Origin of the sequence: Mesorhizobium sp. M1D.F.Ca.ET.043.01.1.1, assembly GCF_003952385.1 — a bacterium.
Classification (GTDB): Bacteria; Pseudomonadota; Alphaproteobacteria; order Rhizobiales; family Rhizobiaceae; genus Mesorhizobium.
In genome coordinates, this window is record NZ_CP034444.1 from 3,667,263 (window position 1) to 3,722,408 (window position 55,146).

The 55,146-nt window shown below is 65.1% G+C and carries 56 protein-coding genes and 1 tRNA gene (2 of these 57 running past the window's edge); 27 read left to right on the forward strand and 30 right to left on the reverse strand.

Going from position 1 to position 55,146, the window contains the following annotated elements; all coding sequences use genetic code 11:
* Positions 1 to 273 carry the final stretch of an ABC transporter permease gene (locus EJ067_RS17975; RefSeq protein WP_126086951.1) on the forward strand. It extends 672 nt beyond the left edge of the window, so 273 of the gene's 945 nt are visible here — the last part of the coding sequence; the start codon falls outside the window, past its left edge; the stop codon is at positions 271 to 273.
* 56 nt (positions 274 to 329) lie between these two features.
* Here the strand turns inward: EJ067_RS17975 and EJ067_RS17980 are convergent, their stop codons facing one another.
* Positions 330 to 1,097, reverse strand: coding sequence for an SDR family oxidoreductase (locus EJ067_RS17980; RefSeq protein ID WP_126086952.1), 768 nt, complete (start codon positions 1,095 to 1,097; stop codon positions 330 to 332).
* Positions 1,098 to 1,400: 303 nt separating this feature from the next.
* On the opposite strand from EJ067_RS17980, the gene EJ067_RS17985 reads away from it, so the two are divergent.
* Positions 1,401 to 1,550 (forward strand): hypothetical protein, encoded by a 150-nt coding sequence (locus EJ067_RS17985; protein ID WP_126086953.1) that lies wholly within the window; start codon positions 1,401 to 1,403, stop codon positions 1,548 to 1,550.
* 151 nt (positions 1,551 to 1,701) lie between these two features.
* Positions 1,702 to 2,640 carry an LLM class flavin-dependent oxidoreductase gene (locus EJ067_RS17990; protein WP_126086954.1) on the forward strand — a complete coding sequence of 313 codons (939 nt, stop codon included), beginning with the start codon at positions 1,702 to 1,704 and terminating at the stop codon, positions 2,638 to 2,640.
* A 77-nt stretch (positions 2,641 to 2,717) separates the two neighbouring features.
* Here the strand turns inward: EJ067_RS17990 and EJ067_RS17995 are convergent, their stop codons facing one another.
* The 3 genes from EJ067_RS17995 to EJ067_RS18005 all read right to left on the reverse strand — a co-directional run bounded on the left by EJ067_RS17995 (position 2,718) and on the right by EJ067_RS18005 (position 4,791).
* On the reverse strand, positions 2,718 to 3,650 hold the full coding sequence (locus tag EJ067_RS17995) for a sigma-70 family RNA polymerase sigma factor (RefSeq protein ID WP_245467983.1): 933 nt from the start codon (positions 3,648 to 3,650) through the stop codon (positions 2,718 to 2,720).
* A gap of 8 nt (positions 3,651 to 3,658) precedes the next feature.
* Positions 3,659 to 3,961 carry an antibiotic biosynthesis monooxygenase gene (locus EJ067_RS35360; RefSeq protein ID WP_126086956.1) on the reverse strand — a complete coding sequence of 101 codons (303 nt, stop codon included), beginning with the start codon at positions 3,959 to 3,961 and terminating at the stop codon, positions 3,659 to 3,661.
* A 155-nt stretch (positions 3,962 to 4,116) separates the two neighbouring features.
* Complete coding sequence (locus tag EJ067_RS18005; protein ID WP_126089661.1) at positions 4,117 to 4,791, reverse strand: isochorismatase family cysteine hydrolase; 675 nt, start codon at positions 4,789 to 4,791, stop codon at positions 4,117 to 4,119.
* 214 nt (positions 4,792 to 5,005) lie between these two features.
* Between EJ067_RS18005 and EJ067_RS18010 the strand changes: the two genes are divergently transcribed.
* From EJ067_RS18010 to EJ067_RS18035, 6 genes are all read left to right on the forward strand, one after another.
* Positions 5,006 to 5,797: an ATP-binding cassette domain-containing protein gene (locus EJ067_RS18010; protein WP_126086957.1), complete on the forward strand. Its 792-nt coding sequence runs from the start codon at positions 5,006 to 5,008 to the stop codon at positions 5,795 to 5,797.
* A 50-nt stretch (positions 5,798 to 5,847) separates the two neighbouring features.
* Positions 5,848 to 6,732 (forward strand): tonB-system energizer ExbB, encoded by an 885-nt coding sequence (gene exbB / locus EJ067_RS18015; RefSeq protein ID WP_245467984.1) that lies wholly within the window; start codon positions 5,848 to 5,850, stop codon positions 6,730 to 6,732.
* 6 nt (positions 6,733 to 6,738) lie between these two features.
* On the forward strand, positions 6,739 to 7,245 hold the full coding sequence (gene exbD, locus EJ067_RS18020; protein ID WP_126086958.1) for a TonB system transport protein ExbD: 507 nt from the start codon (positions 6,739 to 6,741) through the stop codon (positions 7,243 to 7,245).
* Positions 7,242 to 8,207 carry an energy transducer TonB gene (locus EJ067_RS18025; protein WP_126086959.1) on the forward strand — a complete coding sequence of 322 codons (966 nt, stop codon included), beginning with the start codon at positions 7,242 to 7,244 and terminating at the stop codon, positions 8,205 to 8,207. The genes exbD and EJ067_RS18025 overlap by 4 nt, the downstream gene beginning before the upstream one ends.
* A gap of 84 nt (positions 8,208 to 8,291) precedes the next feature.
* Positions 8,292 to 9,683, forward strand: coding sequence for a multicopper oxidase family protein (locus EJ067_RS18030; RefSeq protein ID WP_126086960.1), 1,392 nt, complete (start codon positions 8,292 to 8,294; stop codon positions 9,681 to 9,683).
* A 126-nt stretch (positions 9,684 to 9,809) separates the two neighbouring features.
* Positions 9,810 to 10,304, forward strand: coding sequence for a hypothetical protein (locus EJ067_RS18035; protein ID WP_126086961.1), 495 nt, complete (start codon positions 9,810 to 9,812; stop codon positions 10,302 to 10,304).
* Between the two features lie 41 nt (positions 10,305 to 10,345).
* Here the strand turns inward: EJ067_RS18035 and EJ067_RS18040 are convergent, their stop codons facing one another.
* Positions 10,346 to 10,525, reverse strand: a complete 180-nt coding sequence (locus tag EJ067_RS18040; protein WP_126086962.1) for a hypothetical protein — start codon at positions 10,523 to 10,525, stop codon at positions 10,346 to 10,348.
* 343 nt (positions 10,526 to 10,868) lie between these two features.
* Between EJ067_RS18040 and EJ067_RS18045 the strand changes: the two genes are divergently transcribed.
* Positions 10,869 to 11,207, forward strand: a complete 339-nt coding sequence (locus EJ067_RS18045) for a hypothetical protein (RefSeq protein WP_126086963.1) — start codon at positions 10,869 to 10,871, stop codon at positions 11,205 to 11,207.
* A 114-nt stretch (positions 11,208 to 11,321) separates the two neighbouring features.
* On the opposite strand, the gene EJ067_RS18050 is transcribed toward EJ067_RS18045, so the two are convergent.
* The 4 genes from EJ067_RS18050 to EJ067_RS18065 all read right to left on the reverse strand — a co-directional run bounded on the left by EJ067_RS18050 (position 11,322) and on the right by EJ067_RS18065 (position 14,638).
* Positions 11,322 to 11,738: a curlin gene (locus tag EJ067_RS18050; protein WP_126086964.1), complete on the reverse strand. Its 417-nt coding sequence runs from the start codon at positions 11,736 to 11,738 to the stop codon at positions 11,322 to 11,324.
* Positions 11,739 to 12,009: 271 nt separating this feature from the next.
* Positions 12,010 to 12,411, reverse strand: coding sequence for a curli-like amyloid fiber formation chaperone CsgH (gene csgH / locus EJ067_RS18055; protein WP_126086965.1), 402 nt, complete (start codon positions 12,409 to 12,411; stop codon positions 12,010 to 12,012).
* A 61-nt stretch (positions 12,412 to 12,472) separates the two neighbouring features.
* A complete protein-coding gene (locus EJ067_RS18060; RefSeq protein WP_126086966.1) occupies positions 12,473 to 12,910 on the reverse strand; it encodes a curlin in 438 nt (145 codons plus the stop codon).
* 1,652 nt (positions 12,911 to 14,562) lie between these two features.
* Positions 14,563 to 14,638: transfer RNA gene (locus EJ067_RS18065), tRNA-Ala, on the reverse strand.
* A gap of 140 nt (positions 14,639 to 14,778) precedes the next feature.
* Between EJ067_RS18065 and EJ067_RS18070 the strand changes: the two genes are divergently transcribed.
* Positions 14,779 to 15,069 (forward strand): YggT family protein, encoded by a 291-nt coding sequence (locus EJ067_RS18070; protein ID WP_126086967.1) that lies wholly within the window; start codon positions 14,779 to 14,781, stop codon positions 15,067 to 15,069.
* Between the two features lie 15 nt (positions 15,070 to 15,084).
* Positions 15,085 to 15,396, forward strand: coding sequence for a DUF167 family protein (locus tag EJ067_RS18075; RefSeq protein WP_126086968.1), 312 nt, complete (start codon positions 15,085 to 15,087; stop codon positions 15,394 to 15,396).
* 71 nt (positions 15,397 to 15,467) lie between these two features.
* Here EJ067_RS18075 and EJ067_RS18080 read toward each other — a convergent pair whose 3' ends face one another.
* The 3 genes from EJ067_RS18080 to EJ067_RS18090 are packed head-to-tail and all read right to left on the reverse strand — an operon-like array spanning position 15,468 to position 18,214.
* Positions 15,468 to 16,349, reverse strand: a complete 882-nt coding sequence (locus EJ067_RS18080; protein ID WP_126086969.1) for a MurR/RpiR family transcriptional regulator — start codon at positions 16,347 to 16,349, stop codon at positions 15,468 to 15,470.
* Positions 16,350 to 16,373: 24 nt separating this feature from the next.
* Positions 16,374 to 17,441, reverse strand: coding sequence for a sn-glycerol-3-phosphate ABC transporter ATP-binding protein UgpC (gene ugpC, locus EJ067_RS18085; protein ID WP_126086970.1), 1,068 nt, complete (start codon positions 17,439 to 17,441; stop codon positions 16,374 to 16,376).
* A 2-nt stretch (positions 17,442 to 17,443) separates the two neighbouring features.
* On the reverse strand, positions 17,444 to 18,214 hold the full coding sequence (locus EJ067_RS18090; protein ID WP_126086971.1) for an SDR family oxidoreductase: 771 nt from the start codon (positions 18,212 to 18,214) through the stop codon (positions 17,444 to 17,446).
* A 173-nt stretch (positions 18,215 to 18,387) separates the two neighbouring features.
* Between EJ067_RS18090 and EJ067_RS18095 the strand changes: the two genes are divergently transcribed.
* The 4 genes from EJ067_RS18095 (at position 18,388) to EJ067_RS18110 (ending at position 23,142) form a co-directional block, all read left to right on the forward strand.
* Positions 18,388 to 19,617 (forward strand): sugar ABC transporter substrate-binding protein, encoded by a 1,230-nt coding sequence (locus EJ067_RS18095; protein ID WP_126086972.1) that lies wholly within the window; start codon positions 18,388 to 18,390, stop codon positions 19,615 to 19,617.
* Between the two features lie 205 nt (positions 19,618 to 19,822).
* Positions 19,823 to 20,692, forward strand: a complete 870-nt coding sequence (locus tag EJ067_RS18100) for a sugar ABC transporter permease (RefSeq protein WP_126089663.1) — start codon at positions 19,823 to 19,825, stop codon at positions 20,690 to 20,692.
* Complete coding sequence (locus EJ067_RS18105; protein WP_126086973.1) at positions 20,689 to 21,516, forward strand: carbohydrate ABC transporter permease; 828 nt, start codon at positions 20,689 to 20,691, stop codon at positions 21,514 to 21,516. Before EJ067_RS18100 ends, EJ067_RS18105 begins: the two co-directional genes overlap by 4 nt.
* 81 nt (positions 21,517 to 21,597) lie before the next feature.
* On the forward strand, positions 21,598 to 23,142 hold the full coding sequence (locus EJ067_RS18110; RefSeq protein ID WP_126086974.1) for a M81 family metallopeptidase: 1,545 nt from the start codon (positions 21,598 to 21,600) through the stop codon (positions 23,140 to 23,142).
* Positions 23,143 to 23,260: 118 nt separating this feature from the next.
* Here the strand turns inward: EJ067_RS18110 and EJ067_RS18115 are convergent, their stop codons facing one another.
* From EJ067_RS18115 to EJ067_RS18140, 6 genes are all read right to left on the reverse strand, one after another.
* Complete coding sequence (locus EJ067_RS18115; protein WP_126086975.1) at positions 23,261 to 25,315, reverse strand: M3 family metallopeptidase; 2,055 nt, start codon at positions 25,313 to 25,315, stop codon at positions 23,261 to 23,263.
* Positions 25,316 to 25,453: 138 nt separating this feature from the next.
* The gene (locus tag EJ067_RS18120) at positions 25,454 to 25,870 is read right to left on the reverse strand and encodes a nuclear transport factor 2 family protein (RefSeq protein ID WP_126086976.1); all 417 of its coding nucleotides are present in this window, start codon (positions 25,868 to 25,870) and stop codon (positions 25,454 to 25,456) included.
* A gap of 22 nt (positions 25,871 to 25,892) precedes the next feature.
* On the reverse strand, positions 25,893 to 26,534 hold the full coding sequence (locus EJ067_RS18125; protein ID WP_126086977.1) for a carbonic anhydrase: 642 nt from the start codon (positions 26,532 to 26,534) through the stop codon (positions 25,893 to 25,895).
* Between the two features lie 139 nt (positions 26,535 to 26,673).
* Positions 26,674 to 27,441, reverse strand: coding sequence for a DUF429 domain-containing protein (locus EJ067_RS18130; protein WP_126086978.1), 768 nt, complete (start codon positions 27,439 to 27,441; stop codon positions 26,674 to 26,676).
* Positions 27,438 to 28,322 (reverse strand): pyridoxal kinase PdxY, encoded by an 885-nt coding sequence (gene pdxY, locus EJ067_RS18135; protein WP_126086979.1) that lies wholly within the window; start codon positions 28,320 to 28,322, stop codon positions 27,438 to 27,440. The genes EJ067_RS18130 and pdxY overlap by 4 nt, the downstream gene beginning before the upstream one ends.
* 12 nt (positions 28,323 to 28,334) lie before the next feature.
* Positions 28,335 to 28,586 carry a hypothetical protein gene (locus EJ067_RS18140; protein ID WP_126086980.1) on the reverse strand — a complete coding sequence of 84 codons (252 nt, stop codon included), beginning with the start codon at positions 28,584 to 28,586 and terminating at the stop codon, positions 28,335 to 28,337.
* Positions 28,587 to 28,740: 154 nt separating this feature from the next.
* Here EJ067_RS18140 and EJ067_RS18145 point away from each other — a divergent pair, with 154 nt between their 5' ends.
* The 5 genes from EJ067_RS18145 to ppa all read left to right on the forward strand — a co-directional run bounded on the left by EJ067_RS18145 (position 28,741) and on the right by ppa (position 32,451).
* A complete protein-coding gene (locus EJ067_RS18145; RefSeq protein WP_126086981.1) occupies positions 28,741 to 29,385 on the forward strand; it encodes a LemA family protein in 645 nt (214 codons plus the stop codon).
* 181 nt (positions 29,386 to 29,566) lie between these two features.
* Positions 29,567 to 30,415 (forward strand): YgcG family protein, encoded by an 849-nt coding sequence (locus tag EJ067_RS18155; RefSeq protein ID WP_126086982.1) that lies wholly within the window; start codon positions 29,567 to 29,569, stop codon positions 30,413 to 30,415.
* 5 nt (positions 30,416 to 30,420) lie between these two features.
* On the forward strand, positions 30,421 to 31,059 hold the full coding sequence (locus EJ067_RS18160; RefSeq protein WP_126086983.1) for a TPM domain-containing protein: 639 nt from the start codon (positions 30,421 to 30,423) through the stop codon (positions 31,057 to 31,059).
* A gap of 137 nt (positions 31,060 to 31,196) precedes the next feature.
* Positions 31,197 to 31,703, forward strand: a complete 507-nt coding sequence (locus EJ067_RS18165) for a GNAT family N-acetyltransferase (RefSeq protein ID WP_126086984.1) — start codon at positions 31,197 to 31,199, stop codon at positions 31,701 to 31,703.
* Positions 31,704 to 31,917: 214 nt separating this feature from the next.
* Positions 31,918 to 32,451 carry an inorganic diphosphatase gene (gene ppa, locus EJ067_RS18170; RefSeq protein ID WP_126086985.1) on the forward strand — a complete coding sequence of 178 codons (534 nt, stop codon included), beginning with the start codon at positions 31,918 to 31,920 and terminating at the stop codon, positions 32,449 to 32,451.
* Here ppa and EJ067_RS18175 read toward each other — a convergent pair whose 3' ends face one another.
* Both EJ067_RS18175 and EJ067_RS18180 read right to left on the reverse strand, forming a co-directional pair.
* Positions 32,452 to 33,042: a hypothetical protein gene (locus EJ067_RS18175; protein ID WP_126086986.1), complete on the reverse strand. Its 591-nt coding sequence runs from the start codon at positions 33,040 to 33,042 to the stop codon at positions 32,452 to 32,454.
* Between the two features lie 146 nt (positions 33,043 to 33,188).
* On the reverse strand, positions 33,189 to 33,806 hold the full coding sequence (locus EJ067_RS18180) for a TetR/AcrR family transcriptional regulator (protein WP_126086987.1): 618 nt from the start codon (positions 33,804 to 33,806) through the stop codon (positions 33,189 to 33,191).
* Between the two features lie 77 nt (positions 33,807 to 33,883).
* Here EJ067_RS18180 and EJ067_RS18185 point away from each other — a divergent pair, with 77 nt between their 5' ends.
* Both EJ067_RS18185 and EJ067_RS18190 read left to right on the forward strand, forming a co-directional pair.
* Entirely contained in the window at positions 33,884 to 35,167 is a 1,284-nt protein-coding gene (locus EJ067_RS18185; protein WP_126086988.1) for an MFS transporter, read from the forward strand.
* 253 nt (positions 35,168 to 35,420) lie between these two features.
* Complete coding sequence (locus EJ067_RS18190; protein WP_126086989.1) at positions 35,421 to 36,995, forward strand: alkaline phosphatase; 1,575 nt, start codon at positions 35,421 to 35,423, stop codon at positions 36,993 to 36,995.
* A 39-nt stretch (positions 36,996 to 37,034) separates the two neighbouring features.
* Here EJ067_RS18190 and EJ067_RS18195 read toward each other — a convergent pair whose 3' ends face one another.
* Positions 37,035 to 37,316 (reverse strand): hypothetical protein, encoded by a 282-nt coding sequence (locus tag EJ067_RS18195; RefSeq protein ID WP_126086990.1) that lies wholly within the window; start codon positions 37,314 to 37,316, stop codon positions 37,035 to 37,037.
* 200 nt (positions 37,317 to 37,516) lie between these two features.
* Between EJ067_RS18195 and typA the strand changes: the two genes are divergently transcribed.
* Positions 37,517 to 39,346: a translational GTPase TypA gene (typA, locus tag EJ067_RS18200; RefSeq protein ID WP_126086991.1), complete on the forward strand. Its 1,830-nt coding sequence runs from the start codon at positions 37,517 to 37,519 to the stop codon at positions 39,344 to 39,346.
* Positions 39,347 to 39,402: 56 nt separating this feature from the next.
* Here typA and EJ067_RS18205 read toward each other — a convergent pair whose 3' ends face one another.
* From EJ067_RS18205 to EJ067_RS18220, 4 genes are all read right to left on the reverse strand, one after another.
* Complete coding sequence (locus tag EJ067_RS18205) at positions 39,403 to 40,029, reverse strand: DUF1062 domain-containing protein (RefSeq protein WP_126086992.1); 627 nt, start codon at positions 40,027 to 40,029, stop codon at positions 39,403 to 39,405.
* A gap of 366 nt (positions 40,030 to 40,395) precedes the next feature.
* Entirely contained in the window at positions 40,396 to 40,719 is a 324-nt protein-coding gene (locus tag EJ067_RS18210) for a hypothetical protein (RefSeq protein WP_245467985.1), read from the reverse strand.
* Positions 40,720 to 40,842: 123 nt separating this feature from the next.
* Positions 40,843 to 41,283 carry a hypothetical protein gene (locus EJ067_RS18215; protein WP_126086994.1) on the reverse strand — a complete coding sequence of 147 codons (441 nt, stop codon included), beginning with the start codon at positions 41,281 to 41,283 and terminating at the stop codon, positions 40,843 to 40,845.
* A 3-nt stretch (positions 41,284 to 41,286) separates the two neighbouring features.
* Complete coding sequence (locus EJ067_RS18220) at positions 41,287 to 41,850, reverse strand: peroxidase-related enzyme (protein WP_126086995.1); 564 nt, start codon at positions 41,848 to 41,850, stop codon at positions 41,287 to 41,289.
* A gap of 121 nt (positions 41,851 to 41,971) precedes the next feature.
* Between EJ067_RS18220 and EJ067_RS18225 the strand changes: the two genes are divergently transcribed.
* A complete protein-coding gene (locus EJ067_RS18225; protein ID WP_126086996.1) occupies positions 41,972 to 46,738 on the forward strand; it encodes an NAD-glutamate dehydrogenase in 4,767 nt (1,588 codons plus the stop codon).
* A 230-nt stretch (positions 46,739 to 46,968) separates the two neighbouring features.
* Entirely contained in the window at positions 46,969 to 48,345 is a 1,377-nt protein-coding gene (locus tag EJ067_RS18230) for an MFS transporter (RefSeq protein ID WP_126086997.1), read from the forward strand.
* Positions 48,346 to 48,524: 179 nt separating this feature from the next.
* On the opposite strand, the gene purH is transcribed toward EJ067_RS18230, so the two are convergent.
* The 4 genes from purH to htpX form a co-directional block, all read right to left on the reverse strand.
* A complete protein-coding gene (gene purH, locus EJ067_RS18235) occupies positions 48,525 to 50,141 on the reverse strand; it encodes a bifunctional phosphoribosylaminoimidazolecarboxamide formyltransferase/IMP cyclohydrolase (RefSeq protein WP_126086998.1) in 1,617 nt (538 codons plus the stop codon).
* A 97-nt stretch (positions 50,142 to 50,238) separates the two neighbouring features.
* The gene (locus tag EJ067_RS18240; RefSeq protein WP_126086999.1) at positions 50,239 to 51,963 is read right to left on the reverse strand and encodes a heparinase II/III family protein; all 1,725 of its coding nucleotides are present in this window, start codon (positions 51,961 to 51,963) and stop codon (positions 50,239 to 50,241) included.
* A gap of 147 nt (positions 51,964 to 52,110) precedes the next feature.
* Positions 52,111 to 53,496 (reverse strand): RsmB/NOP family class I SAM-dependent RNA methyltransferase, encoded by a 1,386-nt coding sequence (locus tag EJ067_RS18245; protein WP_189510033.1) that lies wholly within the window; start codon positions 53,494 to 53,496, stop codon positions 52,111 to 52,113.
* Entirely contained in the window at positions 53,487 to 54,512 is a 1,026-nt protein-coding gene (htpX, locus tag EJ067_RS18250; RefSeq protein WP_126087001.1) for a zinc metalloprotease HtpX, read from the reverse strand. The genes EJ067_RS18245 and htpX overlap by 10 nt, the downstream gene beginning before the upstream one ends.
* Positions 54,513 to 54,618: 106 nt before the next feature.
* Between htpX and EJ067_RS18255 the strand changes: the two genes are divergently transcribed.
* Positions 54,619 to 54,837, forward strand: coding sequence for a DUF1674 domain-containing protein (locus EJ067_RS18255; protein WP_126087002.1), 219 nt, complete (start codon positions 54,619 to 54,621; stop codon positions 54,835 to 54,837).
* A 5-nt stretch (positions 54,838 to 54,842) separates the two neighbouring features.
* Here EJ067_RS18255 and EJ067_RS18260 read toward each other — a convergent pair whose 3' ends face one another.
* On the reverse strand, positions 54,843 to 55,146 hold the 3' end of the coding sequence (locus EJ067_RS18260; protein WP_126087003.1) for an HAD-IA family hydrolase. Its footprint extends 362 nt past the window's final position; 304 of the gene's 666 nt are visible here — the last part of the coding sequence; the start codon falls outside the window, past its right edge; the stop codon is at positions 54,843 to 54,845.

The window sequence follows — 55,146 nt, forward strand, 5'->3', positions numbered from 1 at the left end:
ACCTTCGGTGTCGTGTCGGGTCGCGGCTGGGTGGCGATCGCGCTGGTCGTGTTCGGCCGCTGGGATCCGTGGCGGTCGGCGGGGGCGGCGCTGCTGTTCGCCTTTGTCGACGCGCTTCAGCTCAGGATGCAGGCCAGCGGGCTCGGGCACATCCCTTACGAAGCGTTCCTGATGCTGCCTTTCATCTTCACCATCGTTGCCATGGCCTTCATGTCGCGCAACGCGGTGGCACCGTCGGCGCTGCTGAAGCCGTTCCGACGGGAGGAGCGGTAACCAGGCTTGGTTTTCTCTCCGCGCCTTCGTGGGCCTTCGTAGCGGTGAGGAAGGCCTCACATCGCGGTGAAGCCATTATCCACGAACAGCTGCGCACCGTTGACGAAGCTCGATTCGTCGCTGACCAGGAACAGTGCGGCCTTCGCCACCTCCTCCGGCTCGCCGATGCGGCCCTGCTGCGCGGCCATGGTCGCATCCGAGACGTCGATGCCGAGCTTGCCGAGATCGGCCACTTCGCGCAGCCCGTGCGGCGTGCGGATGAAGCCGGGGCAGACGGCATTGCAGCGGATGTTGCGGTCGCGGAATTCGACCGCGATGGCGCGCGCGAACATGTGGCAGGCGCCCTTGGTGGTGTCGTAGAGCACTTCGTTCGGCGTCGCCGCCACCGCCGAGATCGACGAGGTGCAGACGATCGAGCCGCCGCCGGCGGCGATCATGCCGGGCAGCACGGCGCGCGTCATCAGGAACATCGAGCGCACGTTGACGGCGTGCAGCCAGTCCCATTCCTTGAGCGTCGTCTCCAGGAACGGTTTGATGACGATGGTGCCGGCGTGGTTGAACAGCACGGTCACCGGCCCGAATTTTTCCGCCGCCGCCTTCGCCGCCGCTTCGACCTGCGCCTCGTCCGAAACATCGGCGACGAAATGCTCCGCGACGTGGCCGCGCGCCCGGATCGCCGCGGCGGTCTTGCCGGCCGCCTCGCCGTTGCGGTCGATGATCGCAACCTTTGCGCCTTCGGCGGCAAACAGCTCGGAAGCCGCTCCGCCCATGCCCGTCGCGCCGCCCGAGATGATGACGACCTTGTCCGCCAGCCTTCCACCCATGTCTTTCTCCGTCTTGTTCCGAGCGTTTTCGTTCGCTCGGAGCCGATGCTATCCTTGAGGCTCCGAATGGCCAAGCTTCTCGAATAAAGCGCTTTCGGCTTCGAAAGGCCGCTTCGACCGGGCGATCGCAGCTCAGCACAAGTTGGTGTCGCAATTTTTGACGACCGGAATCTCTTCTCCAGCATAGCAAGAAAAACCACCAACAGCCGGACTTTGAGAATCTCGTTCCAAAAACGCCGAGAAAATAGCAATCGACAAAGTCTACTAACTTTATAGATTAATGGCCGAGACGGAGGCTGGACCATGACCTACATGCAGAATGCTCAGCGCAAGGGCCAGAGGCTGACCGCCGATCAAGGCTGGAGGCCCGCCTATGGCGGCACCTTCGCCTATCTCGTTTTCGCGCTGGCCTTCGTGTTCACCGGCGCGGTGGTGCTCGGGATCATCCCCTGATCGGATCGGGACAAGGTCCCGCAAGACAAAAACCGGGTTGAGTGATTGGAGTTGAAACCGGCCGCGTGCCGGCGCGCCGTCGCGCGCCTGCGCATGAATTTCAATTCGAGGGTTTCGAAGCGGGGCGACCAACGTGATGGAGGCGATGGCAATGCCGATCGAGTTCACGCATGTTCCCGGTAAGCCTGCCAATGGCGGCTTCTTCTACGATTTCGCCGAGACCGCGACCAAGCTGTCGCTGATCGAGGACGCGGGTTTCCGCAAGCTGGTCGTCGACGATCCGGCCGGCCTGCTCACCAACATGGACATCGCCGCCCAGACGCTCGACCGCACGGCGTCGCTGGAAGTCGTGCTCACGCACTGGGCCGGCGTGATCGAGCCGACCGTGGCGGCCAGGCAGCTTGCGACGCTCGACCGCAAAAGCGGCGGCCGCCTGTCGCTCAGGATGCTGAGCGAGCCGCTCTTGGACAGCGACGCCGAGGCGCGGCCTGTCGGCCACAGCGTGGTGTGGCAGCGCATCGACGAATATCTGGTCCTCTTGAAGCGGCTGTGGTCGAACGACAAGCCCTTCGATCACGAAGGCGCCTTCTACAGTGTGAGAGGCGGCTATGTGCCGCGCAAGGGTCCACATGGCGCCGACCTCACCATCCGTCTCGGCGGCCAGTCCGGCACGGCGCTCAAGGTCGCCGGCAGGCACGCCGATGTCTTCGAGCTGGCGGCAGGCTCGCCGGACGAAGTCGCGCGGTTGATGCAGCGTGTGCGCAGCGCCGCCGCCGAGCACGGCCGTGCCGGCAAGCTGCGCTTCGCGCTTCCAGTGCGCATTCGCTCCGAGGGCTGGTCGGGCGCCTCCGACCGCAGGGCGCTCGAGGTCGCTGGGCCGCCGGCGCAGCTTGCGCTCTCGCTGTTGCCCTATGCCGCCATGGGCATCGGGGAATTCATGATCACCGGCATCGACCGGCCGAGCGAGATCGCGCGGATCGGCCGCGAGATCATCACACTGGTCAACAATTCGTTGGCGCGGCGCGAGGCTGAGATTCCGCAGCCCGGCACGTTTGCATCCCACAGTTTCACCGAAGTTCGCACCGGCTGAAACAGATCTGCCCGCAATGTCGGAGGCCGGACCGGCTGCGCCCGGCCTCCGACATTTCCGGGTCGCGTCTATCGCGGCTACGGGTCGACTCTCCCTGAAGGTTGGGATGAGAACTCCAGCCCGTCCATGACATAGTCCGCGAAGAGGAAATCGCGGATGCCGGCGATCCGGCCATGCTCCCAATCGATGAGGATGAAGTAGCGCGGCGGCGCGTCCGGACGATCCGGGCTGGTGACCAGGATCGCGGGCCGGCCTTCGACGAGGCCGGTGGCAAAATGCCAATGCGTCTCGTCGGCATAGCGGCCGAAATAATTGCCGACATATTCCTTGCCCTCGGCGCGAAGCCGATTGACCAGTTCCAGCTTCACGTCATCGGCAAGCAGACCTCGCAAGGCGTCGAAATCGCGGGCGTTGAAGGCCGCGACATAGTCGCCGAGGCGCCGCATGTCGCGCTGGTCGAGGGCCGGGCGCGGCGTTGCCGCCGCGGGCACGGCGGCCAGTTTGCGAAGGCTTTCGCGGCCCCGCTGCAGCGCGCCCTTGATCGCAGTTTCCGTGGTTTCGAGGATCTCTCCGATTTCTTCCAGGCTGTGGCCCAGCACGTCCTTCAAAACGACGGCGCATCTTTGCGCCGGCGGCAACTGCATCAGCCCGGCAAGGCTGGCCTCGGCGGCGATGCGCGCATCGATGGGAGAGTCTTCATCGGCGATCGTATCGGGCTCGACGTCGCTCTCATGCGCCTTGGCGCGGCTCCGCTTGCGTAGGAAATCAAGGGCTGAATTATGCGCGATGCGGAACAGCCAGGGCTCTGTCTTGTCGGGCATGTCGCCATTCCTGATCGCCACGAAAGCTTTGGCCAGAGCTTCCTGGACGATGTCCTCGCCATCGATGACCGATCCCACCATCCGTGAGCAATAACGGTGCAACCGAGCTCTTGAGCCTGCGGCTTCGCGCTCGAAAATGCGAAGCCTGACTTCGGTCGTCGTAGCGGGATGATCCTGCAAACCGGTCACGCGGCCTCCTACTTTTCCACACCGGCTTCGTGAGCGTAGGCCGTATGCCCTATCACGCTCTCGCCGGCTCCAAGCTCCACGATCGCCTTCATATACTCGGCGAAGCGGGGATCGTTCCGGAAGGCGGCGATGTCGTCGGCCGAACGCCATTGCGAGACGTTGACCACCTTGCTGCCGTCGCCGCCGACGACCACGGACGAGGCCAACGAGCCCGGCTGCTTGCTGAAGAAGTTCCGAGTCCCTTCGGCAAGCACCGTTGCGAGGTCCTGCTGCTTGCCGGGCTTGGCGGTAAAGACGTTGATCAAGGTCACTGCGTCGACATGGCTCGGCTCCGTTTGTCCTGGTGGCGGAGGCCGTCTTGGCTTCCGCCAGCGTCACAACCGTCAAGACGAAGGCGATGCCGGGAACGGAACGATGCATGTGAAAAAAAATTTATCGACAGACATTGCGGTCGCGGGATCCCATTTCAACCCGTACCCGCCGCAAGCCGCGACAGGGCCGCGATAACAGCCTCCGAGTCCGCCAGTGCGCCGAAGACGCCGTCCTCGACGGTCACCATGTGGAGCGCCGCCTCGTGCGCCTTTCGGTCGCCGCTGGCGCAGGCGTCCGCGATCGTCAGGCACTGGAAATTGCGGTCGCAGGCCTCGCGCAGCGTGGTGTGCACGCAGACGTCCGTCGTGCAGCCTGTGAAGAGCAGGTGCGTTATGTCCCGCGCCCGCAGCACCAGTTCCAGATCGGTATAGGTGAAGGCGCCATTGCAGGTCTTGTCAACGACGATGTCCTGCGGCTTGACCTCTATGTCGGCGACGATCTGGAAGCCCGGGCTGGAGCGCAGCAGGATGTCGGTGCCGTCCAGCCCCGCCCGCTTGCGGCGCCATTTCTCGTAAGGCGTCATGTCGGCCATGTCGGCGCGGTAGCCTTGCCTGGTGTGGACGATGGTGAGCCCGGCGGCGCGGGCAACCGCGATCAGCCGGTTCACGGCGGGCAGGATCGCCCTCAGCGGTGCGGGGTCATAGCCCTTTCTGGCGAAATAGCCCGTCGGCGACAGGAAGTCCTCCTGCAGGTCGATGACGAGCAGCGCGGTGTTTTGCGGCACCAGCCGGCCGTCATAGGGAAAGTCGAATGGGATCGCCTTGATCATCGCCTGCTGCCTCGATTTGCCGACCGGAATGGTGGCCCGGCGACGACGTCGCAGTCCAGACCTCATTGCGCCCGGTCCGACAATCGAAGCGGCATGGCTATTTGTTGATCGCCAAAGTCACCTTTATAGTTGACTAGTAAGCTCATGTTTTCTAGTCAACCGGCGTTGGCCGCCTGGCGACAGCCCGAGGCAGCGGCCGCTTGGGAGACGGACCTTGACCGCAGCAGCTACCCAGACAGCTTTTCATGTCGACGCGGTGCGCTTTGCCGTCGGCGAGCGCACTCTGCTCGGGCCGGTCTCGTTCGAACTTCAACGCTCGCGGGTCTACGGACTGATCGGTCACAACGGTTCCGGCAAGTCGACGCTGGTCAAGCTTTTGGCGCGGCAGCAGCCGGCAAGCTCGGGCGACATCCGCTTCGCCGAACGCCCTTTGGCCGGCTGGGGCGCGCGCGAGCTGGCGCGGGCGCTGGCCTATCTGCCGCAGACCACCCCGGCAGCGACCGGGCTCACCGTGCGGGAGCTCGCGGCGCTCGGGCGTTACCCCTGGCATGGCGCGCTCGGCCGTTTCGGGCCGCAAGACAGAAGTCATGTCGAGGAAGCGCTGGCGCTGACCGACATGAGCGCTTTCGCCGATCGGCTGGTGGACGAGCTTTCGGGCGGCGAGAGCCAGCGCGCCTGGCTCGCCATGCTGGTGGCGCAGAATGCAGGCGTCATGATGCTCGACGAGCCGATCTCGGCGCTCGACATCGCGCATCAGGTCGAGGTGCTTGGCCTGGTCCGGGACCTCAGCCGCAAGCGCAGCCTATGCGTCGTCGTGGTGCTGCACGATCCCAACATGGCGGCGCGCTATTGCGACGAGCTGATCGCACTGAAAGAGGGCCGGCTCTTAAGGCGCGGCACCCCCGCCGAGATCATGCAAGGCGAGGTTCTCAGAGACATTTTCGGCGTCGAGATGGGGGTGCTTGGGCATCCCGTCACCGGCCAGCCCATCGGTTACGTGCAATGATGAAGCGAGGACGAGTCTTGTCCCGGAACAGTTTTTTTGCGGTGCTGGCCATGTCCGCCATCCTTTCGGCCGGCCCCATTCTCTCGGCTGGTATCGCGCTGGCGCAGGAGCAGCCGGGAGCGCCGGCGCCGGCTGCGCAGACGCCGGCCACTGCCGCGCCGACCGAACCGCGCGTTCAGCCGGCTCTGGGCAACGCCGGAGGTGAAGAGCCTTCCGCCATTGCCCTGACGCTGCCGCATGACCTGTCGCCCTGGGGCATGTTCATGAACGCCGACATCGTGGTGAAGGCGGTCATGGTCGGGCTTGCCTTCGCCTCGCTGGTCACCTGGACGATCTGGCTCGCCAAGTCGCTCGAGATCCTCGGCGGCAAGCTGAGAGCCCGCCGCGCGGCGAACGCCATCGGCAACGCCGCGACGCTGATGCAGGCGGCCCGCGCGCTTGGCCATGGCGGCGGTCCGGGCGCGCTGCTGCTGCGCGCGGCGGAGGAAGAGCGGGCGCTTTCAGTCGGCGCGCTCGACCATGCCTCGGGCGACGGCCTGAAGGAGCGCGTCACCTCCAGGCTGTCGCGTATCGAGGCCGCTGCGTCGCGGCGCATGTCGCGCGGCACCGGCCTGCTCGCCACGATCGGCTCGACGGCGCCCTTCGTCGGCCTGTTCGGCACCGTCTGGGGCATCATGAACGCCTTCATCGGCATCTCGCAGGCGCAGACCACCAATCTGGCGGTGGTGGCGCCCGGCATCGCCGAGGCGCTGCTTGCCACCGCGATGGGCCTGGTGGCGGCCATTCCGGCAGTCGTCATCTACAACGTCTTTGCGCGGTCGATAGCCGGCTACCGGCAGATCCTGGCCGATGCTTCCGCCGGCGTCGAGCGGCTGGTCAGCCGCGACCTCGATTTCCGCGCGGTGCCGCCGGCAACGGCCATGGCGGCGGAGTAAACGGCTATGGCGGCGCGGATCCGTGAAACGGGCGGCGACGATCTCGAGGAAAGCCACGAGATCAACGTCACCCCGTTCATCGACGTCATCCTGGTGCTTCTGATCATCTTCATGGTTGCGGCGCCCTTGGCAACGGTCGACGTCAATGTCGACCTGCCGGGCTCGACGGCGACGCCGGCGCCGCGGCCGGTGACGCCGCTCTTCCTCACGCTGAAGAGCGATCTCACGCTGGCGATCGGCAATGACGGCGTGCCGCGTCAGGCCCTTGCCGCGGTGCTCGACGCCAGGGCCAAGGGCGACAAGCAGACCCGCATCTTCCTGCGCGCCGACAAGACGGTGGGTTATGGCGAGCTGATGGAGGTGATGAATCTGTTGCGCGCCGCCGGCTATCTCAAGGTTGCGCTGGTCGGGCTGGAGACGGCGTCCGGCACCGGAAGCGCGGCCCCGGCGGGCGGGGCTCCGGCCGCCAGTGGTGGCGCCGCGCCGGCGACGGCCGGAAGCGCGAGCCAATGACGGCCGCGGCAACAGCAATCTCCCATCCACGCTTCGGCGTCCGTGAAGCCGGTCTGTGGACAGGCGCGGCGGCGGTCATTCTCGCCGCGCATGTCGCGGTCGCCTATGCGGTGCAGAACCTCAGCTTCGCCGAGGTGCCGGACGGCGGTTCGCCGCCGGCGCTGGCGATCGAAATGGCGCCGCTGGCGCCCGCGGTGCCGGAAGAGGTGACGACACTCGACGCGGTCACGCCGGCTCCGCGCGATGCGATCGAGAAGACAGTCAGCGAAGCGGAGCCGACGACCGACCAGGCGCCGCAGCCGGTCGTGGAAGAAGCCGAACCGGCTACCGAACAGCCCGCCGATGTTGATAAGGCCGAACCGGCGGCGCCGACCGTGGCGGCGCTGAGCGAGCAACCGCCGCTGGAAGAGGCCGTTCCCGACCCGGTCGAGACGGTCGCGCCTGACGTGCCCGTCCCGCTGCCGCAGCCGAAGCCAGTCGAGACGGAAATCAAGGCAGCCAAACCCGTCGAGGCGAAGACAAAGGCAGAGAAGAAGCCGGTTGAGAAACCGAAGCAGCGGCCGAAGAAGGAAAAGTCGGCGCCGCCGAAGGCGGTGACGACGGCCAGCATCGAAGCCAGGGCCGGCGCCAAGGCGGCAGCGCCGCATTCCTCCGACGCGGCGCCGCGATCCAGCGTCGGCCCGTCGCGGTGGAATTCCAGCCTGGCGGCGTGGATCAGGCGCCACACGCGCTATCCGAGCGCGGCACGGTCGAGAAAGGCCGAAGGCAGCCCCAATGTTACCTTTACGGTGGACGCCTCCGGCAGGGTGGTCTCGGCCCGGCTGGCGCGCTTGTCGGGTGACGCGGATCTCGACCGCGCGGCGCTCGGCGCGCTGCAGGGCGCGTCGGTGCCGGCGCCGCCGGCTGAGCTCGGAGCGCGTGTCACACGAACGGCGCCATTCGTCTTCAGCTTGCGGGACTAGGCCTGCGAGACGGATGGTGATAGGCGGCTGGACGGTTCAGCTTTAATCAGAGGTGCTGTGGGCTGCCGCCCGCCGAAGAAGCACATGACGGTATTCACGCGCCGCACTCTTCTAAAGACCGCCGCCGCTGCCGGTATCGCCGGCGTCGGTGCCTCGACCATCGGCAGGCTGGCCGGCTTTGCAGCCGTGCCCGATCCAGTGGTGCTGAAGACCACCGGCATTCAGGCGCAACTGATGGACGGCGCACCGACGAAGAACGTGCTCACCTATGGCGAGGCAGGCCCGCCGCCGGTTGTCAGGATGCGCAAAGGCGAGCTGTTCGCCGCGCGGCTGGTCAACGGCATCGACGATCCGACCACGATCCACTGGCACGGCATCCGCGTTCCGAACAAGATGGACGGCGTGCCGTTCCTGGTGCAACCCTATGTCTACCAGGGCGACCATTTCGACTACGCGTTTTCGCCGCCCGACGCCGGCACCTTCTGGTACCACCCGCACTGCAACACGCTCGAGCAGATGGGCCACGGGCTGACCGGTGTCATCGTGGTGGAGAACCCCAGCGATCCGCAATTCGATGCCGAAGCGGTGGTCAATCTGCGCGACTGGCGGCTCGGCGACGACGGCCAGTTCATCGCCCCGTTCCGGCCGCGCGACGCGGCGAGGGCCGGCACCTATGGCACGGTGCGCACCGCCAACTGGCTCGACCAGCCGCAATATGACGCGCCGGCCGGCGGTCTGGTGCGGCTCAGGGCCGCCATCACCGACGTCACGCGCATCTACGCCTTCCGCGTCGACGGCGCAGCGGCGGCCGTCATCGCGCTCGACGGCAATCCGGTGCTGCAACGCTTTGCGCCCGATGCCTTGCAGCTCGGGCCCGGCCAGCGGCTGGAGCTTGCCATCCGCATGCCCGATGAAGAAGGCGCGATCGTCAGCCTGCGCGACGTCCGCGGCACCAAGCCGAAAATCCTGGCGACGCTGCGCGCGGTCGGCAAATCGCTCAAGCGCGACCTGCGCGATCTGCCGCCGCTTGAGCCGAATCCGGTGGCGGAGGTGGACCTTGGCAGCGCCAGGCGCATTCCGCTGGCGCTCAGCGCCACGGCGGAAAACGTCTCGGCCGACAGCATCTGCGGCTCGCTCGGCTACAGTTTCTGGGCCATCAACAAGGTGCCGTGGCCGGGCGACACGCCCGACCCGACCGCGCCGCTGGCCGAGCTGAAGCTCGGCAAGAGCTACATCATCGACATGGAAAACCTGACGCCGCATTCGCACCCGATCCACTTGCACGGCATGAGCTTCAAGGTGCTGACGTCCTCGACGCGCCAGGTGCAGCCGCTCGTCTCCGACACCTATCTCATCCAGCCGGATGAGAAAGTTCAGCTCGGCTTCGTCGCCGACAATCCCGGCGACTGGCTGCTGCACTGCCACATCATCGAGCACCAGAAGACCGGCATGACGAGCTATTTCCGGGTGGGCTGAGGTGGTGCAGCGCGAGGCGCTCTCGCCTTCGACCGGAATTCGCGGACTTCCCCGGCTTGACGCCCTTGCCCGCTTGCCTAGGTAGGCAAGAGGCGCTGGGGCGGCACGCAACTCCGACCGAACGGCATGACATCTTTGCGCATTCGAAAACTTGCCCTTGTCGCGGCAGGCATCTCCATCTTGTCGTCCTGCGTCATCCCCGACGATACGTCGAGCATCGCCAAGGTCGACGCCACCACGGCCGCTGCCCGCAAGGAGATGGTCGGCCTCAGCGAGGCCGATGTCCGAATGTGCGCCGGCTTTCCGACCGCGACGGCCGACACGGGACCTTCCGGCCAGATCTGGACCTATCAGCGCACCGTGCAGCGCGGCAACCTCAGCATCGCGATGCCGACGATGGCGGTCGGCGCGATTCCCGCGGTTGGGGGGTCCGTCAACGTCGCGCCCGGCGGCTATTGCAACACGCAGGTTCGCATGGTTGGCGGCCGTGTCGCGGAAGTCACCTATGCCGGCGACAACAATTTGCCGAACAGCATCGATGCGCTCTGCGTCAGCACGGTGGACGCGTGCGTCGCCTATGCGCGCCAGCGTAGTCGTAAAGCGACGGCCGTATCGAGGTGAACAGGTGAGATCGGGCGGGCGACGCGAGAGCCCCGCTTGCTTCAGCGCCCGCCGCGACGGATGGCACCCGACTTGTCTTCAGTGGTGTCGGACGAAGCTTGCCGACGCGGGTCTTTCCCGACATCGGACGGCGTGGCATCCATCAGGTTTCTGACCTTGGCGTTGTTGTGCGCATGGATGATGGCGCGGCTGAGATGGAGCAGCAATCCGACCACTGACATTGGCACTTCCTCCGTTGAGCTGGCGGATATGTCGGCGGCGGGGCGCCCGACAAATGCGCCCCGTCTGTTTCACGGGGATGGCGCGGAAGGCGGCGTCCCGTTTCCAATTCGTGACCTGGAAACATCCGCGTGCGAGCGGCCTCGACGGCCTATGAACTCCGTGGGAGCAGCGCATGCCTGTTGCCGGGGCTTCGAGCGGTCCGGTGCCCAGGTCACAGGGCGCCGGTGGCAACATGATCTAACGCTCATATGTGCGACGGGAAACAAAAGTGATCGCCGGCCGCCGCAAATCGTCCCGAATCCGACGGTCTTTCGGCCCCGACTCGAAACGACGGAGAGGTCCATGAAATTGTTTGTTCTTGCCCTTGCCGGCGCCATGCTGGCACCGATGGCTGCGGTGCGGGCTGCGCCGATAATCGCCGTGCCGGACAGGGGCAGCCTGGTTCAAGAGGCGCATGTGACATGCGCGTACCTGACCGATGACGGCTACTGCGTGCGCTCGCACAAGAAGCACCATTACTGGAAGCCCAAGCACCACTACCGGCAAATCTACCGCACCTACGAGCCGCAGCGGCCGGAGGAGTATGACTGGCGCTATCAGCGCCCGCGGACGGTTATCCGCGTCATCCCCAGCTATCCGCGGGAGGACGAAGACAATTGGGATGATGATTGGGACGATTGAGGCAATTTCCAATTGCTCACTGGCGTGCCGCGGGCTCGCGGGCTGTAACGACCATCGGCGGCGGCTGCGTGGCCGGACAGTCGTCCACGCATCCGCAACCCGGCGCGTTCTCGCCTACCAGCCGAACAGCAGAGCCGCTCCGCTCTGGCCGTCACCGGTCTGCGCGACGTTGGCGTCGGTGTTTCTGCCGAACTGGAAAATGCCATAGGAATTTTCGTTGCCGTCCTGCCGCAAGGTGGCGGCGTGTCCTCTGCCCTCCTGTCGAATTATGCCGAGATTGCCGGCACCGTCCTGACCTATGCCGGCACGGTTGTTCCGCCCAAGCTGCCTGATATGGGCGCCGCCGCGCAGCCCGTTGTAGAGCGAATAGGCGCGCAGGCCGAGATCCAGCACCCGCGCATCGCGGGCCGTCCGGGGCGAGTAGTAGAACCCGATCGAACCGCCCGCCTCTGCCGGAGCGGCAACCAGGGGCAGGCCGATGGCCGCGGCGAGCGCGGCGGCGTTGACGAGGTTTGCGATCTGGCGGTTCATTTGACGTCTCCTTGCGGGTTCGACTGTTGATGAGGAACAGTCGCACGGCAAAGCTGAACCCTGGCGGAAGGATGCGTTCAGGAGCCGTTCAAGAGCCGGAGCGGTTCGGCCTTCGACAAAATCGCCGACGCTTCAAGTCTCCGTTCTCACGCAAATCCGGATGAAGAACCGCCGCTCAGTTTCCAGGACCTGCTCATGCCCTGTTGGAAACGGCGAAGGGCTCCGGTTGCACGGAGCCCTTCCTTGATCTGCGGACCGCGGGAGCCGGCGTTCAGGTAGGGCCGGACACTTGCTTGGCGCAGCTGACGCTCGTGCTGCCTGCGATCACTTTCAGCTTGACGTCGTAGGCAGCGCCATTCGCCCCCACGCTCATCCGGCCGAGCGAGGCGGGATTGCCCGGGCTGGCTTCGAAGGCGCCGCCCTGCCGAATGTTGGCGGAGCCGGACGGGCCGTCGCCGGAGACGCTGACCGCGTAGGTGCCGCTGATGGTCTTGTCGGCATAAACCAGGGGCTCCAGCAGAATGGCGTCTCCTTCAATCGCATCTCGTATCTCGCATCGCAGCGGCCCGGAATTCGAGCCATCCTTGCCGGCCGTCGCCCCGGTCGCGCCGGCGGCGATCACGGCCAGCAGCGCGGCCGACGCCGCTGCCATTCGCTTGTCCAATCTGGTCATGGATGATCTCCTCGCGATGTCAGGATGGTGGCCGGCAACACCGTTGCCGACCGTCCATGGTTCAGGGGCAGTCCTGGACGAACGCGGCGACATTGCCGCTGCCGCCCTGGCTGACGTCGGCGTTGCAGCCGTGGCCGACCTGGACGCCGGCGGCGATATTGCCATTGCCGTCCTGCGTCAGGATCGCGGTGTGGTTCGAGCCGAACTGGGCAATGCCTGCGGCGTTTCGGCTGCCGTATTGATAGGTCGCGCCGTAGTTGTTGACGCCCTGCTGCCCGATCACCGACCGGTTGCGATGACCATATTGCTGGCCGATCGCGGTGTTGAAGCGGCCATCCTGATAGAAGTGTATGCGGTTACGATAGCCGTGCTGGCCGCCGCCGGCGGAATTGCGCCAGCCATATTGCTCGATGTTGACGTCATTGGCCATCGCGGGAGCGATGGTGGTAAAGCCGACGACGGCTGCCAAGGCTACGGCGACAATTGATGTGCGGGTCATGGGGCTTCTCCTTCATGCGGCAGGGGACCGCGGTTGAACGGCCTCTTTGTAGGAGGTTGGCCCGGAACGGAGCCTGAAGGCTCCATTCAGCGAAAATTCATGACCGCTCCGTTCGGATGTTTCAGAGCTGCAGCACCCCGCGATGCGCTCTGCGTCAGCACGGTGGACGCCTGCGTGGCCTATGCGCGCCAACGCAGGCACACTACGGCGGTGTCCAGGTGGACGGCCATTGGCTCTGCGCCGTGGCTGGAGCTGCTATTCAACGGGTAACGCAGAACGAACGGCAGCGGCCCCATGATGCTTTGGGTCGGCGTTCTCGAAGCGACTGCCTCGATGGTGGGACAACAGGGGGCATTTCCGCCCCCCTGAGGCACTTACCTGTTCTTGCACGGTTCGTCGGTCGTGGTTGTCGTCTGGCCATTGTTGTCAGGGTTGGCGCTGTCGTTTGTCTTTCCGCCATTCCCCTGCCCGGAGGTGGTTGTCGTGTCGCTGTCGAAGCCATTCTTTCCGGCAGCGACGCTGCAACGGCTAGAGATAAAAGGAGGCGGATTCCCCAACAATCATCCGCGCCCCTCTCCTTTCGCCAGACGGTCTTCACGGCATGCCCGCGGTTTTCCCGCACAACATGGTCGTAATCAGTTACTGTTCCCCGGTCCGGTCGTCGTGGTCGACGTTGAGCAATTATTGCAGTCGGTCTTGCCGTTATTGATCTGCCCGCTCGGTCCGGTCGATGTCGTAGTCGTTGTCGTACCATTATCGTTGTTGGGTGGGTTGCCGCTATGTCCCTGCTCACTGGTGGTTGTCGTCGTACTGCCCTTAGGGTCCGCAAACGCGGGAGCGGAGACTGCGAATGCAAGCGCTGTCGTGACGATAAGGATCGTTTTCATTTCGTTCCTCCTGACACTGCTACGGACGCCGCATCTTTGGAGCGTGGCACGGCCTTTCAGCACCACGCCAAACGATAAAATTAGACATAACTAATATTTAAACACAATGCATCCTAAAGGACTACCACCGTCTCCCAGCGATACTGCAGATTTCAAACTGACCCACTCCCCGGATGTGCGATCAGGCCGTCTAGGAAGGCCGTGAGGAAGGGCAGGGCTGTCACCTCTTGGCGAGCCTAGAAAACGGAAATGGCCGCTAGGATGGGTCTGGATCGGAACATCGCCAGCAATGCGCCCGGAGCTATCACTATCACCGGTCCGGCTAGGCACATGCAGCCAATTGCAATGCTTCTCTTCGGTTCAGTGGTCGGCAGCCATTCCATTCTGATGAAACCGTACAGCAGGTAGGCTCGTAGGAATGCGCAGTACCGGCAATGCCGGCCGGGACAATGGTCAGCCACGGGCTATCTGACAACGGGACAATAGCGACGAGCCGGTTGAGCGCTTCGTACATAAGACCAAGAACGACGCCCAGTAGCATGACGGACCACCATCGGCGAATGAGGTAGGCTCCCAACAGTGCTCGCTTGATCACTCAGTCAAGCGGTAAATGCCCAAGTCCGTACGTTCGCAACGCCATATGATGATAGCAGCGAAAAGACGGTGACGGGAGACGGACAAATAGGCCGGAATGCGCATAGCAATGTCTCACTTCGTTGTCCCACCAACGAGAACCCATTGCCAAAGCCTTGATTTTAAATCCGCTGGTGGAGCTGAGGGGGATCGAACCCCTGACCTCATCATTGCGAACGATGCGCTCTCCCAGCTGAGCTACAGCCCCGTTCCAGCGGATCGGCTTGTATCGGTCGCGGCGGTTTGATGTCAAGGCGAAACGGCTACCTGCCGTCAGGCGCGGTAGCCGGCGGGCCTTGCCGGTTCGCCAAGCAATGGCTACATGTCGGCGACAATTTGGAGACCGGCATGATCGCCCTCATTCAAACCATCGTCATGGCGCTCGACCTCTATTGGTGGATCATCATCGCCTCGGCGATCTTTTCCTGGCTTTATGCCTTCAATGTCGTCAACTCGCGCAACCAGTTCGTCGACACCGTTGCCAACATGCTCTACCGGCTGACCGAGCCGGCGCTCAGGCCGATCCGCCGTTTCATGCCCGATCTCGGCGGCATCGACATCTCGCCGATCATTCTTCTCCTGATCATTTTCTTCATCCGGCAGTTCCTGCTCACGACCGTCCTGTCATTGGTCGCCTGAGACCGGTTCCGGTCGATGAGCGCGCCGTTTCGCCCGCGCGACGACGGCATCGACCTTTGCGTGCGGCTGACGCCGAAGGCGGCGCTCGACCGGATCGACGGCGTCGAAACGATCGCCGACGGGCGCAGCCACCTCAAGGTCCGCGTGCGCGCCGTGCCGGAGAAGGGCGCCGCCAACGCGGCGCTGGAGCGGCTGGTGGCCAAGGCGCTGGGTGTGCCGGGATCGGCAGTTTCGGTCGTTGCCGGGGGGACGTCGCGGCTGAAGACTGTGCGGATATTGGGTGATGCAGCGGCGCTGGCGAAAAGCGTCGACGCTCTTTCCGGATAATCCAGACCTGAGATGCTGGCGCGAAGGAACGCCAGCCGGGCTATAGGATCCATCATGGCGCCGATTAGCGCTCAATCCCCCAGCGGCAGCCTTGGATCGTCCACCTTCAGCGTGTTCACGCTCTGCTTGATGCGGCGCAGGTTCTCCAGCACTTTGGGGCCGCGCGATTCCGCCACCGTGGTGGCGATCATGTCGAGGATGGCGAGCAGCGCGTAGCGCGAAGAGGTCGGCTTGTAGATGTTGCCGTCCTCGAAAGACTGCAGCAGGATGACCGTGTCGGCGGCCTTGGCGAGAGCGGAGTCCGCGGCGGTGATGGCGACGGTTGCCGCGCCATATTGCTGGGCGACCTCGACGGCCTCGATGACCGAACGCGCATAGCCCGACACCGAGAAGGCGACCACCGTCGTCTCCGGCGTTGCGACCGCGGCATACATGCGCTGCAGCTGGCCGTCGACCTGGGCGAGCGCCGAGAGGCCCAGCCGGAACAGCCGGTTCTGCATCTCGGTCGCCATCATCGAGGAAATGCCGCCGGAGCCGATGCACAGCACATTGCCGGAACTGGCGATGCGGGCGGCCACAGCCATCAGCGTCGTCATGTCGACGTTCTCGCTGGCGCGCTGGATGGCGGCGATCGCAGCTTCGGTGATGGCCGAAGCGATGCGCTGCTCGCGCGCGTCGCGGCTCAGCGGCTCCGGCGACAGATACTGGCCGCCGATGGCGATCGCCTGCGCCAGATAGAATTTGAAATCGCGCAGGCCCTCGCAGCCGAGATTGCGGCAGAATCGGGTGACCGTCGGCTCGCTGACGCCGACGCGCGCGGCGATCTCCGAGATCGCGGCCTTGGAGGCGAAATCGAGATCGGAAAGCACCAAGCCCGCCAGCCGGCGGTCCGACTTGGTGCCGTCCTGCGACATCAGCTGAAGACGCGTGATGATATCGGCCGGTGTCTTCATGTCGTCATCGTCATGTCTTGATCATCACAGCGGCAGGCCCGTCGCCTTGTCGAAGAGGTGGATGTTGCGCGGGTCGACGCTCACCGGCAGCCGGTCGCCCGGTTTGACCTGCAGCCGGTCGCGGAACACGGCGCGCACCGTGTCGTCGCCGACCGAGCCATAGACATGCGTTTCCGAGCCGGTCGGCTCGACGACATCGACGTCGATGGCGATCGCGCCCTCGGCGGCGCCGATGACGAAATGCTCGGGGCGGATGCCGGCCTCCACGGTGTCGCTGCCGGCCGCCGTCTTGCCGGCAAGCGCCAGCCGGCCGCCGCCTCTGGTCTCGAACCAGGATCTGCTGTCGGAGGTCTTCAGCGCGCCGGAGACAAAACTCATCGAAGGCGAGCCGATGAAGCCGGCGACGAATTTGTTAGCCGGCTTATCGTAGAGCTCGAGCGGCTGGCCGACCTGCTGGATGCGGCCGCGGTCCATCACCACGATGCGGTCGGCCATGGTCATCGCCTCGATCTGGTCGTGGGTGACGTAGACGATGGTCGATCTCAGCCGCTGGTGCAGCGCCTTGATCTCGGTGCGCATCTGAACGCGCAGTTGCGCGTCGAGGTTGGAGAGCGGTTCGTCGAAGAGAAACACCGAGGGCTCGCGCACGATGGCGCGGCCCATGGCGACGCGCTGGCGCTGGCCGCCGGACAATTGCCTGGGGTAGCGGTCGAGATAGGAGAAGAGGTTGAGCACGCCGGACGCCTTCTTCACCTTGTCGTCGATCGCCGCGCGGGTCTCGCCCCGGATCTTCGGGCCGAAGCCGATATTGTCGGCCGCCTTCAGGTGCGGGAACAGCGCGTAGGACTGGAAGACCATGGCGATGTTGCGCTTCTGCGGCGGCAGGTCGTTGGCGCGCGTGCCGCCGATCACGAGGCCGCCCGAGGTGATCGTCTCCAGCCCGGCCAGCATGCGCAGCAGGGTCGACTTGCCGCAGCCGGACGGACCGACCAGCACGACGAACTCGCCGCTCTTGATCTCGAGGTTGATGTCCTCGAGGATTTTGTGCTGGCCGAAGGATTTCGACAGGTTGCGAAACAGGACATCGGTCATGGTCACGCTCCCAATATGTCGTCGATGAAAGGCAGGTAGCCGGCTGTCAGTCCGGCGTCCACCGGCACCACCGCGCCAGTTATGCCGGAAGCCCGGTCGGAGGCAAGGAAAGCCACGGCCTCGGCCACTTCGGACGCATTGACGATGCGGCCGAGCGGGTAGAGCCGCTTCAGCCGGCCAAGGATCTCGGGGTCCTTGGCCAGCCGATGGTCCCAGGCGGCGGTGCGGATCGAGCCCGGACAGACGACATTGGCGCGCAGCCCGCTGCGGCCGAGCTCGACTGCAATCGATTTGGCGTAGGCGTTGATGCCGGCCTTGGCGGCGGCATAGGCCGGATTGCCGAAATGCGAAATCGCGTTGACCGAGGAGATGAAGACGACATTGCCGGAACCGCGCCCGGCCATTGCCTTGATCAGCGGGTCGGCAAATGTCATCACGCCGGTCAGGTTAAGGTCGAGCTCCTGCTCTATTCTGTCGGCCGTCAGCGCATCGATCGTCTCGGCGCGCGTCCAGCCGGCATTGTTGATCAGGATGTCGGGGACGCCGTCCTTGTCGAGCAAGGCAGGGATCGCAGCCTCGATCGAGGCGCGGTCGAGCAGGTCGAAGACATGGCGCGAGGCGATATGCGGGCTGGCCAACGCCTCGGCCGACTGGTCGCAGCCGACGATGCGGGCGCCGCGCTCGGCCATGAGCGCCACGATCGCCGAGCCGAGGCCGCCGCCGGCGCCGGTGACGACAATTGTCTTGCCCTCGAAATCGGCCTTCGAGACCACGATAGGCGCTCCTCCACCACGTCAGACAGCGATGAACGCTACCCAACGAAATGTAATTAAGCAACATGATAAACTGCTTGCATGGAGAGAAACCATCGATAATGTAGGAAAGTCACATAAATCCTGTGCCAAAAAAGGGCCAGGCGCCAATGGGCATCAATGGGAGAGATCAGATGAGCCTTGCGAAATGGACCGTCGGCCTGTTGGCCGGAATGAGCATGCTGGCGCTCGCCGCGCCGGCCGATGCCGGCGAGGTGCGCGTCACCGTCGCCGAATACAGCGCCAAGACCGGCCCCTATTTCGAAGCGGTGAAGAAGGAGTTCGAGGCGGCCAACCCCGGTATCACGATCAAGTACGAGGTCGTGCCGTGGGACGTGCTGCTGCAAAAACTCACCACCGACATCACCGCAGGCACCAATGCGGACCTTTCGATCATCGGCACGCGCTGGCTGATCGACTTCGTGCAGCAGGACGTCGCCGAGCCACTCGACAGCTACATCACGCCCGAGTTCAAGGACCGCTTCATCGACACCTTCCTGCAGCCCTCGATCATGGGCGGCCACACCTACGGCCTGCCGATCGCGGCTTCGGCGCGCGCCATGTATTACAACAAGGAGCTGTTCGAGAAGGCCGGCATCGCCAAGCCGCCGGCAACCTGGACCGAGCTGCAGGAAGATGCGCGCAAGATCAAGGCGGCCGGCGCCTTCGGTTTCGGCCTGCAGGGCAAGGAGATCGAGACCGACGTCTACTATTATTACGCGATGTGGTCGCAGGGCACCGAGATCCTCAACAAGGACGGCACGTCCGGCTTGAGCACGCCGGGCGCGCTCGAGGCCGCCAAGCTCTACAAGTCGATGATCGACGAAGGCCTGACGGAGCCAGGCGTCACCTCCAATAACCGCGAGGACGTGCAGAACCTGTTCAAGCAGGGCAAGGTCGGCATGATGATCACCGCGCCGTTCCTGTCCAATCAGATCAAGGAAGAGGCGCCGAACCTGAAATACGGCGTCGCCGCCATTCCGGCCGGCCCGACCGGCGCGCGCGGCACTTATGGCGTCACCGATTCCATCATCATGTTCAAGAACTCCAAGAACAAGGACGAGGCCTGGAAGCTGCTCGACTTCCTGTTCACCAAGGAGCAGCGCGCCAAGTTCACGCAAGGCGAAGGCTTCCTGCCGGTGAACAAGGAAGAGGCGAAGATGGACTACTACGTCAACAACGCCGACCTCGCCGCCTTCACTGCGCTGTTGCCCGACGCCCGCTTCGCGCCGGTCATCCCGGGCTGGGAAGAGATCGCCCAGATCACTTCGGACGCCATGCAGAAGATCTATCTCGGCAGCGCCGAGCCGGAAGCCGCCCTGAAGGAGGCGGCGGACAAGGCCAACGGCGTGCTGAAGAAATAGGGCGTACCTCCCTGCGCCCGTGGCGCGCCCTACCCCCGCGGGGCGCGCCACATCTTTTTCGTTCACGAGTGCATAGCGGTTTCCGAATTCCGGATGCTTCGGACAAGGCCAGATCGCCAACGTCGGCGAGGAATTCAAAGGACGTGTCTTGAGCACCAATGCCACTGCCACTGATGTCTACCCGCAGCGCGGTGCAAGTCAGCCGATGCAAAGCCGTATCCTGCCTTACCTGCTGACGTTGCCCAGCCTGTTGCTGGCGGCGGTGGTGATCTTCTGGCCAGTCTGGGATCTGGTGCAGATCTCGACGCATGACGTGAACCGCTTCGGCCAGCTGCGCGACTTCAGCGGCCTCGCCAATTTTTCGGCGCTCGCCGCCGATCCCGATTTTGTCGCCGCCCTGTGGCGCACCGGCCTGTGGACCGTGCTGGTGGTCGGCGGCGCTCTGCTGCTGTCGATCCCGGTGGCGATGATCCTCAACAGCGATTTCTACGGCCGCGGCCTCGCCCGCGTCATCATCATGCTGCCCTGGGCGGTGTCGCTCACCATGACGGCGGTGGTCTGGCGCTGGGCGCTCAACGGCGAGAGCGGCATGCTGAATTCGGCGCTGATGAAGCTCGGCCTGATCAGCCAGAACATCCAGTGGCTGGCGAGCGCAGAGACCGCATTTCCGATGCAGGTGCTGATCGGCATACTGGTGACGGTGCCGTTCACCACCACGATCTTCCTCGGCGGTCTGTCCTCGATCCCCGACGATCTCTACGAAGCGGCCGCGCTCGAGGGCGCAACGCTCTTCCAGCAGTTCCGCGAGATCACCTTTCCGTTGCTGAAACCCTTCATCAACATCGCGATCGTGCTGAACACGATCTACGTCTTCAACTCCTTCCCGATCATCTGGGTGATGACACAGGGCGGGCCGGCGAACTCCACCGACATCCTGGTTACGCATCTCTACAAGCTCGCCTTCCGCATCGGCAAATTGGGCGAGGCGTCGGCAGTGTCGCTGGTGATGTTCGTCATCCTGCTCATCTTCACCATGATCTATGTGCGGCTGGCCATGCGGGAGCAGCGCGCATGAGGAACGGCAAGCTGAAACGCACCATCATCGCCTGGCTGCTGCTTTTGCCGCTGATCGTGGTGACGATCTTCCCGTTCGCGGTGATGTTCCTCACCGCGGTCAAGCCGCGGACCGAGGTGCTTACGCCAAGCTGGTGGCCGAGCGAGTTCCGCTGGTCGAATTTTGCCGACATGTGGGTGGCGACCGGCTTCGGCCAGGCGCTGCTCAACTCGCTTTATGTCTCAGCGCTGGCGACAATCGGCGCCATCCTGATCTCGGTGCCGGCGGCCTATGCCATGTCGCGCTTCCGCTTCAGCGGCTATGGCGCGTTCCGCCAGTTCCTGCTGATATCGCAGATGATCTCGCCGATCGTTTTGGTGCTCGGCCTGTTCCGGCTGATGGCCGCCTGGGGGCTGGTCGAATCGACAACGGCGCTCGGCTTCATCTACATGGCATTCAACGTCGCTTTCACGGTTTGGATGCTGCAGAGCTATTTCGACACCATCCCGCGCGATCTCGAGGAGGCGGCCTGGATGGAAGGCGCCGGCCGCTGGCTGACCTTGCGAAAAGTGTTCCTGCCGCTCTGCCTGCCGGCGATCGCGGTGACGGCGATCTTCACCTTCATCAATGCCTGGAACGAGTTCGTGGTGGCTCTCACCATGCTGCGCAGCCAGGAAAGCTATACGCTGCCGATCCAGGTTTTCTCGCTGGTCGCCGGCCGCTATACGATCGAATGGCACCATGTCATGGCGGCCACGCTGCTCGCGACCTTGCCGGTGGCGATCCTGTTCATCTGGCTGCAGCGCTACCTCGTGCGGGGCCTCGCGCTCGGGGCTGTCAAATAGCAATCCCAGCAATTCCAGGAAAAGTGTGCAGCGGTTTTCCGTTCGGAATTGCGAAAAACGAAGAGCCCTTACGGAGTTTTGATGCGCGTCTTCACCGCCTCGCTGGCGACGGAAACCAACACCTTCTCGCCGGTGCCGACCGACCGGGCCTCGTTCGAGATGGCCTTCTATGCCGGACCGGGCAAGCACCCGGAGACGCCGACGCTGTGCTCCTCGCCGATCGTGGCGCTGCGCCGCCGCGCTGCGAAGGAAGGTCTGACCGTCATAGAAGGCACCGCCACCTGGGCGGAGCCCGGCGGGATCGTGCAGCGGCAGACTTATGAGGCGCTGCGCGACGAGATCCTCGGCCAGCTCAAGGCCGCGTTGCCGGTCGATGCGGTGATCCTCGGCCTGCATGGCGCCATGGTGGCGCAAGGCTATGACGATTGCGAAGGCGATCTTCTGGAGCGCGTGCGCGGAATCGTCGGGCCGAAGGTGGTGATCGCCTCGGAATTCGATCCGCACAGCCATCTGACGCCGAAGCGCGTGGCGGCCTCCGACATCATGGCCTATTTCCTCGAATTCCCGCACACCGATTTCTACGAGCGCGGCGAGCATGTGGTCGAGCTTGGCCTGGCGGCGGCGCGCGGCGAGATCAAGCCTATCATCTCGACCTTCGACTGCCGCATGATCCAGGTGCTGCCGACCAGCCGCGAGCCGATGCGCTCCTTCGTCGACAAGATCAGGGCGCTGCACGGCAAGGACGGCGTGCTGTCGGTCTCGGTCATCCACGGCTTCATGGCCGCCGACGTGCCGGAAATGGGCACGCGCATCCTGGTCGTCACCGACGACGACAAGGCAAAGGGCGACGCATTGGCGGAAAAGCTTGGACGCGAGCTCTACGCCTTGCGCGAAAAGACGGCGATGACGATGCTGAACACGGCCGCCGGCATCGAACGCGCGCTCGCCGTGCGGGCCGAGCGTCAGGACAAGCCGGTGGTGATCGCAGACATCTGGGATAATCCTGGCGGCGGCGTTCCGGGCGACGGCACCATCGTGCTGCGCGAGCTGCTTAAGCGCGGTGTCGACAAGGTCGGCGTGGCGACGATCTGGGACCCGATCGCGGTGACCTTCTGCCATGCGGCAGGCGAGGGCGCCGTCATCGACCTGCGTTTCGGCGGCAAGGCGGGGCCGCAGGCCGGCGAGCCGATCGATGCGCGCGTCACGGTGCTGAGGGCGGTGAAGGAGGGCTGGCAAAGTTTTGGGCCGAGCCGGGTGACCTTGGGGGCTTCAGCGGTGGTTCGCATCGAGGGCACCGAGGTCGACGTCATCCTCAACACCAACCGCACCCAGACCTTCGAGCCGGACATCTTTTCCAACATCGGCGTCGATCCGCTGTCGAAGAGCATTTTGCTGATCAAGTCGACCAACCATTTCTACGCCGGCTTCGCGCCGATCGCCGCCGAGATCATTTATGTCGCGGCGCCGAGCTCCTATCCGAGCAACCCAGCGGTGACGAATTACAGGAAGCTGAAGCGGCCGGTGTGGCCACGGGTGAAGGATCCGTGGAAGCTGCCAATCTCCCCCCTTGTGGGGGAGATGCCCGGCAGGGCAGAGGGGGGCGCGAAGGATCGCGACCTTGGTTAGATCAGGCGAGGCAGGAACCGACGAAGGGATCGGCGGGTTTTGTGTCTGAGACGTCGGCGGGACAGCGCCCCCCTCTGGCCTGCCGGCCATCTCCCCCACGAGGGGGGAGATTAGCCAATCACACCAATCCCCGTTTCACCATCATCGCTTCCGGCGACGGCATCTTGCCGCGGAACGCCGTGTAAAGCTCTTCCGGATCCTTCGAGCCGCCGGCGGCGTAGATGTTCTTCCTTAGCCGCTCGGCCAATTCCGGATTGAAGGCGTCGCCGGTTTCCTCGAAGGCCGAGAAGGCATCGGCGTCGAGCACCTCGGACCACATGTAGGAATAGTAGCCGGCCGAATAGCCGTCGCCGGCGAAGACATGGCCGAAATGCGGGGTGCGGTGGCGCATGGCGATCGTGTCGGGCATGCGCAGCCTTTCGAGCGTTTCGGCCTCGAAACGAAGCGGCTCGGCCGGCGCGTCCGGCCGCGCATGATAGGCCATGTCGATCAGCGCCGATGCGGTGAACTCGACCGTGGCGAAGCCGGCGCCGAAGGTGCGGGCGGCGAGCATCTTGTCGAGTAGGTCCTTCGGCATCGGCTTGCCGGTCTTGACGTGCAGCGCATGCTTTTCCAGCACCGCCGGCACCGTCAGCCAGTGCTCGTAGAGCTGCGACGGCAGCTCTACGAAGTCACGGCTCACCGAGGTGCCGGAGACCGAAGGCCAGGTGACGTCGGTCAGCATGCCGTGCAGCGCATGGCCGAACTCGTGGAACAGGGTCTTGGCCTCATCGACCGACAGAAGAGCCGCCTCGCCGGCCGGCGGCTTGGCGAAGTTCATGATGTTGTAGATGACGGGCCTGGCGCCAGGCCCAAGCTTGTAGCCGGACTTCAGCGCGCTCATCCAGGCACCCGAGCGTTTTGACGGCCGCGCGAAATAGTCGGCCAAGAACACGCCGCGCTCGCTGCCGTCGGCATTCCTGACCACGAATGCGCGGGCATCGGGATGCCATGCCGCAATGCCCTTCTTCTCCTCGAAGGTGATGCCGAAGAGCCGCGTCGCAACGTCGAAGCAGGCTTCGATGACCCGCTCGAGCTGCAGGTAGGGCTTCAGCTCGGCCTCGTCGAAGGCGAATTTCTCGGCGCGCAGCTTCTCCTGGTAGAAGCGCCAGTCCCAGGCGGCGAATTTCTCGTTGCTGCCGGCTTCGGCCGCCAGCCGCTCCAGTTCCTTCTGGTCGGCGGCCGCTCTCTCCAGCGCCTTTCCCCAGACCGGATCGAGCAGGTCGTGCACGGCCTTCGGCGTCTTGGCCATGGTGTCGTCGAGCTTGAGCGCCGCGAAGGATTCATAGCCAAGCAGCTTCGCCTTCTCGGCGCGCAGCTTCAGCATGCCCCGCACCACTTCGGTATTGTCGCTGGCGCTGCCATTCTGGCCGCGCGTGATGAAGGCGCGGAAGGCGATCTCGCGCAGGTCTCGGCGCTCGGAAAACGTCGAGAACGGCTCGTAGATCGAGCGCGACAGCGTGACCGCATAGCGGCCTTTCTGGCCGCGCATCTCGGCGGCCTCGGCCATCGCGCTCTTCAGGAAGTCCGGCAGGCCGGCAAGGTCGGCCTCGTCGAGGAACAGCGCCCAGTCGCGCTCGTCGGCCAAAACGTTCTGGCCGAATTGGGTGCCGAGCGAGGATAGCTCCTCATTGATGGCGGCAAGCCGGTTCTTGCCGTCCACGTCGAGCTTGGCGCCGGACCGGACAAAGCCTTTCCAGGTCTTTTCGAGGACGCGCAGCGTCTCGGGATCGAGGTTCAGGTCCTCGCGGCGCTGGTAGAGGTCGTCGATGCGGGCAAACAGCTTCTCGTTCATCGAGATCGCCGAGAAATGCCTGGACATCTTCGGCGAAACCTCACGTTCCATCGCCTGGATCGTGTCATTGGTGTGGGCGCCGGCGCGGCACCAGAAGATCGACGAGACATGGTCGAGCGGCTCGCCGGCGAGTTCCAGCGCGGCAAGCGTGTTTCCAATGCTCGGCGCCTCGCTGTTGCCGGCGATGGCATCGATCTCGGCCCGATGCGCCTCAAGCGCCGCGTCGAAGACGGGGCCGAAGTCATTGTCGCCGATGCGGGAGAAGTCCGGCAGGCCAAGCGGGCCTTGCCAAAGGGTCAACGGATGGGCGGCGAGGTCGACGGGTTTTGACGATGACATGAGCAATTCCGGTGGGCTGGATGGAGGCGGGTTGCCTCGGATGTAGGGCGGTGTCCGACATCGCGCAACAGCAGGGTTTATCTCTTGTTTGAGCATGATCTTTTCCGAAAACCGCTACACACTTTTCGGGATCATGCTCTAGTAGGCGCTGCAGTCCTGCGCGACCGCCGTCTGGGTGCTGGCGGTGATGCGGCCGCCGACGACGGTAAAGGTCTCGCGCATCAGCGTGTCGTTCCCGGGGAAGTCGTAGCAGGCGAGCACCGTGGTCTGGCCGTTCTCGCTCTTCTCGATGCGGTGGCGGATTGTGGCGCCGGCGACGGCGCCCTGCCATTCGTCGATCGAGGCGATGAATTCCTGCTTGTCCTGGACGACGCCGATATCGTCGAGCTTCATGCGCACGTCATCGGCGAGCAGTTCCGACAGTTCGGTGCGGTCGGCGACGAGGAGCGCGGAATACCAGCGATCGATGACGGCGCCGTCATCGGCATTGGCGCGGACGATCGCGGACAGCAGCAACGCCGCCGCAAGGAAGAACGTCCGCCAGATCCGGTCCATCAGCCTCTCCCTGGCTCCGGCGTCACAGCTCCGGCCGCTCGAAATCGCCGGTTTCCTTGTTCATCAGCCAGAGCTCACCGGTCGAGATGTCGAACCAGGCGCCGTGCAGCGTGAGCTTGCCCTTGCCCTCGAGGATCGAGACGCAGGGGAAGGTCCTGAGATTGGCGATCGAGTAGCGGATCGAGATGCGCTCCAGCGCCGTCTGGCGCTCCGTCGCGGTCATCAAGGTGCTGGCCGCCACCGTCTCCGCCGCCGGCGCGATCAGGCTCATCCATTTGCCGATGAAATCGCCGGGCGACAGCGGCGCCGAATTGGTGTCGAGCGCGGCGCGGATGCCGCCGCAGCGGCCGTGGCCCATCACCACGATGTTTTTCACCTTGAGGCTCTGCACGGCGAATTCGAGCGCGGCCGAGGTCGAGTGGAACTCGCCGTCCGGCTCATAGGGCGGCACCAGGTTGCCGACATTGCGCAGCACGAAAAGCTCTCCCGGCCCGGCGTCGAAGATCGCCTCCGGCGCCGATCGAGAATCGCAGCAGGCGACGATCATCGTCTCGGGTGCCTGGCCCTCGCGCGCCAGCGAGCGATAGCGCCCGCTTTCGGCCGGATAGCGGCCGTTCATGAAGTTGCGATAGCCGGTCAGCAGATGCTCGGGGAGATGGGGCATGGGCGGCGTCTTGACCCTTTCCGGGTTGGAAGCGGCTGTGCAAATCAATCTGGAAAGCCCTGTAACGGCAAAAGCCGGTCGCGGGCAATGCCGAATTGCGGATGGCTGCGTCGCAAACGCATGCCTCAGCCAGGCTCGGCTACGCCCAAATCGCGACCCGAATGCCGAAGCGGTCGGTCAGCGGCGGATCGGGCGAAGGCCGCGCCTCGCCGCTGGCGATGCGCCCGGCGATCAGCATCATGGCCGCCGCGTCGAGGAAGTCGTCGCTGGCGGCGCCCTTCGGCGGCGCCTGGTCGAGGAAGGCCTTTTCATAGCCATGGCGGCAAAGCAGCGCCTTGCGCTCCTCCATGCCGGCCGGGTTGACCGCGCCCTTGATCTTCTTGGGCAGCGCCATCGCTGTGCCGCCGTTGAGCCGGCAGAAGGCGACTTCCGGGTGCGATTCGAAGACGCGGCCGCGCATTTCGGGTCGCGCGATCAAAAGCGCGTCGATCTCGCGGATCTTCGAAAAGATGCCGAAGGCCTGGATGGAAACGCCGCGCGGCGGATCGGAGGTCGCCATCGCGACCTCGCTCGCCCGCCGATGCGCGGCGTACCAGGCCTCGATGGTGGTGAAGTCGGCGGTCTCGGCGTAGAGCGCGGCGCGTGACGGGATGGCAAAGACGCTCGATTGCCTGGTTCCCAGCAGCGGCCGCACCAGCGCTTCCGGCCCGCGGCCGCCGCGGCTCGAAAAATCCGGCAGGCCGATCGGCATGTCGACGGCGATCGTGGCACCGGGCAGGGCGTCGAGCAGCGCCTGGAAGCTTGGAAAGATCGAGACCGATGGCACGGCGCCGGCTTCGCGATGGACGGCGATCCAGCCGGCCTTGCAGCCGTCGACGCCTGCCAGCACGCCGCCGCCGGGCGTCACGCCCGCTTGTCCCGTCCGGGATGGAGGAGGTGGCGCAACTGCACCATGGCCATCGGATGCGACAGGCTCTGCGCGTCGGTCTCGAGCTGCAGCTCGTCGCCGCCGCGTTTGGCGGTGCGTGCCAGGATCTCGTAGACGGCAGCCGTGGTCGACTGCAGCGCCTTTGCCGGCGGCTGGCCGGACAGGATGCGGGCGAGATAGACGGCGGCCGTCAGGTCGCCCAGCCCGTTCGGCGGCTTCTCGATCAGGCGGTGCTCGGCAAGCAGCGCCTGGCTGCCGTCGAGCAGGAAATTGCCGGTGCCGCCCGTCAGCATCGACGGCGCCGAGGTCACCAGCATGGTGGAGGGACCGGCATGAAGGGCCGCCGCCGTCACGGCCTTGATGTCCGGCAGCGGCGCGCCGGCCATCCATTCCAGTTCATAGCGGTTGGGCGTGGCGATGTCGGCGATCGGCATCAGCCCGTCGCGCAGGGCGACGGCCGTCGGCTCCGGCACGTAGAGCCCGCCGGAATCGCCCATCACCGGGTCGCAGACATAGAGGGCGCCCGGGGTCTTGGCCTTGACGGCGGCGACCAGCGAGGCGACGGCCTCGGCCTGGCCGGCCTCGCCGAGATAGCCTGACAGCACGGCGCGAACCTCGCCAAGCCACGGCGCGCGCTCGAGATCGGCGAGCAGCGCCCTGAACTGATCGAGCGGCGGCACGATGCGCGTGGCGCGGCTGTGGCCCGGATGCCAGGGCAGGATGACGGTCGGCACCGCCCAGACCGGAAAGCCCAGCGTCTCCAGGGCGAAGACCGCGGCGCGGTTGCCGACGGAGCCGCGGGCGACATGGCTGGAGATGACGATGACCGCGCGCGGCGCGTCGGTATTCTCTGCATTCATGGAGTTCTCTTCCTAGCCACCCTGCGTGGCGACATACACCAGCCAGGCCAGCAGCCCAATGGCGATGATGAGACCGAGCGTTCGGCCAATGCGGGTGCCCCAAACTTCGATCGGATCGGAGCGGTCGGCGTCCGCCGCGGTCACGTGGTCGCGCGCGTCCTTCGCGGCGCGGGCGACGAAGGATGCGCCGCCCGGCGTCGTCTCGCGCGCGACGCGCTCGAGGATGCGGCGCGATTCGTTCTCGTCGTCCTGGCGCTCGGCCATGGTAAATGTCCTTTCCGGCTCGGAGCTTAGCCTGTTCGGGCGCGTATTCACAGGGGCGAGCGGCAGGAGCGAGACTGCACCATCACCGGGTCATTTTCTTGCGCGCAGATTGTGGTAATGCTTCGCACGCAACTTCGATCCGAGGGGACCAATCATGTTCGCCGAACGCCTTTTTCCACCCTTCGCCTTCCGCAATCTGCCTGCCCTGCTGATGATGGCCTTCGCGCTGCCGCTGCTTGCCGGCTGCGGCTACAACACCATCCCGACGGCGGAGGAGAATGCCAGGGCGGCCTGGAGCGAGGTGCTCAACCAGTATCAGCGCCGCTCGGACCTGATCCCGAACCTTGTCGAGACGGTCAAAGGCTATGCCTCGCATGAGAAGGACACGCTCGACGCGGTGGTCCAGGCGCGTGCCAAGGCAACGCAGATCACCGTGACGCCCGAAACGCTCAAGGACCCGGAAGCGTTGAAGAAATTCCAGGATGCCCAGGCCGGGCTGACGGGCGCGCTGTCGCGGCTGATCGCGGTGTCGGAGGCCTATCCCGACCTCAAGGCCAACCAGAATTTCCTGGCGCTGCAGGCGCAGCTCGAAGGCACCGAGAACCGCATCGCGGTGGCGCGCCGCGACTATATCCAGGCAGTCAGGGACTACAATCTGACACTGAAAACCTTCCCGTCGGTGCTGTGGGCAACCTTCTGGTTCCGCGGCAACGAGCCTTTCGCCAACTTCACCGTCGAGGAAGACAAGATGCAGGTGCCGAAGGTGGATTTCGGCACGAGCACGAAGCAGGGCGGGTGAGCGCCTTCGACGGTCTTCGAAATACAATCCCGCGAGAAGACGGACCGCTGGCGTGTTGATACCCCCCTCTGTCCTGCCGGACATCTCCCCCTCAAGGGGGGAGATTGGCGGTTGCTTCGCCGGCGCCTCCTTAGCTGCGTCGAAAATTGGCGAAAGCCGAAAAGACATCCAATCTCCCCCCTTGAGGGGGAGATGTCCGGCAGGACAGAGGGGGGCGCGAAGGAACGCGTACCTCACTCTTCTCGGGGTTCTTCTCTGCCTATTTTTCCTCCCCCTCGCCGCCCTCGCCGCCAATCTTCCGCCGCTCACCGGGCGCGTGGTCGACAATGCCGGCATCATCGATGCCGGCACGCGCGCGGCGCTGACCCAAAAGCTTGCCGATTTCGAGAAGAAGGGCTCCGACCAGATCGTCGTCGCCACCATCCCCAGCCTTGGCGGCGAGGAGATCGAGCCCTACGCCAACCGCCTGTTCCGCTTCTGGAAGCTCGGCCAGGCCAAGGAGAACAACGGCGTTCTGCTGCTGGTGGCGCCGAACGACCGCAAGATGCGCATCGAGGTCGGCTATGGGCTGGAAGGCACGTTGACCGACCTGCACACCAAGCTGATCATCGAAAACGACATGGTGCCGGCCTTCCGCGCCGGCGACTTCTCCGGCGGCATCACGAAGGCCGTCGACGACATGATCATGGTGCTGGAGGGCAATCCGGAGGAGCTGGAGGCGCGCGGCAAGCGCAACGAGCAGGCGCCGTTCAACTCCGACGACCTGTTCTTCGCCATCTTCATCACCATCTGGGCGCTGATCTTCTTCGGCAGCATCGCGCTGACGGTGCTGCCGCCGATCTTCGGCCAGAGGATCGGGCCGGGCCGCTATCGCTGGCTCGGCATGACCTTCGAGCCTGGACGGCGGTCGTCGTCCAGCGGCGGCAGCTGGTCGTCAGGCGGCGGAGGCTGGTCCTCCGGAGGGGGTGGCGGCGGTTTTTCCGGCGGCGGCGGCTCGTCGGGCGGCGGCGGCTCTTCGGGAAGCTGGTGAGGACCATGGCAACGCGACCGATCAGCCCTGAGGACCATGACCGCATCGCCGAGGCGATCCGCGCCGCAGAGGCCAAGACCGCCGGCGAGATATATTGCGTGGTGGCGCAATCCAGCGACGGCTATTTCTTTCCGGCCGCGTTCGCGGCGGCTTTGGCCACGCTCATCGTCAGCCTTGCGGTCGCCTACGGGCTGGAAGCCTGGTGGCTGACCATCCGGCTGCCGCATTTCGTGCTTGCCGAGATTCTGGCGCTGGGCTGCATGCTCGCGCTTCTATGGGCGCTGCCCGGCTGGCGCATCCATCTCGTGCCGAGGCGGCTGCGCTACCAGGCGGCTCACGCCAATGCGATGAAGCAATTCCTTGCCCGCAACGTCCATCGCACGAGCGCGCGCACCGGCGTGCTGATCTTCGTCTCGATCGCCGAGCGCTATGCCGAAGTGGCCGCCGACAGCGGCATCGACGCAAAGGTCGGCCAGCATGTCTGGGACGGCGTGGTGCGGGAGCTCACCCGGCACGCCGGCGACGACCGACTCGCCGACGGTTTCGTCAAGGCGATCGAATCGGTCGGCGCGGTGCTCGCCGAGCATTTCCCGGTCACCGAAGGCGACACCAACGAGCTGGACGACCACCTCGTCGAAATCTGACCGGACCTGTCCGTAACTGCCCTGCCGAACGCCGTTTTCCGGGCTTCCGATGCCGGCAATTTCGCTTGTGCGAAAGCGCGGGCGCGACAGAGCGAACTCTTTGCAATCAGGCGAAGCGGGTCTATGGTTAACAAATCATGAACACGCTGACGATCGACATCCGCAAAGCCGACCCTCGCGATGCACCCGCCATCGCCGAAGTGCATCAGGAAGCGTGGCGCGGCGCCTATTGCGGCATCATCCCGCACCGCACGCTGACGGCCATGATCAATCGCCGTGGCCCGGACTGGTGGGCGAACGCGATTCGCCGCGCGGCCACGGTGCTGGTCGTCGAGATCGGCGGCACGATCGCCGGCTACGCCACGATCGGCAAGAACCGCGCCCGCGAACTCAGGCAGCAGGGCGAGATCTATGAACTTTACCTGCGGCCGGAGTACCAGGGCATCGGGCTTGGCAGCCGGCTGTTCAAGGCGGCGCGGACGCGCCTTGCCGACCATGGCCTCAAAGGCCTGGTGGTGTGGGCGCTGGAAGACAATCACAACGCCTTGGCCTTCTATGCCGGCAATGGCGGCCGCGACATCGCCGAAGGCGTCGAGGTCTTCGAGCAGAAGGCGCTGAAGAAAGTCGCCTTCGTCTGGGAATGACGGGACACCGTCAAAGCGCGTCGCGCCGCGACGCGCCTTAAGTTTCTGTCTCGACGCATGTCGTTCTCCCCAAAACCGCTGCGCACTTTTGGCCGACATGCATTACAACCCATCACAAACTGTGCGCTTCCAATAGCGTTCAGCACCATTCGCCGCATTGCACCATGACGCGTGTCCCGCTATCGATCTCACAAGATTGAGAGGGATTTGCGCCATGCGTATCGAAGCCGTGCCCACCGGGAAGAACCCGCCTGACGACATCAACGTCATCATCGAGGTGCCGATCGGCGGCGAGCCGATCAAGTACGAGATGGACAAGGAGGCCGGCACGCTGTTCGTCGACCGCTTCTTGCACACCTCCATGCGCTATCCCGGCAATTACGGCTTCGTGCCGCACACGCTGTCGGGCGACGGCGATCCGATCGACGTGCTGGTCTGCAACACGCGCGCGCTGGTGCCGGGCTGCGTCATCAATGTGCGCCCGATCGGCGTGCTGATCATGGAAGACAATGCCGGCCAGGACGAGAAGGTGATCGCGGTGCCGTCGCCGAAGCTGACGCTGCGCTACGAGAACGTCACCGAATACACGCATCTGCCGGAAATCACCCGCCAGCAGGTGCAGCACTTCTTCGAGCACTACAAGGACCTCGAGCCCGGCAAATGGGTCAAGATCGAGGGCTGGCACGATTCCAAATACGCCAAGAAGATGATCGTCGACGCAATCGAGCGGGCGAAGGCCAGCAAATAATCAGTTGTCGACCCGGCCGAAGTCGGGGACGTTGCCGATCAGCTCGCGCTTGTCCTTGCCGCAAGCAAAGCTCTTCGCCTTTTCGTCGGCGAGCTTGCGCGCCTGGTCGTTGGCCTCGGCATTGCCGGTGGCGAGCACCAGGCCGATGGTGCAGCCCTCATGCTCCTCCGGCTGCGCGACCTTGGCGACAACCAGCACCTCGGTCGGCTTGTTCTCGTTTTCGGGATTGCTGATCTCGCGGCGGTGAATGACGGCGAAGGGGATGGCCTTGTCGCCGTTGGTTTCGATGCGCCACTCGACCTTGGCTCCAGAGGAATTGAAGGCGGAAAAGCTTTCCCACACCGCGGTCATGTCGTCGGAGGGAAAGCCGTAATAGACGGACTCGCGCGCGTCGTCGTAGCCGACCAGCACCGGATAGCCGCGATAGCCCGCGCAGGCGAGGCTCGCCCAATCGCCGTCGCCTTCTTCCGCCTGTGCATAGGTGACGCAATCCTTCTTCCAGTCGAGATCGGTGTAGGCGCTGGAAATGTCGCCGGCATGCGCTGCCGGGCACAAAGCGACAAGGCCAAGAAGGATCAGAAGCGCACGCATTGCGGGACATCTCCGGTGAAGGTCGCCGCAGCCTAGAGCAATCCCAGGAAAAGTGTGAGCGGTTTTCCGTCCGGAATTGCGTAAAAACAAGGAGATAGGGCGTTTCGCCGTTTCCGTGAAACGGTGAAACGCGCTAGCGCCAATCGCTATTTCTTCAAGCTGGCTTCGATCAGCAGATCGGCGTTGCGGGCGACCGACGCCGCCGGTCCGCCGAGGCCGAACAACTGGCCGCTGATATAGGCGCCCTCGATCAACAGCAGCAGTCCGTCGCCGAGCGTGTCGGCATCCGCCGCGCCCATCGCCGCCGCCATGGCGCGCAGGCGACGGCGCAGTTCGACTTTGTTGTTCTCGCTCACCACCCGCGCCGGATGACCGTGCTCGGGATACTCGACCGCCGCATTGGTCATGCCGCAGCCGCGATAGTCCGGCTTCTGCGTGCGCTTGCCGACGCGGGTGAGGAAGGCGACGATCTGGGCGCGCGGATTGCCGGGATGCGCGTCGACGGCTTCGTCGAAACGCTCCCAGAATTCCAGGTCATACTTGCGCAGATAAGAGGCGGCGAGCTCGTCCTTGGACGGGAAGGTGCGGTAGAGGCTGGGCTTGGTGACGCCGGCGCGCTTGACGATCTCGTCGACGCCGATCGCGCGGATGCCTTCGCGATAGAACAGGTCGCGCGCCACGTCGAGGATCTTGTCGGCGGCCTTCGGATGCGCTGGCGCGTGATCCCCGCTGATGGATGCTTCAATTTTTTTGTCCGATGGCATGCAACGACTCGCTTGACAATGTTACTGACCGGTACGTATTCATAGCGCCATCTAATTGCAACGTACCGGTCAGTAACATGATAGCTCAGTCTCGTCCGTTTGGCCAGCGCTACGCTTTCGTCGTGGTCGGCGTCATCTTTCTCTGCCTGCTGATCGCCGCCGGGCTGCGATCCGCGCCGTCGGTGATGATGCTGCCGCTGGAGGAGAGCTTCGGCTGGCGGCGCGATGTCGTCTCGCTGGCTGCAGCGGTCGGCATCTTCCTCTATGGCCTGACCGGGCCGTTTGCCGCCGCGCTGATGGAGCGGATCGGGCTGCGCCGCACGCTGCTTGCGTCGCTGCTGGTGATGTCGGGTTCGACGGCGCTCAGCCTGCTGATGACCAAGCCATGGCATCTGCTGATCACATGGGGCGTGTTTTCCGGCATCGGCTCGGGTGCGGTCGCTACAGTGCTCGGCGCCACCATCGTCAATCGCTGGTTCAAGACCAATCGCGGCCTGGTGATGGGGCTGATGTCAGCCTCAAGCGCCACCGGCCTGCTGGTATTCCTGCCGCTGCTCGCCTCGTTGGCCCAGGCGGGCGGCTGGAAGCCGGTCGCCATCGCCATCGCTATCGCCACCGCCGCCCTGGTGCCGCTGGTCTATCTACTGGTGCCGGAGCGCCCGGCCTCGATCGGCCAGGTGCGCTATGGCGCCGACGCCGACGATGTGCCGCCAGTGTCGCCGGCCTCGCAAGGCAATTTCCTGGCGCATACGCTCAACACGCTGCGCCGCGCCGCCGGCACGCGCGTATTCTGGTACCTGTTCGCCACCTTCTTCATCTGCGGCTTCACCACCAACGGTCTCGTCGGCACGCATCTCATCTCCTTCTGCGGCGACATGGGGATCGGCGAGGTGCAGGCGGCCGGCTTGTTGTCGCTGATGGGGATTTTCGACCTGATCGGCACGACGCTGTCCGGCTGGCTCACCGACCGCTTCGACCCGCGCAAGCTGCTCGGCGTCTACTATGCGATCCGCGGACTGTCGCTGATCTACCTGCCCTATTCCGGCTTCTCGGCGGTCAGCCTGATCATCTTCGCCGTGCTCTATGGGCTCGACTGGATCGCCACCGTGCCGCCGACGCTGCGGCTGGCCAACGAAGCCTTCGGCGACCGCAGCGGCCCGATCGTGTTCGGCTGGATCGTCGCCGGCCACCAGGTGGGTGCGGCCGCGGCTGCTGCCTTCGGCGGCACCATGCGCGAGCTGCAGGGCAACTACGAGCTCGCCTTCCTGATCGCCGGCATGACGGGCATCGCGGCGGCCTGTATCTCGCTGCTGATCAACACGAGCAGGCCGGCCTTCGAGCCGGAGCCGCAGGCGGCGTAGGGCGCGACTTTTCCTTCTCCCCTTGTGGGAGAAGGTGTCGCCGAAGGCGACGGATGAGGGGTGCTCCAGGGAACGCCACCGTCTCACTCAGTCGCGCACCCCTCATCCGTCTCGGCGCCGCGCGCCGATCCACCTTTTCCCGCAAGGGGAGAAGGAAAAGTGCACTGTTATCAAAACTTCATGGTTCCGATATGCGCCTGAAACATTGAGGCGAGAGCTTGGCGGTCGCGTTCAATGCCATCCGGAGACAGCCATGAACAAGCTCTCGTTGACCCGCCGCGCTTTCGTCACTTCGGCCAGCGCCTTTGGCCTTGTCGGCGCCTCCGGCCTCGCGCTGCCCTATTATTCCCGCGCCAGCCAGCGCCCGGCCTTCACCCACGGCGTCCAGTCCGGCGATGTCGACGCCACCTCCGGCATGGTCTGGACGCGCACCGATCGCCCGGCGCGCGTCATGTATGAAGTGTCGACGACGGAAAGCTTCACTGACGCGACAAAGCTGGCGCCGCTCGATACCTCGCCCGCCAGCGACTACACCGTGAAGCGGCTGCTCACCGACCTCGCCGCCGACCAGGATATCTTCTACCGCATGGTCGCCGCCGATCTTTCCGACATCAATGCCGTCTCCGAGCCGATCGTCGGCCGCTTCCGCACCGCGCCGGCCTCCAAGCGCGACGTGCGCTTCGCCTGGTCCGGCGACACCGCCGGACAGGGCTGGGGCATCGACGAGACCGGCATGAAGACCTATTCCACCATCGCCAAGCACACGCCTGACTTCTTCCTGCATTCCGGCGACACGATCTATGCCGACGGCGCGATGAAGGACGAGGTCGACCTGCCCGGCGGCGGCAAGTGGAAGAACGTCGTCATGATCGACGGCAAGCGCAAGGTCGCCGAGACGCTGGACGAGTACCGCGACCAGTGGAAGTACAACATGTTGGACAAGCATGTGCTTGGCCTCTCCGCCATCTGCCCGACCTTCTACCAGTGGGACGACCACGAGGTGCTGAACAACTGGTCGGATTCGAAGGACCTGACCGCCGACAACCGCTACACGGAAAAGTCCATCCATGTGCTGGCGGCCCGCGCGGCGCGCGCCTTCCACGAGATGACGACCATCCGCTACGAGCCGTCGGAGCCCGGCCGCGTCTACCGCAAGATCGCCCACGGCCCGCTGCTCGACGTATTCTTCCTCGACATGCGCTCCTATCGCGGGCCGAACGGTCCGGGCATGGAGGAAACGCTGACGCCGAAGTCGCGCATGCTCGGCGAGCAGCAGACCAAGTGGCTGAAGCGGGAACTGGCCAATTCCAAGGCGACGTGGAAGATCATCGCCGCCGACATGCCTCTTGGCCTGGTCGTATGGAACGACGCCACCAAGAAGGCCGGCGCCGAGGCGGTCAGCAATGGCGACAATGGCGCGCCGAAGGGCCGCGAGCTCGAATTCGCCGATCTGCTGCGCTACATCAAGAACGCCGGCATCACCAACACGGTATGGCTCACCGCCGACGTGCACTACACGGCGGCGCATTACTACAACCCCGACAAGGCGCAGTTCCAGGATTTCAACCCGTTCTGGGAATTTGTCTCCGGCCCGATCCATGCCGGCACATTCGGCCCCAACGACCTCGACATGACGTTCGGGCCGGAGCTGAAGTTCATCAAGGCGCCGACCGCCGAGCAGGGCCAGAACCTGCCGCCGTCCGCCGGGCTGCAGTTCTTCGGGCTGGTCGATATTTCCGGCGCCACCGAGCAGCTCACCGTGCGGCTGATGGATCGCGACGACAACGAACTCTACAAGGTCACGCTCGATCCGGTGCGCTCGGCTTGAGGCTCTTTTCCTGGGAGACGACGACCGCGGAAGCGGTCGTCAATCCGGATAGCAGGTCGCTGGAACGTTCGGCCAGACGGCTGTATCGCAGTTGGCGGCCTTCTGGCGCTGCTTGAAGGCGGCGCTGACCGGGCCGGTGACGATCGGGTCGACACCGTCAGGGGCGTCGGCGAACATCTGCTGCGCGGTCTTGGCGTCAGGCGGTGAGATCGGGTCAGCTTCCCTCAGAGCCGTCGCCGACTGCGCCACACCGGCCGCAAGCAGCACGCCAAGCGCTGCCCATGCCAAAACCGGACGCAATCTGGACATCTGATCGGTCATGAACATCGAACCGCCCAACCCTTCAAAGGTTCCGCCTTGGTTAATGGAATCATTTCACCCCAAGACGTTTAAGAATCAGTGACCATGTATTTGGGGTGGGGCCTCCCCTTTCGCAATTGCGAAAAACCTTGTATGAGCCGCGCAACCGAAAAAGGCGGCGCTTTTGGGCCTGCTGCCTGCAACGCTCCCGAGACCAGACAATGAACCTCCGCAATATCGCGATCATCGCGCATGTCGACCATGGGAAAACCACGCTCGTCGACCAGCTCCTGAAACAGTCCGGCGCCTTCCGCGACAACCAGCGCGTGGCCGAGCGCGCCATGGATTCCAACGACCTCGAAAAGGAACGCGGCATCACCATCCTCGCCAAGGCGACCTCGGTCGACTGGAAGGGCACCCGCATCAACATCGTCGACACGCCCGGACACGCCGATTTCGGCGGCGAGGTCGAACGCATCCTGTCGATGGTGGATTCGGCGATCGTGCTCGTCGACGCCGCCGAAGGGCCGATGCCGCAGACCAAGTTCGTCGTCGGCAAGGCGCTCAAGGTGGGTCTGCGGCCAATCGTCGTCATCAACAAGATCGACCGGCCGGACGCCCGCCACATCGAGGTGGTCAACGAGGTGTTCGACCTGTTCGCCGCGCTCGACGCCACCGACGAGCAGCTCGATTTCCCGATCCTCTACGGTTCCGGCCGCGACGGCTGGGTATCCGAGAATCCCGAAGGCCCGAAGGACCAGGGCCTGGCGCCGCTGTTCGACCTGGTCGTCAAGCATGTGCCGGCGCCGACGGTGCATCCCGGTCCGTTCCGCATGATCGGCACCATCCTGGAAGCCAACCCGTTCCTCGGCCGCATCATCACCGGCCGCATCGAGTCCGGCACGCTCAAGCCCAACCAGGCGGTCAAGGTGCTGCACCATGACGGCACGCAGATCGAAACCGGACGCATCTCGAAAATCCTCGCCTTCCGCGGCCTTGAGCGCCAGCCGATCGAGGAAGCGCAGGCGGGCGACATCGTCGCCATCGCCGGCCTGTCGAAGGGCACTGTCGCCGACACCTTCTGCGATCCGAGCGTGACCGAGCCGCTGCACGCGCAGCCGATCGACCCGCCGACGGTGACGATGTCCTTCCTGGTCAACGACAGCCCGCTTGCCGGCACCGAGGGCGACAAGGTGACCAGCCGCGTCATCCGCGACCGCCTGCTGCGCGAGGCCGAAGGCAATGTGGCGCTGAAGATCGAGGAATCGGCGGAGAAGGATTCCTTCTTTGTCTCCGGTCGCGGCGAATTGCAGCTTGCGGTGCTGATCGAGACGATGCGCCGCGAAGGTTTCGAGATCGCCGTGTCACGGCCGCGCGTCGTCATGCAGAAGGGCGAGAACGGCGAATTGCTCGAGCCGGTCGAGGAAGTCGTCATCGACGTCGACGAGGAGCATGCCGGCGTCGTCGTGCAGAAGATGTCGGAGCGCAAGGCCGAGATGGTCGAGTTGCGTCCTTCCGGCGGCAACCGCCAGCGTCTCGTTTTCCATGCGCCGACGCGCGGCCTGATCGGCTACCAGTCGGAATTGTTGACCGACACGCGCGGTACCGCGGTGATGAACCGGCTGTTTTATGCCTACGAGCCGTACAAGGGTGAGCTGCCCGGCCGCACCAACGGCGTGCTGATCTCCAACGAGCAGGGCGAGTCGGTCGCCTATGCGATGTGGAACCTGGAAGACCGCGGCCCGATGATCATCGATCCGGGCGTCAAGGTCTATCAGGGCATGATCATCGGCATCCATTCTCGCGACAACGACCTCGAGGTCAATGTGCTGAAGGGCAAGAAGCTCACCAACATCCGTGCCGCCGGCAAGGACGAGGCGGTGAAGCTCACCCCGCCGGTGCGCATGACGCTGGAGCGCGCGCTGGCCTGGATCCAGGACGACGAGCTGGTCGAGGTGACGCCGAAGACCATCCGGCTCAGGAAGCTCTATCTCGATCCGAACGAGCGCAAGCGCTTCGAGAAGGCGGCCAAGGTGATGGGGGCGGCGTAAGCCTCTTTCGCAGGCGGTCATTGGGGGAGGGGGCAATTGCTCCCTCCCTTTTCATTTCATCCGCATGCAGCCGATAGGATGGCGTCGCGATCGGCTTCGCCGGCAAGATCGATGCGGATCGCCGTGCCGTCGCGCGCCGGCCTGCGCAGGACTCTGGCACCATCCGGTTCGATAGCGAGCGACTGCCGTTCTTGCCAGGCTTGAAGCCTCGACCGCGAGATGCCGAGCTCTCCGGCGAGCAGACGGTCGAGCCGCAAGGGTGTCGCGGCGTCGAGCCGAAGCTCGAGCATAAGCGCGCTGGCGCATTCCGGCCTGCCATCCAGAAGCTGCCTTTGGACCGTGACGTCAGAAAATTCCTCGATCCGACCGATCTGCTTCCGCAGCGCGGCGGCATCGAGCGCGTGGCATCGCACGAGCGTCGGGTCGTTGCTTTCGAGCGCCATAAGCAGCGCCGGCGCGATATCGCGGCGGTTGCGACGCTCCAGGATAGAAAAATTCCAGGAGTTGTCGCAGTCCGTGCAGCGGTAGATCAGCCAGGCGTCGATGCGCTTGCCGTTGGCGTTGACACGGAATTTTCCGCTGCATCGATAGGGGATCACGCCGCCGCAGCGATTGCAGTTGATGAGAGGTCGAGGCGCGATTTCGGGCACGATCGCCCAGCGGATACGCAACAGTCCAGACATGCCGGAAGGCCCTTCCCGTCGGGAAGTCCTTCAGGCCGGCGATGTCCGAGATGCCCATCAGGCACGGCGTGGCAAAAGGGCTGTGATGGTTGGAAGTCAGGCGTCGGCGAGTTGCGCGCGACGGCGGCTCAGCAATGCCAAACCGGTCTCGAAACCGCCGCCTGAAGAACACATGAAGATGATGCAGGCGCCGCCAAAAGCTGCGTCCGCGGTGCTTCGGGGGGTAGACGAGACCGGCGGTTACTGAGGCAAAGCGAAGCTCGAAATGGACAAGAGGTCGGCTCTTCTAGCCGTGCAAAGCCGGGCGGGCAAGACCGGCGCGCTGCCCGCCTTCCCCGCTGTGGCGATCGCCGACGCTTCCGAGTGCTACATCACCTCGATGATCGGCGCGATCTCGACGCTGAAGGCAGGGTTCGTCAGGATCGGGCAATCCCTGGCCTTGGCGACGGCATCGTCGATGTCCTTCGCCTCGACGATCGTATAGCCGGCGGTCGGATTGCTGCCGCCATTGTTTTCGACCGTGCCGCCGGGCAGCACTGTCTTCGACATGCCGACGGGATTGCCGCCGTCGACGACGGCGGTGCCCAGCTTGTCATACCAGCCGGTCCAGGCATCCATCGCCGCTTTCCGTTCGGCCTCGTCGGTCGGCATCTTGCCGGAGCCGTGATAGACATAGAGATATTTCGCCATGTTCTTCCTCCCTTGTCGGCGGCGTCGAACCGGCATGCGGCCACGCCGCAATCGTTGATCATCGGACCAAAGCGGCGAACATGCAATGAGAATGCGCTAACGCTAATATGAGGCGGCGAGCGGCTAGACCTTGTCCAAAAGGTCCATGCTATCGGACGTGCCTACCTTCCAGCCGGCGAAACATCCCAGGACGCCGCAATGCGAGCATCGAACCCCGACATAAAGCCAGCGAATGCCTCCACGTCCCGGATAGATGGAGAACCCGACGCCAACGTTTGTGGCTTCGGAACCGCATTCGATACAGATCCAGCCTTCCGGGTCGGCATCATCCCAAAACTTGTCGCTGTCGCAGATAAGATGCTCGGACCCGCAGACCGTGCACTTCCGTCGTGCTACGCCCTCATCATCGTCGGCATCGAGAAGAAACGAGGTGGAACCGCAGCTGCATCGTGCGAGCCTGAAGTCGTGGACTTCGTAGCCTTCGCTTGCGTAGCTCTCCAGGTATTCCGCGATATCGTTCGGTTCGCTGCCAACCCACCACTCGCCGGAAGTGTCTATTGTCATGCCTCACCTTGCCATGGGGTGGTATTCGGGGTTCGGCCGCATGTCGACGGCGGCCGCCACCCGGTTGGACATGTTGAAGAAGGCGGCGGTCGAGGCGATGTCCCAGATGTCGCGATCGCTGAAGCCGGCCTGCCGCAATGCGGCGCGGTCGGCCTCGACGATCCTGGCCGGCTCCTCCGTCAGCTTGACCGCGAATTCCAGCATCGCCTTCTGCCGCTCGGACAGGTCGGCGGCGCGGAAATTCATCGCCATCATCTCGCCCAGCGCCGGATCGCCCGAAAGCCGGCGCACCGCCGCGCCATGCGCGGTCAGGCAGTAGTAGCAATGGTTGATCGAGGAGACGACGACCGCGATCATCTCGCGCTCCAGCTTCGACAGGCCGGAATCGCCCAGCATCAAATCGTTGTACATGTCGGTGAAGGCGCGCAGCTTCTTCTCGTCGAAGGCGTAGGCCAGAAGCACGTTGGGCACGAGGCCGAGCTTCTCCTCGCATTTGGCGAAATAGGCCGTCGTCGCTTCGCTGAGCTCCGCCTGGACAAGGTCGAGCGCGGTAATCCTGTCGGTCACGATGGTTCTCCTCGCAAGACGTCGGTTCGAATTTTTTAATGCGTCGTCAAACCTTTGTCGCCAAACGGCGGTCATCTGCTACCATAGTCGCAAAAGCATACGACGGGAGGGAATAAGCGTCATGGCCAGCGTGAAATCCAAGCCGAAGAAGAAAGTCGCCGCGAAAGCGGAAGAAAAGCCCGCGAGGCTTGCCGACCACCTGCTTGCCCGGGCGCCGGCCGAGGATATCGCGGCCTATGATGTAGCCGACCTGGAACGCGCCGCCGATCTCGCCAGCCGGGCCGTCGCCCGCCACAGGAAGGGCGAGAGCGTCGTCGCCGTCGAGGCCGATTCCGGCGTTTCCTGCGGCGGCAGGCCGGTCACGGTCATCACGGTCGTCAACGACAACATGCCGTTCCTGTTCGATTCCATTCTCGGCGAGATCGCCGAGACGTCCAGCCAGCCGACGCTCGTCACCCATCCGATCGTCACCGTGCGGCACGACGAGAGCGGCGTCGTGCAGCTCCCGGGCGACAGCGGCAAGGAGGATGACGACCGGCTGAGCGTCGTTCATGTCCATATCCCGCGGCTGAGCGCGGAACAGGCGGCTGGGCTCACCGAGCGGCTGTGCAAGATGCTCGGCCAGGTTCGCGCCGCCGTCACCGACTGGAAGCGGATGCTTGCCCGCCTCGACCAGGCCATTTCCGAATTCCGCTATTCGGCCGTGCCGCTCGACAAGAAAAGCGTCGCCGAGGCGATCGCCTTCCTCGAATGGCTGCGCGACGACAATTTCACCTTCCTCGGCATGCGCGAGTTCAAATATGTCGGCGGGCAGGAGAGCGGGACGCTGGAGCGCGCCGACAAGCCCGGCCTCGGCATCTTGTCGGATCCTGACGTGCTGGTTCTCAGGCGCGGCACCGAGGCGGTGACGACGACGCCGGAAATCCGCGCCTTCCTGCACGGGCCCGAGCCGCTGATCGTCACCAAGGCGAACGCCAAGTCCTCGGTGCATCGCCGCATCTATCTCGACTATATCGGCGTCAAGACCTACACCGCCAAGGGAGCGCTCGCCGGCGAGTTGCGCATCGTCGGCCTGTTCACCTCGACCGCCTACACGCGCTCGGTGATGAAGATCCCCTATCTGCGCTCGAAGGCCGAGACGGTCATCGCGAAATCCGGTTTCGACCCGCATGATCATTCGGGCAAGGCGCTGATCAACACGCTGGAAAGCTATCCGCGCGACGAGCTGTTCCAGGTCTCGGTGCCGATCCTGCGCAAGCACGCCAGCGCCATCCTCGGGCTGATCGAGCGGCCGCGGGTGCGGGCGCTGGTGCGCGTCGACCAGTTCGATCGCTTCGTCTCCGTCATCGTCTTCGTGCCGCGCGACCGCTACGACAGCGTCGTGCGCGAGAAGATCGGCGCCTATCTCAAGACGGTGTTCGAGGGGCGGCTCTCGGCTTACTATCCGGCCTTCCCGGAAGGCGGGCTGGCGCGCGTCCATTTCATCATCGGCCGCTCCGGCGGCAAGACGCCGAAGGTCGATCAGGCGACGATCGAGGCGGCGCTGCGCGACATCGTGCGCACCTGGGAGGACGCGCTTTCCGAGGCGGCCGAAGCGGCCGGAAGCGATCCGGCGCTGAAGGCAATCGCGGCGCGCTTCCCTGAAAGCTACCGCGATACCTTTACCGCCGCTGTGGCGCTGGCCGATGCCGGGCGCATCGCCAGGATCGGCGCCGCCAATCCGATCGCCATCGACTATTACCGCCATGGTGACCAGAAAGCGCACCAGGCGTCGCTGAAGATCTATCACTATGGCAGCCCGGTGGCGCTGTCGCGGCGCGTGCCGGTGCTGGAAAATGTCGGCTTCCGCGTCATCAGCGAACGCACCTTCGAGGTCCGCGACGATACGGCCGACGAGGTGTTCATCCACGACATGGAACTGGAGAACAGCTACGGCAAGCCGATCGACCTCGCCGACGGCGGCGCGCTGTTCGAGGATGCCTTCCTTTCGGTCTGGCGCGGCGATGTCGACAACGACGCCTATAACGGCCTTGCCCAGACCGCCGGCCTGTGGTCGGGCGAGATCACCATCCTGCGCGCCTATGGCCGTTACCTGCAGCAGGCCGGCATCCCGCAGAGCCAGGATTTCATCGCCGCCGCGCTCAACCGCTATCCGGAGATCGCGCGTGGGCTGCATCAGCTGTTCGTCGCCCGCCTCGGGCCGAAGGCCGAAACCGAAGGCGTGGTGGCCGCCAAGCACCTCAAGGCCAAGATCAAGGATGCGCTGGAAGAGGTCCCCAACATCGACGACGACACCATCATCCGCCGCTACCTCAACCTGATCGAAGCTTCGCTGCGCACCAATCATTTCGTAGCCGATACGAAAGAGAAGGGGCAGTCGCTGGCCATCAAGCTCGACTCGCAGGCCGTCGACGGCCTGCCGGCGCCGCGGCCCTGGCGCGAGATCTTCGTCTACGGCTCCGAGGTCGAGGGCGTGCATCTGCGCTTCGGTCCGGTGGCGCGCGGCGGCCTGCGCTGGTCGGACCGCGCCCAGGACTACCGCACGGAGGTGCTGGGTCTGGTCAAGGCGCAGCAGGTCAAGAACGCGGTCATCGTGCCGGTCGGCGCCAAGGGCGGCTTCTATCCAAAGCATCTGCCGGTCGGCGGCACTCGCGACGCGATCTTCGAGGCCGGCACCTCGGCCTACAAGAATTTCGTCTCCAGCCTGCTTTCGATCACCGACAATATCGGTGTCGAAGGCGTCATCCCGCCGGCCGGCGTGGTGCGGCGCGATCCTGACGATCCCTATTTCGTCGTCGCCGCCGACAAGGGCACGGCGACGTTCTCCGACACCGCCAACGCCATTTCCGAGAAACACGGCTTCTGGCTCGACGATGCCTTCGCCAGCGGCGGCTCGGCCGGCTACGACCACAAGAAGATGGGCATCACCGCCAAGGGCGCGTGGGAAGCGGTGAAGCGGCATTTCCGCGAGATGAACCGCGACATCCAGACCTCGCCCTTCACCGTGGTCGGCGTCGGCGACATGTCGGGCGACGTGTTCGGCAACGGCATGCTTTTGTCGCCGGCGACCAGGTTGATCGCCGCCTTCGACCATCGCGATATCTTCATCGATCCCGATCCGGACATGGCGGCTTCGCTGGCTGAGCGGCAGCGCATGTTCGCGCTGCCGCGCTCGTCATGGCAGGACTATGACAAGTCGAAACTGTCGGAAGCCGGCGTCATCGTCTCGCGCAGCCAGAAGTCGATCACGCTGCCGGCGGCGGCCGCGGCCGCGATCGGTCTCGGCAAGACCACGGCGACGCCGGTCGAGATCATGAACGCCATTCTCAAGGCGCCGGTAGATCTTCTGTGGTTCGGCGGCATCGGCACCTATGTCCGGGGCTCAGGCGAGACCAACCAGGATGTCGGCGACCGCGCCAACGACGCCATCCGCGTCACCGCGCTCGAGGTGCGCGCCAAGGTCATCGGCGAGGGCGCCAATCTCGGCGTCACGCAGCGGGCGCGCATCGAATTCGGCATGAATGGCGGCCGCTGCAATTCCGACGCCATCGACAATTCGGGCGGCGTCAACTGCTCCGACGTCGAGGTCAACATCAAGATCGCGCTGGCGTCGGCCATGCGCAAAGGCTCGCTGGCGAGACCGGCGCGCAACAAGCTGCTCGCCGAAATGACCGAGGAGGTCGGCGGGCTGGTGCTCTCCAACAACTACCAGCAGACGTTGGCGCTTTCGCTGGCGCGCAAGCGCGGGCTGGCCGACATAGCGCATCAGGCGCGTTTCATGACGGCGCTTGAAGCGCGGGGCCCGCTCGACCGCGCGGTCGAGACGCTGCCCTCGCCGGCCGCGCTTGCCGAGCGCGAGGCGCGCGGGGAGCCGCTGACCAGGGCCGAGCTCGGCGTGCTGCTTGCCTATGCCAAGATCGTTCTGTTCTCCGACATCGTCGCCAGCGACGTGCCGGACGATCCGCATTTCGACCGCGACCTGATGGGCTATTTCCCGGAGCGCATGGCGAAGAAATTCGCCGGCGAAATCCGCGACCACCGGCTGCGGCGCGAGATCATAGCGCGTGTCGTCGCCAACGATCTGGTCAATCGCGGCGGGCCGTCTTTCGTCAACCGCCTGCAGGAAGCCACGGGGCGCAGCGCGGCCGACGTCGTCCGCACCTTCGCCGTGGTCCGCGACGGCTTCGCGCTGCCGGCGCTCTATCGCGAAATCGACGCGCTCGACAACCAGATCGACGGCCAGATGCAACTCGATCTCTACCAGTCGGTTAGCCGGCTCATCTTCGTGACCAGCGGCTGGTACCTGAAGAATGACTTGGACTCGGTACCGCTCGGCCAGCGCATCGCCGAGCTGCAGGAGGCGCGCAAGGCTTTGGAGCCGAAGCTCACCGCGCTGCTGCCGGCCTTCTCGCGCGAGCGGATCGAGGAGCGGCGGCACGGCCTGTTCAAGGGCGGCGCGCCCGAGAAACTGGCCGAGAAGCTGGCGCTCGCCGAGGTTGGTGAACTGATTCCGGACATCGCGCTCACCGCGCGCACGGCCAATGCCGACATCGTCAGCGCGGCCAAGGCCTTCTTCGCCGTCAGCGATGCCTTCCGCATTCCGCGCGTCGAGGAAGCCGCGCGTTCGATCATGCCGCCGGACTACTACGACCAGCTTGCGCTGTCGCGCGCCTCCGACACCATCGGCGCTGCAAGGCGCGGCATCGCCGTTGCGGCGCTCACCGCCCACGGCAAGGCGGCGGATGCGGTGGCGGCCTGGCTGGAGGCCGGCGGCGAGCGCGTCGCGCGCATCCGCGAGCGGCTACAGGCGCTGACCGAAGGCGGCGAGATCACCGTGTCGCGGCTCTCGGTGGCATCCGGGCTGATGAGCGACCTGACGGGGATGTGAGCTTACGCTCCCCCCATGCGGGAGGGTCGCTGCGAAGCAGCGGGGCGGGGGTGGGGCGCTGACCCCCACCCGGACCTGCGATCCGACCTCCCCACAAGGGAGAGGTAGGGGGCGGAATCGAGGCGGGCGAACCCATGAGCGGCCGCGCCCCGCTTGTTCATTTGCATCGTTGCCTGAAAACATGCAGACATGGCGCGGTCGCGGGCGGAGCGGACGATGCGGGAGGGGACATGGCTGAAGTAGCAGTGCAGCGGGCCTCGGGGCGCGGCATCTGGGGCTGGATGTTCTTCGACTGGGCGGCGCAGCCTTTCTTCACCGTCGTCACCACTTTCATCTTCGGGCCCTACTTCGCCTCGCGCATGGTCAGTGATCCCGTCATGGGCCAGGCTGCCTGGGCCTGGGGCATCGCCGCCGCGGGGCTGGTCATCGCCGTGCTCTCGCCGGTGCTCGGCTCGATCGCCGATCAGACCGGGCCGCGCAAGCCGTGGATCGCCTTCTTCGCGGCGATCAAGATCGTCAGCCTCACGCTGCTGTGGCTTGCCGCCCCCGGCTCGAACGTCTTCCTGATCGTGCTGCTGTTCTCGCTGGCCTCGGTGGCTGCGGAGTTCTCGACTGTTTTCAATGATTCGATGATGCCGCGGCTGGTGCCGAAGAGCGAAATCGGGCGCATCTCCAATATCGCCTGGGGGCTGGGCTATCTCGGCGGGATGATCGCGCTGATCTTTGTCATTCTGTTCATGGCCGGCAATCTGGAAACCGGCAAAACGATCATCGGCCTCGACCCGATCCTGGGGCTCGACCCGAAGCTCGGCGAGGATGCCCGCGCCACCGGGCCGATGTCGGCCGGCTGGTACTTCCTGTTTATCCTGCCGATGTTCTTCTTCACCCCGGATGCCGCCAAGGGCATTCCGATCGGGCCGGCGGTGCGCGAGGGGCTGTCGGAGCTGAAGTCGACACTGGCAGAGGCGCGCAAGCGCGGCGGCATCTTCCGCTTCCTTGTCGCCCGCATGATCTATCAGGACGGTGTCAACGCGCTGCTTACGCAGGGCGGTGTGTTCGCCGCCGCGATGTTCGGCTGGTCGATCACCGAGATCGGCATCTTCGGCATCATCCTCAATGTCGTCGCCATCTTCGGCTGCTGGATCGCTGCCCGCCTCGACACCGCGCTCGGCTCCAAGGCGGTGGTGATGATCGCGCTGGTGATGCTGACCGTGGCCACCGCCGGGATCATCTCGACCGGACCCGGCTTCACGCTGCTCGGCCTGATACAGCTCCCGTTGACCGATTCCAACGGCCTGTTCGGCACCGCCGCCGAAAAGGCCTACATTCTCTACGGCCTGCTGGTCGGCCTTGCCTTCGGCCCGGTGCAGGCCTCGTCGCGCTCCTACATGGCGCGCAGCGTCACGGCCGCCGAATCGGGCCGCTATTTCGGCATCTACGCGCTGTCCGGACGAGCGACGAGTTTCATGGCGCCATTCCTGCTGGCAACCATCAGCTGGGCCACCGATTCAGCCCGGCTCGGCATGGCGGTGATTATCCTGTTCCTCGCTGTCGGCATGGCGATCCTCACCAGGACACCCTACCCGGCCGACAAGCCGGTAGAGTAGCTCCTCTTTCCCTTCTCCCCTTGTGGGAGAAGGTGTCGCCAAAGGCGACGGATGAGGGGTGCTCCAGCTTGGCGACGAGTTCGAAATCGCCGCCGCCTCATTCCGTCACGCACCCCTCATCCGTCTCGGCGCTGCGGGCCGATCCACCTTCTCCCACAAGGGGAGAAGGGAAGATGCGCTCAATGCCTGAAATGCCTGACCCCTGTGAACACCATGGCGATGCCGTGCTCGTCGGCGGCGGCGATGACATCCTCGTCGCGCATCGAGCCGCCCGGCTGGATCACCGCCGTGGCGCCGGCCTCGATCGCCGACAGCAGGCCGTCGGCGAAGGGGAAGAAGGCGTCCGAAGCGACGACCGAGCCCTTGGTCAGCGGCTCGGCCAGGCCGGCGGCTTCAGCCGCATCGAGCGCCTTGCGGGCGGCGATGCGCGAGGAATCGACGCGGCTCATCTGGCCGGCGCCGATACCGACGGTCGCGCCGTCCTTCGCGTAGACGATGGCGTTCGACTTGACGTGCTTGGCGACGCGGAAGGCGAATTTGAGGGCGGCCATCTCGGCCGGCGTCGGCGCACGTTTCGTCACCACCTTCAGCGCGAGATCGTCGACCACCGCATTGTCGCGGCTCTGCACCAAGAGGCCGCCGGCGACCGATTTCGCCAGCGTGCCCGCCGCGCGCGGATCGGGCAGGCCGCCGGTGGTGAGAAGGCGCAGGTTCTTCTTCGCCGCGACGATCGCCGTGGCCTCATCGGTGGCGTCGGGCGCGATGATGACTTCGGTGAAGGTCTTCACGATCTCCTCGGCCGCTTCGGCGTCGAGGATGCGGTTCATGGCGACGATGCCGCCAAAGGCCGAGACCGGATCGCAGGCGAGCGCCTTGGCGTAGGCCGCCTTCAGCGTCGCGCCTTCGCCGACACCGCACGGGTTGGCGTGCTTGATGATGGCGATCGCCGCAGAGCGGGCCGGATCGAATTCGCCGACCAGCTCGAAGGCGGCGTCGGTGTCGTTGATGTTGTTGTATGAAAGCTGCTTGCCCTGCAGCTGCCTGGCGGTGGCGACGCCCGGCCGCTTGTCGCCCGAGAGATAGAAGCCGGCGCCCTGGTGCGGGTTCTCGCCATAGCGCATCACTTGGTCGAGACGGCCGCCGAAGGCGCGCCAGGTCGGGTGCTCGATCTCGAGGGCCTCGGCGAACCAGCCGGAGATCGCCGCGTCGTAGGTCGCGGTGCGGGCAAAGGCCTTGGCCGCCAGCTTCTTGCGGAAATCGAGCGACAGCGAGCCGAGGTTCATCTCCAGCGCGTTGAGCACCGAGGCATAGTCGGCGGGATCGGTGACGATCGCGACATAGGCGTGGTTCTTGGCCGAGGCGCGGATCATGGCCGGGCCGCCGATGTCGATATTCTCGACGATCGAGGCGTAGCCGGCGCCGGAGCGGCGGACTTCCTCGAACGGATAGAGGTTGGAGACGACGAGGTCGATCGGCGCGATATGGTGGTCGTGCATGGCTTTGGCGTGCTCGGGATCGTCGCGGACACCGAGCAGGGCGCCATGCACCGACGGATGCAAGGTCTTGACGCGGCCGTCCATGATCTCGGGAAAACCGGTGAGCTCTGATACGTCGCGGACCGCAAGGCCGGCCTCGGCGATCGCCTTCGCCGTGCCGCCGGTGGAGACCAGCTCGACGCCGGCGGCGGCAAGCGCCCTGGCAAAGTCGATCAGGCCGGTCTTGTCGAAAACGGAAAGCAGCGCGCGGCGAACCGGAACGAGGTCTGGCGCCGGAATGTTCTTGGCGGGGACGGCCATGGCTGGCGGCCTTTCAAGGCTGGTTGGGAAACGTTCGCGGGCCGTAGCATATGAGGCCCGGAAATCAAGCGCGCAGCTCGGGTTCCTTCGCCTCGAATCAGTTGTTTTCGGGGTAGCCGGCGATATTGGTGCGCGTCAGCTGCCAATGCACCTCGGCGATTTCCGAGGCCTTGAAGGCAAGCACGATCTGCCGGCTGCGGCGCGGTCCGCCGAGCCCGGCGAAATAGATCGATTCCTCGACCTGCGGCCCCACTTCCGCGCAGGTGAACACCCAGGTGTCGCCCTGGGTGGCGGCGAGCGTCAGGCGGTCTTGCCCGTCCTGAAGCATGCCGATGTCGGGATGGATGTGAAAGCGCACGGTGACGAAGTCGCGGCCATTGTTGCGGATCGCACCACCCCCGGGGCGCAGGAAACGGTCGCGGCCGGTCAGCACGTTGCCGTTGGTCGTCAGCTTCAGCTCACGCTCATGCACGAAGCCGAAGCGCGCGGCATAGCCGTCGTGGCGGGCGACAAAGCCGTGCACGCCCTTCTGGTCGATGCGCTTGCAGGGCACGTGCTGCGGGCCGCCGATCAGCGGCGAGCCGAGCAGGTCGCTGACCCGTAGCGAATGGCTGAAGCGCGCCGAGGACGTGTCGTTGACGGTGGCGGTCGAATGCGCGGCGGTGGCACGCGCCAGCGGCCGGAACTCGGCGGCGCCGTAAGTGTCGATGCCTGCGTTGACGATGAAGTGCTGGCGCCCGGAGGAGAGCTCGAAGGCGAGGCATCCGGCATGCGCGGCGTTGGAGACGTCGACGGGCGGCGGCGTGCCGGTGTCGGCGATCACCGTGACGCCGCCCATCGACAGGCGCTCATAGCCGGAATGCGGCGCGTGCAAGAGCGGCGCGCCGACGGTGTCGTCATGGCGCAGGATGGTGGCGATGCGGTCATGGATGGTGGCACCCATGCCGTTGAAGCGGGCGAGGCTGCCGTCCTGGTGGCGGAAGAAGCGCAGCGCCGGCAGCATGCGATCGATGGCGTTGATCAAGGCGGACGGCGGCGCCTCGGCCTGGTTGGCATAGGTCTGGCGCAGCGGCAAAAGGTCGGCCAGCAGTTCCAGCACCGTCATCGGATTGCGCGAGACATGGCCGCCGTCGGGCAGGATCTGGTGGTCCAGCTCCTCGGCGAGATTGCGCGTGGCGCTGCGCAGCGCCGAGGCCGGCGCCGGCAGCGACAGGGCGGCGAAGGCAAGCGCGATGCGGGCGCGCAGCCTGTCCTTGCCGTCCGGCATCTCGCGCGCCATCGACCTGAGATAACGAACCTGCATGGCAAGCGATTTGAGGAAGGCGCGGTAGAAGGGAAACTCCGCACCCTGCAGCACGACCGAGGAGTGCTGCAGCCAGGCAATCACCCGCTTGGCGGTCGTACCGGGCTCCCAGGCGACGCCCGATATCTGGTTGCCGTGCATGGCGATCCAGTCCGAGACCAGGGCGCGAGCATTGGCGGCGGCGAGTTCAGTGCCGGCGGCGCGCATGTGGCGCAGCCAGCGGAACCCGTGCAGCGTCTTTTGCCAGCCGCGGTTGGGCACATCGATCTGGAAGGGCGATTTGCCGCCGGTCTCGACCATGTGGCCGGACAGCGGATAACGGCCGTAGTAGATTTCAAGCGCGATCTGCGGGTCGGCGAGCCTCAGATCCGGCGGCGCGATGAGGACGCGCTCGGGCGTGCGGCCGGAATAACGCCAGCGATAGATAGGACCGGCGCGAAGGCGCCGGCGCGCTTTGCGCCAGAACTCCCTCGCGACAAGCGTCCAAAGACGCGTCGTGCTGGCGGCAACAAGTGCCAAAACCCCTCCTGATCGTCCGCTTACCCAAGCACAAGCTTATATGATTCAAGAACTTATGCGAAGGCGGTTTTCGCCGAAGTGAACCCCTTCACGCGGTGCCGCCAGGGTCATCCCTAAGAAAGTCAGCAAGGTTTATGGAACAACGCACTAATCGGCTCTTCGCATCCTCGCGGCGAAAAATCCATCCAGACCGGAAATCCCGGGCGATTCGAGCGGCAGATCGGCAGGCGTTGTGCGCAACGTGCCCTCGGCAGTGAGGAACTGGTCGAGACCTGCGAATTCTCCGGGGCGGATCGGATCGGCGGTCACGCCGGAAGTCTCGGCGAGGAAAGCGCGGTAAAGATCCTCACCCTCGATCGGGTCGAGCGAACAGTTGGAAAAAACGATCCGCCCGCCGGGTTTGACGAGAGTGGCGGCGTGGGCGAGGAGCTTGCCTTGAAGCGCGGCGAGCTTCTCGACATCGGCCATGGTCTTGCTCCACGGCACGTCGGGATGCCGGCGCACGGTGCCGGTCGACGAACAGGGGGCGTCGAGCAGCACCGCGTCGAACAGCTCCGCCGGCCGGTAATCGAGCAGGTCGGTCTGCACCAGCTCGGCCGACATGCCGAGACGGTCGAGATTCTGCGCCAGCCTTGCCAGCCGATTCTTCGAGGTGTCGACAGCGGTGACAATTGCACCGGCGAGGATGAGCTGCGCCGTCTTGCCGCCGGGCGCGGCGCAAAGGTCGGCCACGCGCAGCCCCTCGATGGCGCCGAACAGGCGTGCCGGCAGAGCCACTGCCGCATCCTGCACCCACCAGGCGCCTTCGGCGAAGCCGGGCAGGTCGGTGACGGCGGCCTGCAATTTTTCAACCCGCACCGTGCCGGTCGGCAGCACGATGCCGCCGAGCTGCCCGGCCCAGAGCGTCGGGTCGGCCTTCACGGTGAAATCGACCGGCGCCTCGTGCCGATGGGCGGCAAGGATGGCCTGCGCCTTGTCGTTGCCATAGGCCGCGGTCAGCCGGTCAGCGAACCACTGCGGCGCTTCGCTCGTCGCGGCAAGCGCCGGCGCAAGCTCGGCCTCCTTGGCGCGCGCCAACGAGCGCAGCAGGCCGTTGACGAGGCCGGAGAAGCGCAATGTGCGCGGATCGGACTTGGCGTGGGTGACCGCAAGGTCGACGGCGGCGCTGTCCGGAACGTCGAGGAACAGGATCTGCGCGGCGGCGACATGCAGGATGTGCGAGAGCGCCGTGGCGTTGGCCGGCAGCGGCCGCTCCAGGCGCTTTGCCAGCAGTCCGGCAATTGTCATGCGATAGCGTAGCGCGGTGACCAGTATGGCGCGCACCAATGCGCGGTCGCGGGCATCGAGCGCCTTGTATTGCGGATGGCCGTGCTCGTTGTCGGTCAGCCCGTCGAGCGGGGTGCGGGCATCGATGACGGCGGCGAGCAGGCGCGCGGCAGCCTTGCGCGCGGCCAGGCCGGCGGTCGTCTCGCCCGGATTGCCGTCACGTGTGCCTGGGGTTTGCGGTCGGCGCTTTGCTCCGTTCACGACCACGGACCCTTGGGTCCTGCGCCGCGCGGTCCGGTCGGGTTGCGGCCCCACGGATTGGGCTTCGGCCGCTCCGGTTCAGCCGGCGGCGCGGGCTCGGCCGACTTGCCCCACGGCCCGGCCGGCGCCTCATCGGCGGCTGCCGACGTCTGGGGCCTGGCGGCCTGCGGGGCGCCGCCCGTCTCGCGCGCCATCTGCTCAAGCGCGGCGATGCGGTTCCCGGTGCTCGGATGGGTCGAGAACAGATTGTCCATGCGTTCGCCGTGCAGCGGATTGATGATGAAGAGATGCGCAGTCGCCGGATTGCGCTCGGCTTCCGGGTTGCGGATGCGTTCGACGCCGCGCGCGATCTTGTCAAGGGCGGAGGCCAGCCATAGCGGATTTCCGCAGATTTCGGCGCCGCGCCGGTCGGCCTCGTATTCGCGGGTGCGGCTTACCGCCATTTGCACGATCATGGCCGCGAACGGAGCGACCAGCATCGCCACCAAGACGCCGACGAAGCCGAACGGGTTGTTGTTGTCGCGGCTGCCGCCGAAGAAGAAGGCGAAGTTGCCGAGCATGGAGATGGCGCCGGCAAGCGTCGCGACGATGGTCATGGTGAGCGTATCGCGATGCTGCACATGGGCAAGCTCATGCGCCATCACCGCCGCGACCTCCTCGTGGCTGAGCCGCTCCAGCAGCCCGGTGGACGCGGCCACGGCGGCATTCTCAGGGTTACGGCCGGTTGCAAAGGCGTTGGGCTGGGGGTTGTTGATCAGATAGGTCTTGGGCATCGGCAGGCCGGCCTGTTTGGCCAACGCCTCCACGATGGCATGGAATTCCGGGGCATTGCCCGCGTCGACCTCGACGGCGTCGTTCATCCGGAGCACCATCTTGTCGGCGTTCCAGTAGGCGAACAGGTTCATGCCGGCGGCGAACAGCAGGGCAATGATCATGCCGCCCGAGCCGCCGATCAGAAAGCCGACGCCCATGAACAGCGCGGTCATCGCGGCGAGGAGCATGGCGGTGCGAAGCGTGTTCATCGTCTCTTCCGTTCGGCGTGGTCGCGATTAGGGGTCGATCCGTCTTGCATCATGGCTATATGATGGGAAAGGCCGGTCCCCGTTTCAATCGGCAGGGAAATATCGCATGTCCGCAGAACCCAGCAAAACCGAAACCGCCGAAGACGACATGCCGCAAAGGATGCTGACGCCGGCTGCCGAGCGTGCCCTGGCGGAGGCCGAAGCCAGGCGCAAGGCATATCGCGAGGCGGAAGCCCGCCTGCCGAAGGAGATCGGCGGCCGCGGCGGCAAGGAACCCGGGCGCTACGGCGACTGGGAAGTGAAGGGTCTCGCCAGCGACTTCTAACCAGACTAGGCCGCGTCGCGCTGCGGCTCGACGACCATCCAGCCATTGTCGTCCGTGGCGACGCCAAGCGCATCGTAGGTGGCGATGCTGGCGTGCTGCGTCACGACCGGATGGACATGCGTGGTGCTGATCACCATCACCGACGCGCCGGAAGCCTCGCCGGCCGCGATGCCGGCCGGGGCGTCCTCGAAGACAAGGCAATCGCGCGCCTCGACGCCAAGACGCTTTGCCGCCAGGAGGAAGCAGTCGGGCGCCGGCTTGCCGTGGGCGACGTCCTCGGCCGACACCATCGTGGCGGGCACCGGAATG

Excerpts from the sequence above, each read along its gene's own strand:
- purH (WP_126086998.1), bottom strand. The coding sequence starts at position 50,141 with ATGGCCGTCCCCGCCAAGAACATTCCGGCGCCAGACCTCGTTCCGGTT.
- EJ067_RS18190 (WP_126086989.1), top strand. The coding sequence starts at position 35,421 with ATGAACAAGCTCTCGTTGACCCGCCGCGCTTTCGTCACTTCGGCCAGC.
- EJ067_RS18215 (WP_126086994.1), bottom strand. The coding sequence starts at position 41,283 with ATGACAATAGACACTTCCGGCGAGTGGTGGGTTGGCAGCGAACCGAAC.
- EJ067_RS17980 (WP_126086952.1), bottom strand. The coding sequence starts at position 1,097 with ATGGGTGGAAGGCTGGCGGACAAGGTCGTCATCATCTCGGGCGGCGCG.
- EJ067_RS18050 (WP_126086964.1), bottom strand. The coding sequence starts at position 11,738 with ATGAACCGCCAGATCGCAAACCTCGTCAACGCCGCCGCGCTCGCCGCG.
- EJ067_RS18040 (WP_126086962.1), bottom strand. The coding sequence starts at position 10,525 with ATGTCAGTGGTCGGATTGCTGCTCCATCTCAGCCGCGCCATCATCCAT.
- EJ067_RS18030 (WP_126086960.1), top strand. The coding sequence starts at position 8,292 with ATGACGGTATTCACGCGCCGCACTCTTCTAAAGACCGCCGCCGCTGCC.
- typA (WP_126086991.1), top strand. The coding sequence starts at position 37,517 with ATGAACCTCCGCAATATCGCGATCATCGCGCATGTCGACCATGGGAAA.
- EJ067_RS18125 (WP_126086977.1), bottom strand. The coding sequence starts at position 26,534 with ATGCCCCATCTCCCCGAGCATCTGCTGACCGGCTATCGCAACTTCATG.
- EJ067_RS18070 (WP_126086967.1), top strand. The coding sequence starts at position 14,779 with ATGATCGCCCTCATTCAAACCATCGTCATGGCGCTCGACCTCTATTGG.
- EJ067_RS18195 (WP_126086990.1), bottom strand. The coding sequence starts at position 37,316 with ATGACCGATCAGATGTCCAGATTGCGTCCGGTTTTGGCATGGGCAGCG.
- EJ067_RS18120 (WP_126086976.1), bottom strand. The coding sequence starts at position 25,870 with ATGGACCGGATCTGGCGGACGTTCTTCCTTGCGGCGGCGTTGCTGCTG.
- csgH (WP_126086965.1), bottom strand. The coding sequence starts at position 12,411 with ATGACCAGATTGGACAAGCGAATGGCAGCGGCGTCGGCCGCGCTGCTG.
- EJ067_RS18230 (WP_126086997.1), top strand. The coding sequence starts at position 46,969 with ATGGCTGAAGTAGCAGTGCAGCGGGCCTCGGGGCGCGGCATCTGGGGC.
- EJ067_RS18185 (WP_126086988.1), top strand. The coding sequence starts at position 33,884 with ATGATAGCTCAGTCTCGTCCGTTTGGCCAGCGCTACGCTTTCGTCGTG.
- EJ067_RS18025 (WP_126086959.1), top strand. The coding sequence starts at position 7,242 with ATGACGGCCGCGGCAACAGCAATCTCCCATCCACGCTTCGGCGTCCGT.
- EJ067_RS18255 (WP_126087002.1), top strand. The coding sequence starts at position 54,619 with ATGTCCGCAGAACCCAGCAAAACCGAAACCGCCGAAGACGACATGCCG.
- EJ067_RS18045 (WP_126086963.1), top strand. The coding sequence starts at position 10,869 with ATGAAATTGTTTGTTCTTGCCCTTGCCGGCGCCATGCTGGCACCGATG.
- EJ067_RS18035 (WP_126086961.1), top strand. The coding sequence starts at position 9,810 with ATGACATCTTTGCGCATTCGAAAACTTGCCCTTGTCGCGGCAGGCATC.
- EJ067_RS18105 (WP_126086973.1), top strand. The coding sequence starts at position 20,689 with ATGAGGAACGGCAAGCTGAAACGCACCATCATCGCCTGGCTGCTGCTT.
- EJ067_RS18210 (WP_245467985.1), bottom strand. The coding sequence starts at position 40,719 with ATGGCGAAATATCTCTATGTCTATCACGGCTCCGGCAAGATGCCGACC.
- EJ067_RS18060 (WP_126086966.1), bottom strand. The coding sequence starts at position 12,910 with ATGACCCGCACATCAATTGTCGCCGTAGCCTTGGCAGCCGTCGTCGGC.
- pdxY (WP_126086979.1), bottom strand. The coding sequence starts at position 28,322 with ATGAATGCAGAGAATACCGACGCGCCGCGCGCGGTCATCGTCATCTCC.
- EJ067_RS18225 (WP_126086996.1), top strand. The coding sequence starts at position 41,972 with ATGGCCAGCGTGAAATCCAAGCCGAAGAAGAAAGTCGCCGCGAAAGCG.
- EJ067_RS18115 (WP_126086975.1), bottom strand. The coding sequence starts at position 25,315 with ATGTCATCGTCAAAACCCGTCGACCTCGCCGCCCATCCGTTGACCCTT.
- EJ067_RS17990 (WP_126086954.1), top strand. The coding sequence starts at position 1,702 with ATGCCGATCGAGTTCACGCATGTTCCCGGTAAGCCTGCCAATGGCGGC.
- EJ067_RS18005 (WP_126089661.1), bottom strand. The coding sequence starts at position 4,791 with ATGATCAAGGCGATCCCATTCGACTTTCCCTATGACGGCCGGCTGGTG.
- htpX (WP_126087001.1), bottom strand. The coding sequence starts at position 54,512 with ATGAACACGCTTCGCACCGCCATGCTCCTCGCCGCGATGACCGCGCTG.
- EJ067_RS18145 (WP_126086981.1), top strand. The coding sequence starts at position 28,741 with ATGTTCGCCGAACGCCTTTTTCCACCCTTCGCCTTCCGCAATCTGCCT.
- EJ067_RS18080 (WP_126086969.1), bottom strand. The coding sequence starts at position 16,349 with ATGAAGACACCGGCCGATATCATCACGCGTCTTCAGCTGATGTCGCAG.
- ugpC (WP_126086970.1), bottom strand. The coding sequence starts at position 17,441 with ATGACCGATGTCCTGTTTCGCAACCTGTCGAAATCCTTCGGCCAGCAC.
- EJ067_RS18160 (WP_126086983.1), top strand. The coding sequence starts at position 30,421 with ATGGCAACGCGACCGATCAGCCCTGAGGACCATGACCGCATCGCCGAG.
- EJ067_RS18165 (WP_126086984.1), top strand. The coding sequence starts at position 31,197 with ATGAACACGCTGACGATCGACATCCGCAAAGCCGACCCTCGCGATGCA.
- EJ067_RS18140 (WP_126086980.1), bottom strand. The coding sequence starts at position 28,586 with ATGGCCGAGCGCCAGGACGACGAGAACGAATCGCGCCGCATCCTCGAG.
- ppa (WP_126086985.1), top strand. The coding sequence starts at position 31,918 with ATGCGTATCGAAGCCGTGCCCACCGGGAAGAACCCGCCTGACGACATC.
- EJ067_RS18100 (WP_126089663.1), top strand. The coding sequence starts at position 19,823 with ATGCAAAGCCGTATCCTGCCTTACCTGCTGACGTTGCCCAGCCTGTTG.
- EJ067_RS18175 (WP_126086986.1), bottom strand. The coding sequence starts at position 33,042 with ATGCGTGCGCTTCTGATCCTTCTTGGCCTTGTCGCTTTGTGCCCGGCA.
- EJ067_RS18205 (WP_126086992.1), bottom strand. The coding sequence starts at position 40,029 with ATGTCTGGACTGTTGCGTATCCGCTGGGCGATCGTGCCCGAAATCGCG.
- EJ067_RS17985 (WP_126086953.1), top strand. The coding sequence starts at position 1,401 with ATGACCTACATGCAGAATGCTCAGCGCAAGGGCCAGAGGCTGACCGCC.
- EJ067_RS18110 (WP_126086974.1), top strand. The coding sequence starts at position 21,598 with ATGCGCGTCTTCACCGCCTCGCTGGCGACGGAAACCAACACCTTCTCG.
- EJ067_RS18095 (WP_126086972.1), top strand. The coding sequence starts at position 18,388 with ATGAGCCTTGCGAAATGGACCGTCGGCCTGTTGGCCGGAATGAGCATG.
- exbB (WP_245467984.1), top strand. The coding sequence starts at position 5,848 with ATGTCCGCCATCCTTTCGGCCGGCCCCATTCTCTCGGCTGGTATCGCG.
- exbD (WP_126086958.1), top strand. The coding sequence starts at position 6,739 with ATGGCGGCGCGGATCCGTGAAACGGGCGGCGACGATCTCGAGGAAAGC.
- EJ067_RS18180 (WP_126086987.1), bottom strand. The coding sequence starts at position 33,806 with ATGCCATCGGACAAAAAAATTGAAGCATCCATCAGCGGGGATCACGCG.
- EJ067_RS18075 (WP_126086968.1), top strand. The coding sequence starts at position 15,085 with ATGAGCGCGCCGTTTCGCCCGCGCGACGACGGCATCGACCTTTGCGTG.